This window comes from Cellulosilyticum sp. (assembly GCF_982396655.1).
In genome coordinates this window covers 1-50,581 of record NZ_CEVXFV010000031.1, presented here as the reverse complement: position 1 = coordinate 50,581, position 50,581 = coordinate 1, and the positions used below count along the sequence as shown (strand labels likewise).

Here is a 50,581-nt window from a genome sequence, read left to right as displayed (position 1 = left end):
TTTCAAGTTTTTAGTTGGTTTCTCTATATAGATTTCACATTTATAAATTTTAGTTGTTTTCTCTATAAAAGGTGAAAAAATATAAAATATATTATATAATTAATGAAAATAATGGGAAATAGCATTAAAATATAGTATATTGGAGAGTCACATGAAGATAAGAATAATATTTTGGGAGAGTAGACCACTCACTTTAAATTGTTTAAACATCATACAAGATGTAGGGATAAAACATTATTATGAAAAAGTTGCGGCAGACTTATATGAATATATACCCATCAATAAGTCATCGATTCACTTGTTAGATAAAGAAATAAGCTATAAGTGGGATAAAATCATTTTATGTTTAACAGATGAAATGTGTCCTGAGGAAATCAAATTAATGGAAGATGTTCAAGAAAAATGGCCGGAGCTTTTAAATATTTGTTATATACCTGGGATGAAAGCCGAAGAAATAGTTCATATGTTGCCTCTATTTTTATCTATGCCAAAGAAAACACATCAAAAAGAAGATTTTTATGCCCTACAAGGAAGTACAGTGATTATGGGACATGAGAAAATAGAAGAGGGATTTGGAAAACTCGTACAACGCATTTTTCAAAAATGGCAGTATGTATCTAGCTTGAATTATGTAAAAATAAACTTATATAGTTGGCAAGAAATGGGGCTTGTGGCGTTAAGTGAAATTGAAGACATATTTAGTGACTATATAGGAGAGCGTGCCAGATTAGAAGTTGCATGGTATAAGAGTCAAAAAGAAAATAATGAGATGTATTTTTTAATAGAAGGAAATCAGATGAGCCAATAAGGAGATATCGCGAGGTTATAAATAGTTTCGCGATATCTCCTTATTTTTTATATAGATTGTTAAAAAATAAACTTAAATAACTTAAATAATTATTAAAGTACTTCAATAAATTGTAGGGTACAACTAATTTATGTAAAATAGTAAATGTAAAAACGATGAAAAACACATTTTAATGTGTTAAAAAAATGACAACTAAGGAGCGACAACATGTTTGACATTATTAAAGCAACCTTAACAGATAATGCCCTTTTAGGAGCGATTTTCTCTTCAATGGCAATTATTCTTTTAGGGTTTTATCTTAGAAAAAGAGAAATCTTAAACAGTGCAGCAGCTAAAATGCTTACAAAAGTAGTTTTAACTGTAGCGCTTCCAGCTTTAGCATTTACTTCATTCATGAAAGACTTAAATCAAGAAGAGTTAAAGCAAGGGATGAATATTCTGGTATGGGGATTTGCCCTTTACATTCTTTTAATTCCAATTACTAAAATTATGTTTGCTAAAGTAAAAGGCACAAAACAAGATGTTTACCGTGTTCTTACAATCTTTGGTTCAACAACATTCTTCGGAACACCTATTGTAAAAGCTGTATATGGTACAACAGGTGCAATGTATGCTAATATCTTTAATATTCCATATCGTGTATTTTTATATTCATATGCGTTTATTAAAATGTCTGGCACAAAAATGGATAAAGAAAACTTCAAGAAAAACATGAAAGAAATTTTCTTAAATCCAATTATTATTGCTACATTTGCAGGGCTTTTAATTTGGATTTTCCAAGATAGTTTACCACAAGTAGTAGTAGGCAGTGGAGATGCAGCTAAAAGTGTAGGATTCCTTCGTATTGATGAAACACTTCCATGGCTTTATAAACCGCTTACTTACTTACAAAGTTTAGCATCACCACTTGCATGGCTTTCAATTGGTGCAACACTTGCGGAAGTACCATTTAAAACAGCAGTGGCACAAAAAGATGCTTGGGGCTATAGCCTTGTTAAAGTAATTGCTATCCCAATGATTAACATTGTACTTTTAGTATTACTTACAATGACAAACATTTTACCAGTTGCACATGAAGCAATGGCAACAACAGTTATTATGATGGCAGCACCTACAGCAACAGTAGCAGCAGCTTATGCAATTAGCTTTGACCGTGAAGCATTATTTACATCAAACTGCTCATTACTTTCAACAGTAGTAGCTGTACTTGCAACACCATTCTGGATTGTTGTACTTGAGATTATCAAAAATCTTGGATTATTTATCTAATAGATAACGTGATATTTATCACATAATATACGCCCTAAGGGTGATATCCTCAAGGTAGAAAACAGCGTGATGTTTCTACCTTGAAAAATTTTACACAACAAATAATTGACGACTTAAATATAAACTAGAATAACGAGGGTGGATAAAATGATTAAAATCGTATGTTATGGCGTAAGACCAACAGAAGTACCTTATTTCAATAAAATTAATGAAAAATTTGGCTATGACTTAAAACTTGTAACTTTAGGACTTAACCATGAAAACGTAGAAGAAGCAATTGGGGCAGAAGCCATTATGGTACGTGGTAACTGTAAGGCAGATAAAAGAAATCTTGAGCTTTTAAAAGCAAATGGTTTAGAGTATGTGCTTACAAGAACAGTTGGTTTTGACCATGTTGATTTAGAGACAGCTAAAGAATTAGGCTTAAAAGTAGCTAGAGTACCTGGCTATTCACCAAATGCAATTGGAGAGCTTGCAGTATCACTTGCAATGATGCTTCTTCGTCACACAGCTTATACAGTAAATCGTACAAGCGAAAGAAACTTCATTGTAGATGCGACAATGTTTAGTAAAGAAATCAGAAACTGTACAGTAGGGATTATGGGAACAGGTAAAATTGGTCTTACTACAGCTAAATTATTTAAAGGCCTTGGTGCTAAGGTAATCGGTTATGATATCTTCCAAAGTGATGCAGCTAAAGAAGTAGTTGAATTCAAAAGCTTTGATGAAGTGGTAGCGGAGTCTGATATCATTTCAGTACACATGCCATATATTAAAGGTCAAAACTATCACATTATCAATGATGATTTCATTGCAAAAATGAAACAAGATGCGATTTTAATTAATACAGCACGTGGAGAACTTCAAGATCTTGAAGCCATCATTAGAGGGATTGAGAGTGGTAAATTAGGTGGATTCGGTACAGACGTATTAGAGGGAGAATCAGCAGTATTCTTCAAAGAATTCCCAGGTCAAGCACTTGAAAACCCAGTGTTTGAGAAACTTGTAAACCTATATCCAAAAGTATTAGTGACACCACATATCGGTTCATATACAGATGAAGCATTAACAAATATGATTGAGATTTCATTAGAAAATATGACATCTTATTTAAAAAATGGTACATGTGATAATGCTATCGCATAAATAAAAGTTAGAAAAATAAGCATTATAAGTCGAGAGGGCTTATAATGCTTATTTTTTATATAAATGCTTAAACAATAGGTAAAGGAAGTGGCGTGTATAGAGATGAGAAGAAAACTTAAGTTTCAGACAAAGATTGTAATTGCAGCAATCATGATTACTTTTATCCCCTTATTATTTTCTTATGGTATTTTTATAGAAGACCAGTTAAGCACGATTGATACAAGTATTAGAGAAAGGCTTAGAGAGGCAGCTTTAACCATTAAAGATATGCCAATTGTACAAGAAAAACTTGCTAGTAGAGAAAATGATATGTCATTACAGTATTATACACAAGGGCTTATTCAGAATTTACAAGATGTAGATATTATCGTGCTTGCAGATATGACAGGGGAAAAGTATACACATTTAGACACCCATCAAATCGGCGAAATTTTTGAAGGCAAAGACAAAGAAGAAGTACTTAAATATGGTAGAGGCTATTATTCTTTAAATGAAGGTTCTATGGGAAAAACACTTAGATGGTTTGAACCTATTTTAAAAGATGGGAAACAGGTAGGATTTGTTATGGTAGGGAAATACTATAATGAAATATATTCTATTAATCGTATTACAAAGAGAAGATATGGGATATTATTTATATTAACGATTACATTTAGCTCCATATGTGCAGCTTATTTAGCTTACCGCATAAAAAAAGCTATATTAGACATGGAGCCACATGAAATAGCTAGATTATATCTTCAGAAGGATAGTATTTTAAATGGTGTACAAGAAGGAATCATAGCACTAGATGTAAACAATGAAATAAGAGAAATTAATAAAAATGCGCAGAATTTACTTGAACTTTTTTCATTAGAAGAGATATTAGAAAAGGTGGCGGTAGATATTGAAAGAGGTGTACCTGTCTCTTTTAAGGAATTTATCATCAGGGGAAAAAAGTTATTTATTAATTTACAGCCAGTCAGACAAGGCGAAAATTACTTTGGTACAATCATCACATTAATGGAGGAGCAAGAAATTAATCGTGTTGCTAAAGAGATTACAGGCATTGAAGAAGTCAATAAAAATTTGAGGGCTACTGTTCATGAGTTCAAAAATAATTTACATGTTATTCTAGGATTGTTAAAAATTGAAGAATATGATGAAGCGAAAAACTATATTTTACAGGTACAACATACTAAAAATGAACAGAATATAGAGTTTGCTAGTATTGAAGACCATTATATACGTGCATTATTATTAAGTCGCACAATTATTGCTAAAGAAAGACAGATTGCCTTTAAGCTTACCCCTAATTCCATGCTTGAAAGACAGCATGAAGGGATAGACTCAAATGACCTTATTACGATATTAGGCAATTTACTAGAAAATGCTTTTGAAGCGTGCATTAGTACACAGGTGGATGAGAAAAAAGTGGAAGTAAGTTTAAGTGAAGATGAGGATTATATTGTGATGAAGGTAAAAGATAATGGTGTACCTATTGATACAGACATAAAGTCATATATATATGAACTAGGTATTTCTTCAAAAGGAGAAGGGCGCGGGAATGGGCTTTATCTTGTTCAAAATAGAGTTGATCTTTATGAAGGAAAGATTCAGTTACAGGAGATGGAAGGCGAAAAACAGTTTATAGTGATTTTGCCAAAGTAACAGTACCAAAGTATAGTAATACCAGAGTAGAATAATACCAAAGTATAGTAATACTAAAGTATAGTAATACTAAAGTATAGTAATACTTAAGGAGTAGAAAATGAGTAAAGTATTAATTGTAGAAGATGATCCAATGGTAGCACTTATTAATCGCAAATATTTAGAGCGCATGGGGAATATGACGATTTATGGACCATTGACTTTAGAAGAGGATGTACTTAATGTATTAGAGCGAGAAGAAATAGATCTTATTCTTTTAGATATGTACCTGCCACAGAAAAATGGACTCCAGATTTTACAGAGCATTAGAATGCATCAACATTTTGTGGATGTCATTATGATTACAGCAGCTAATAGTGGTGAAGAAGTAAAAAAAGCGTATGCCTATGGCGTAGTAGATTATTTAATGAAGCCATTTGAATTTGAGAGATTTCAAATAGCAGTAGAGAAGCATTTAAAGCGTAAGTCTTGTCTGTGGTCTAAATCTATTATTCAGCAAGAGGATATTGATGGTGGGGCTAAACATTTGGAGTCCAATATATATTTGCCAAAGGGGCTTAATAAACGAACGTTAGATAAGATTATTGAATGTTTAAGAGAAGACGAGACGAAGATATGGACATTAAGGGAATTAGCTAAAAAGATAGAGATTAGTAATGTAACAATAAAAAAATATATGGACTACTTAGAAGAAATCGAAGTCGTACGTGTAAGTCTTACATGTGGACAAGTAGGAAGACCAGAACACATGTACAAGTTTAATTGAACGAATATTATATAAATATTTAAAACTTGGTAATAAGTTGAAAAATAATATATAATGGTTTACAATAATGAAAATAGATTTATTGGGAGGCATTATATGAGATATGACACACATAAGTACTGGGGATTTTTAGGTTTATTTTCATTAATCGGTTTAAAGGCATTTCCAACTGAGAATTATTGGTGGTGTTTATTTTTCATAAACTACTTATGGTTCACTTTATTTTATGAGAACAGCTGGGTGTATAAAGCATATCAAAGAAAACATGTTTAAAATAGAAAGGTACACTTACTTCGGGTGTACTTTTTTGTTTTATTTGAGAAGTCGTCTTAGTAGGCATTTATAAATGAAGACAGGTAGGATATACTAAAGATGAAAGTTATAGTAAAACAAGGACAACAAGGGATAGGAGAAAAAATGAGTTTACTTAAAAATAGAGAACAGTTAACAGGAGAAGTTATTACGCGTGAACATATATTTTATGAAGCTGAAAGACGTATGTGGAATAGAGCAATCGAAAAATATCCGTTAGCTATTGTTTTTTGTCGTACAGAAGAGGATGTAAGAAATAGCATTCTTTGGGCTAAAGAACAACAAGTCCCAATTAGAATTCGTTCAGGTAGACATCATTATGCAGGCTATTCAACAGGGAATGATGTATTAGTGATAGATGTGAGTTGCATGAATGGGATTGTGGTTGATGAAGTAGCAGGGAGTGTGACTATAGAAGGCGGTGTTAGAAACCGAGAGTTATATGAAGCAGTATGTCAGAAAGGTTACCCATTTCCAGGCGGTGGATGCCCTACTGTAGGTGCAGTAGGTTTTGCACTTGGTGGCGGCTGGGGATATTCAGCGCGTTTCTTAGGTTTAGGGTGTGACGCTATTGAAGAAGTGACATTAATTAACTATGAAGGTAAACGCATTATTGCCAATAAGACGCAAAATGCAGATTTATTTTGGGCACTTAAAGGAAGTGGCGGTGGACAATTTGGCGTGGTAGTAAAAATGCGTTTTAAGTTGCCTGCTAAAACCGAAGAAGCTACATTATTACGTTTAGACTTTAGTCATGTCACAAGAAATATGCAGATTGACTTATGGAAGCTTTGGCAAGAAACAATAAGTAGTGCATGTCCAGAAGTGAATTTCAAAATAAGCTTTTATAACTCCAGGGAAAAAGGAATAGGTGTATTGCTCATAGGAATTTATTATGGCGGCATACAAAAAGCACATGAAATAGTGGCACCATTTATAGCCTTAGGTGAAAAGATAGATGTAACTGTAAGGCCAATGACGGTATTAGAAGTAAACCGCTGGATTCAAGATGCGCACCCAGATTTTGAGCATTATGTATCTTCAGGACGATTTGTAAAGGAAGCTTTTGAGGAAGAAAAGTTGCATACACTTTTAGACCTTATTAATACCCGCCCAGAAGGCAGCTATTATACTGCCGTTTCGGGTTATGGTTTAGGTGGTAATATTAGAAAGCGCAATGCACAAGAAGCTTCTTTTGCTTATGGAGAGAGTGCTTATATTTTAGGATTTCAATCTGTATGGGAGGATAATAAAGAGAGCTATCAAAATCAGCAGTGGTTCAAACCAAAATTTGAGATTATTAAGCAGCTAACAGTAGGTTCATTTGTGAATTTTCCATCTGAACAATTAGATGCATATCGTGAAGCGTATTATGCGTACAATAAAGAAAGATTAATAAAGGTTCGTGAAAAGTACGATCCTTATAATGTATTTAATTTTGAACAAGGTTTATAAATGTTAAGAAAACACCCACTATAAGGTCACATAGACTTTATAGTGGGTGTTTTTTATAGAAGGGATGAATGGGTTATTACTAATATAATGTAAAAATTACAATACTGTGTATAAAAGTAGAAAAATTGACATTTTATAGGATGCATTATAAAATAAAAACGAACAAAATGTTAAGTATATAATAATGAAAGGCATATTATGAAAACAAATATAAAAAGATTTATTAACAAATATAAAAAGATACTAGATGCCATAGGGATTACAGTCATTATTATGATGTACTTTATACTAAAAGTAGCACTTATAAAAGTTAACGGGAGTGGTGAGGCATTTATAAGTATTTTTAATGGGCTTGTTTTAGATAATACATCAGTATGCGGTATACTTACAGAAATGCAGATAATGCTTATCTTATGTTTAACTATTTGGTATGGGACTAAGGGGTATATTATATCATTAATATTGTATGGTATTGCTGTAGGCAGTCAAATATTCCCGTTATTTCTAGGGGGAAAAATCATTTCTGTCATAGGAATGATTATGATGATAGGGGCTAGTATAATGTCCACTGTTATTTATATTTATAGAACATATTTAAATTATCAAAAGACCAAACTTCACGAAGTAGCAACTTATGATGGATTAACTGGTGTTATCAATCGTCAAACTTTTTTAAGCGAACTGAATAAACGTATTGAAAAAGATAAGCAGATTAACCCACCCTTTATAATTGTATTTATAGATATTGATGATTTCAAGAAAGTGAATGATTTAACAGGACATTATCAAGGAGATAGGTTATTACAAGGTATTGCGAAGGCTTGGAAAGATATAATTGTACCAGGAGATTTGCTAGGACGTATAGGCGGCGATGAGTTTGCATTAATTATTCCACGTAGGTTGAGTGATGATGAAATAAAGGCATATATCAAAAAGTTACAGCTTGCTTTAGAAAAGGATATTCAGCTAGAAAATTGTGGGCACAGTGTCACTGCTAGTTTTGGGGTGTCTAAATATCCAAGTGATTCAAAATCTGCCTATCAATTATTAAAATATGCAGATATGGCAATGTATGTAGCTAAGTCAGATGGCAAGAATCGATTGAAGTTCTTCTCAAAAGAGATGTATGAGACTATGACACGTAATGTGCAATTAGAAAATGCTTTGTCACAGGCGATTGCAAATAATGAATTTTATTTGATGTATCAACCACAATATGGCTGTCATAAAAAAAGTTTACGTGGCTTTGAAGTCTTATTACGTTGGCATTCAAAAGAATTAGGAACTGTATCACCTGCAGAGTTTATTTCAATAGCAGAAAAAACAGGGCTTATTGTAAGCATTGGTGAATGGGTGATGGAAACAGCGTGCAGTAGATTTAAAAAACTTATAGAAGCTTATGGGACTCATAAAATCTTATCCATTAATATTTCGGCACTGCAACTGCTAGAACCTAACTTTATAGAAATGGTAAAGCGTATATTAATGAAGACAGGATTTGATCCCCATTATTTGGAGGTTGAAATTACTGAATCTATATTTATTTCATCTAAAGAGTATATTATAAGTGTTTTAAATGAGTTAAAAGAAATGGGAATACATATTGCATTAGATGATTTTGGGACCAATTATGCTTCTCTAAGCTATATACAAATGTTGCCTTTAGATATACTGAAAATCGATAAATCATTTATTGATCATATCATAGATGAAAATAGTAAGACTAATTTAGTGGGGGCTATTATTTCTATTGCACAAGAACTTAATTATAAAGTTGTAGCAGAAGGTATTGAAAAACAAGAGCAAATCCAGTATTTAAGTGAAAAAGGTTGTGATTATGTACAAGGTTATCTTTGGGGCAAACCATTAATGGAAATAGAAGTTGACCAGTTATTAAATACGTTAGTATAAATTTTACATAGACCTAAAATATTTTTAGATAAATAGCTGAAAAGAGAGTGGAGGAGAGAGATGAGAAAAAAGTAAGGGGCCTTTTCTTAGTCGGTTTAATTGCTGTAATTTGTACAGGAACAATATTTGCTGGAGAAAAGGAAAATTCGAAGAACAAGCTTATTGCACAGATTATTAATGTAAAAAAGGGTAAAGGTGAAGTGGAAGAAAAACTACTTCAAACTGTGGTGAATAAGATAGAAGAAGACGAGGAAAACATCGTTTACGAGGAAGCCTTTATTTTAGGGTATCATTATTATATATTAAATGAATTTGAGAAGGCCGAAATCTATTTAGAGCATGCAAGCCTTGCGAAGGATGAGACAGTTAAATTGTATGCGACCATATTTTTAACGCAGATTTGGCTTAAGCAGGGATTAAATGAGGAAGTCATAGCAATTACCCAAAAGACGTTAGATGAAATGAGTCCAGCAACGTATAATAAAGAACATATTGCTATTACAGATTTTATGCAACAAATAATTTACTTAGAAAAAGGCAAGGACACCGTGATTGAAAGTATAGAAAAGGTACTTCAAGAGGAACAAAGACTTAATGTTGAAGTAATGTGTGACCTTAAAAATAAGCAAGCCGTACTTTATTTTTATAAAGGAAATTATGCAAGAGGAATTGAAAGATTTCTAGAAGTTATGGCACATACAGAAACTATGACGAATAAATATTATGGCGCTAAGGCACAGATTGATCTAGGGGTTATTTATGGTGCATTAGGAAATTATGAGGAAGCAGAAGCAAATTTTAAAGAAGCCCTTGAAATAGAGATTACTGACTTAGAAGATATGGCATTTATTAAGACTTATGCATCAATTAACTTATATGAAAACATGTTATATAAAGAAGACTATGAAGGTGTTAAGGCAATTAATGAGACGGTTTTATCTTATGCACAATATTTACCTGAGAATTTATATGAATCGATTGCGATTATGAATGACATATTTTTATGTAACTATTACATTAAAATTGGTGACCTAGAAGAGGCAAAATTACTGCTAAGGGAGATTGAAAGTAATCTTAAAGCACCTGAAGAGTATAGGTATCTTAGTGTACATACGAACTATATACTTTTAAAGGCAGCAAAAGCAAGAGCTGAAGGTGATGTGGCAGTAGCAGCTAATTTATATGGTAGTTTATTACAACAAGAAGATAAGCAGTTTAAGAAATATATTTTGAAAAATTTAAGTGAGCTTTTAAATGAGAATGGTTACTACAAAGAGGCAAATGAATATGAGCAGCAGCTTAGAATGCATTATGAACAAGAAGCTATTGCAGTCAATATGGACTATTCAGATTATGCCTTATATAAGTATGAAAATCAAAAGAAGTTAATGGAAGAAGCTAATCAGAAAATACGTAGGTATGTGTATATAACTATATATGGCATATTGTTATTAGCACTTATAGTTATGGCACTTTTAAAGTATATAAAACTTATACAAATAAATAAGTTAGATGGACTAACTAAAATTTATAATAGAAGATATTTTGAAGAGTATTATAGAAAGTTACAGAGCAGAGAACGCCTTTTTACAATTATGATTTTTGATATTGATTATTTTAAAAAGATTAATGATACATATGGTCACTTAGCTGGCGATGAAGTCATTAAAAAAGTTGTAGAAATTGCAAGAGGGTGTGTAGAAAGCAAGGGAAAGATATTTCGCTATGGCGGCGAAGAATTTGTGATTATGCTAGATGAAGTTTCCAAACAAAAAGCTTTACAGCTGGCAGAGAAGATAAGATGTACAATCGCACAACATGAATGGCAACAAGATATGAAGGTTACGATTAGCATAGGAATTACACAGGCTACTAAAGAAGAAAGAGATGTTTTGAATCAAGCAGATTTAAACTTATATACTGCAAAGGCGCAAGGAAGAAATCAAATTATTTATAAATAAGAAAAGAAAACGCGGCTTCCTTTTTACTATATGAGATTTGAGGAGGGTATGCTAGAATAGGACGTGGAGTGATTTAAAGGAAAATAGAAATGAGGAGGAGGATCAGATGAAGGATTTAACAAAGGGAAGTCCAAGCAAATTAATTATACAGTTTGCAATCCCTATATTAATAGGCAATTTATTTCAACTTTTTTATAGCTTAGTAGATACGCGTATTGTAGGAAGTACACTAGGAGATCAGGCATTAGCAGCAGTTGGGGCAACTAGTACGTTAAACAATTTAATCATAGGCTTTTTAATAGGGATTACTAATGGATTTGCAATTATTGTCGCGCGTAGATTTGGGGCAAAGGCATATGAAAGTATGCGTAAAGCTATAGCAGGAACGTTGAAGCTTGGCATATTCATTGCACTCATTTTAACTATTGTAAGTGTAGGTTTCTTAACACCTATTTTACATTTACTTAATATGCCAGAAGAATTAATGGCTAGTGGCAGTTTGTACATACGTATTATCTTAATGGGAATGATGGCAGCAATGCTTTATAATGTATGCGCTAGTATTTTACGTGCCATGGGTGATACAGTAACACCGCTTATATTTTTAATTATTTCTACTGTGTCCAATGTATTTTTAGACTATATTTTTATTTTGGGACTAAAAATGGGCGTAGAAGGTGCAGCATATGCCACAGTGATTTCACAAATTGGTGCGGCAGTACTTTGTTTTATTTATATGTGGAAGAAATATCCTATACTGCATTTGAAGAAAGAGGACTTTCGTGGTGAGGAGGGCCTTATGCAAGAACTTTTACGTTCAGGGCTTTCTATGGGACTTATGCAATCCTTTGTATCTTTTGGAACCGTGGCACTGCAAAGTGCAATTAATACATTAGGCACAAATACTATTGTCGCTCATGCTGGAGCACGTAAGGTAACAGAAATGTTTATGTTACCATTTAGTGTATTAGGCATGACAATGGCAACATATTGCTCACAAAATCTAGGTGCGGGAAAGATGAAGCGTATTAAGACTGGCTTATGGCAGGCGCTTATTATGGCCTGGATTTGGTGTGGTTTAGTTGTTCTTGCAAGTTATACAATTGCACCAAGCCTAATTAAGGCAATTACAGCAACCAAGGTACAAGAAGTAGTAGAGACGGGAAGTTTATATTTACGTATTGATACACTGTTATACTTTGTTCCAGCAGCTATTTGCATTATTAGAAATGCGCTACAAGGCATTGGGGACCATGTGACACCAATATTCTCAAGTGCGATTGAACTAGTGGGAAAAGTAATTGTGGCAGTGTGGCTTACACCAGTACTTCAGTATATGGGTATTATTTTGGCAGAACCTATTGTATGGGTACTTATGGTTATTCCCCTAGTTATAAAGATATTAACTATACCAGCTTTAAAACAAACTGAGATTATAAATGCTTAAATAGGAATGAAATGTAAAACATTTAATGAATGTATAAATATTCAGTTAAAACTAATATAAATAAAAATATTATATAATTTATTGACAATTTGAGATAAAAATGCTAATATTTATGCAAGTTAAAAAGACGTCTGTTTCAGTGTGAAATGAGACGTCTTTTTTTAAAATAAAAATAGAGTAAAAGGAGCAGAACTATGAAGAAAAAACTAGCCGTATTTAGCGCAGCTGCAATTGCAGTGAGTACGCTTAATATGCCACTTGTTTATGGCAGTAGCATTGATATGAGTTATTGGAAACAAAGACACAGCTATGATGAGATTGTTAAGCTATTTGAAAACTTAAATGAGAAATATCCTGGTTTAAGCGAAAGCTATAGCATTGGTAAGTCATGGGAAAATAGAGATTTGATTTGCCTTGAAATTACAGATGAAAGCATTGAAAATGCAGGTAAAACGGGAATTGGTGTATTTGCCAATATTCATGGGGGAGAAAGGGAATCTACGGAATGTGCTGCTTATACAGCACAGTGGCTTCTTGAAAATTCTGAAACAGAGCAGGTTAAGGAAATACTTGAAAACTATATTATTTATGTAGTGCCAGTAATTAATCCAGATGGTCATGAACAGGCGCAAGAAACAGGTATGCGTCAAGCAACAAGGCAAAACTTACGTCCTACGGACAATAATGGAGATGGGGTACCTTTTAATGACCCTTATGTTGACTTAGATGGAGATGGCTTTATTGCAAATGTTTATGCAGGTAAAGTTAATGATGATAAAGAAGTAGTTAAGATGCAATCATTAGGGAAAGAAAGTAAAGATGCAGATCATAATGGTATTTTAGGAGATGACCCTAAAAATAGTGGTATTGACTTAAATAGAAACTTTGACTTTACATATGGCGAAGCAGGAGATGGCGTACATGATAAATATGAAGGGCCATCAGCAGCATCAGAACCTGAAGTAGTAGCTGTGCAAAAATTCTTAGCAGAAAAACCAATGGCTGCACTTACAACAATGCACACTGGTATTCAATGTGTATTATATCCATGGGGATATAAAGCCGCTACAGCAGAAGAGTTAAATGACACAAAAGAGGGCATTGGCTTTATGGCGCAAACAGCTGAAAAGATGCGTGTAGCATATGAAAAAGCTGCTAAGAGAAATTTCTATGCAATGCAATCTTATGAAGATTATCAAACATATTCAGAACTTATTGATTATGCGTGGGGCAAACATAATATTCATGCTTATACAGTAGAAGTGTATAATGCACATATTTTAGAAAATATTCCTTATGACCCAAATCATGATCCAGCAAATGCGGATATTTGTAGTTGGAATGGTAGTGTACCAGAAGAAAAATGGCAATTCTATACACATGACGAGATAGAAAGTAAATTAGGCTTAGACCCATCAAAATTAGTTGTAACAGACACCGTGACAAAAGAACAAAGAAATTTAGCTGAAGATGAAGGCTTATGGTTCTATACACCAATGGATTCACAGCGCGGCGGTACATGGGCACCAGAAGATCAAGATATGATGGTAGAAGGGGCAAAAGATGCGGTACTTGAAATGATTTATAGTGAAGGAAAACTTGCACAAAAAGAAAGTGCAAATAGCACGGAAGTAGAAGAAGTAGCAGGTACTACGAATATGACACGTGGTGAGTTCGTAAAATTACTTGCAGAGACAATGAAGGTCGACACAGCAACTTATACTCAAAATCAGTTTAAAGATGTAACAGATGCACCATATGTAAACTGGGCAAAAGAAGTAGGCATTACAACAGGTAAGACAAAAGGTGAATTTGTGCCAAAGGCAGTGATTACAGAAGAGGAAAAAGCACTTATGTGTGAGAGAGCAGAAAAGGTAGCAACATCAGAAGATATTAAAGCTGCACTTAAAAACTTAAAATAACATCAGATGGCATTAAGAAAAGAGGCGCCGCGAAGCTAGTTATAGTTTCATGGCGCCTTCTTTTCGTTTATACAGTACCAAACCTGCGCATGAGGTCTTAATTTTTATGCGTAGAGTTTTAGCTTTTAAAAGTAACTTAGATGAATAAAAGAAAAAAAGAAAGAATATGGGTTATATAGAGAATTAAAGAGGAGTGTGTGTAAATGAAAAGACTCATTGGCATAATGCTTATTTGTATAACCTTAATATTTACAAGTTGTTCATCTATAATAGATGACACGTGGCGGGATGGAGATGCTGAGCTAGAAGCGTATGATATAGAGAATCTAAGAGCACATTATACAACAATAAAAGGTAATGGTGAAGATGTGGTAACTATTATGATTTATATGATAGGTTCAGACCTCGAAGCAGATGGCTTAGGATATGCTTCAGCAGATATTGAAGAGATGCTAGAAGCGAATATAGGTGAGAATGTAAATCTTATTTTACAAACAGGAGGGGCAACATCTTGGAAAAATACCAACATTAAGGGGGGGACATGTCAACGTTTTATTATAAAGAATGGTCAGCTAGAGGAAGTCGCGAACTTAGGATGTATTAACATGGTAGACCCTAATAGTGTCACAGACTTTATTAGATGGGGAAGTAAAGTGTATGAAGCTAATCGCTATGAATTGATATTTTGGGATCATGGTGGCGGCACAGCTATGGGGTATGGCTATGATATGTATTATAAAGATGAAATGCTGGAATTACCTGAAATAGGTGAGGCGCTTAAGAAAGGCGGTGTAAAATTTGACTTCATAGGTTTTGATGCGTGTCTTATGGGAACTATTGAAACAGCATATATGCTAGAAAAATATGCAGATTACCTTATTGCATCAGAAGAAACAGAACCAGGGGCAGGTTGGGGATATACAAAGTGGCTAGATGCTATAAGTAGGAATCCTTCTATTGCAACGCTAGAATTAGGACGTATGATTATAGATGATTTTGTAAGTGGATGGGAAAAAATATTTGAAGATTGTACCCTATCTATTATAGAACTTAGAGAAATACCTTATACGTATCAGATGCTTTGCAAATATATGGCAGATTCTACAGTTGTACTAGAAAATTATGGTTTCAAGGAATTATCTGAAGCTAGAGCCACAGCTAAAGCTTTTGGTGAGGGGGGCTATGAACAAATTGATATTATTGATTATGTGAATAAGGCAGAGGTAGAAGGCGGTGACAGGGTAAAGGCGGCAATTAATCGTGCAGTTAAATATACAAAGGATAATACGAATGATGCATATGGGCTTGCTATGTATTATCCTTATGATGCTTTAGAATACTATGAAATGATTAGTAAGGAGATGGCCTCTTTTGATTATGGGGATGAATGTACGACCTTTTTTGATAAGTTTGTAAGTATATTAGCAGATGGGCAAATGAGAAGTACAGGTATTAAATCGAAGAATGAGGCGCTAACAGGCAGACAAGAGGATGAAAACCATATAGATTATACGCAGTTTAGTTGGTATGAACCAGAGGAAGGCGATGCTTATACAGATGTTTATGCGGCGACAGCATATGAGGAGAGAGACATTGTAGATATGGGTGAATATTATATATTGCCAATGTCAGATGAGGATTGGGATCTTATTACTTATATAGAGCAGCAGGTTTTTATAGATGATGGTAGAGGCTATATTGATTTAGGAGCAGATAATGTGTATGCGCTAGATGAAGACAGTAACTTAAAAGTTGACTTTGATTATACGTGGGTTGCAATTGCGGGAGAGATTGTACCTTTTTATGCAGAAAAAGAAGTAGATGACAGTGAAAAAGGTTGGTATACTTATGGTTATGTACCAGCTGTTTTAAATGATGAGAAGGAAATTCAGATTATATTATGTTGGGACGCTATACATCGCGAAGGATATGTAGCGGGTTATAGGGAAACCGAAGGAGAAATGACAACGGCAGCTAAAGGGTTAAAACAATTAGAAAAAGATGATAAAATAGATTTTGTATGTGATTATTATACGTATGAAGGAAAGTATGAAAGTAGTTATTATTTTGGTGAATCTATTATTGTAAGAGATGCCCCGCTTACAGTAAGCTATGAAGAGATAGGGGATGAGATGATAGAATTATGTTTTAGGCTTACGGATATCTATCAAAATAATTTTTGGACAGAGACTGTAAGATATGAAATAGAAAAGTAAAGAGGAGACTAACAAGTGACAATACGGCATTTAAAAATATTTATAGCTGTTGTGGAAATGGGAAAAATGAGATTGGCAGCTGAAAAATTATATATTTCTCAGCCTGCTATTAGTCAAGCAATACAAGAACTTGAAAATTATTATAATGTGAAGTTATTTGAACGATTAGGCCAAAAGCTGTATTTAACTGAAAGTGGCAAAAAGCTTTTAGCTCATGCAAGGCATTTGGTGGATTCTTTTGAGCACTTAGATTTAATGATGAAAAATGAAGGGGCTTGTCCAAAGATAAGAATAGGTGCAAGTGTTTCTGTAGGAACGTATTTATTAAATGATATTCTTGATCAGGTAGAAGAAGCAATACCAGATGCAGAGTTTCAGGTAATAGTACATAACACCTCTAAAATAGAAGAAATGATAAAAAATAGTGAGTTAGACTTAGGAATTGTTGAAGGTGTTGTAAGTAATAATGATTTAGTGATAGAGCCAATAGGTCGTGATGAACTAGTGATTATTGTCGGTAAGCGACATCCGTTATTTAAAGCAGAAAGTATAAGCTTTAAGGAGTTAGGTGAGCAAACTTGGATTGGCAGAGAAGCAGGTAGTAGTAATAGAAATCAATATGAACAGCTTCTGATGAAAGGATATCCAGACCTTGAGCATAAGTGGCGCTGTACCAACACAGAAACGATTAAACAAACTGTGATTAATGGAAGGGGGCTAGCTATTATTTCTAATATGCTGATTCAAAAGGAAATTAAAGAAGGAACGTTACGCATCTTACCTGTGAAAGATGTTAAGGTGGAAAGAGATATTAAGCTGATTTATCATAAAAATAAATTTATTTCATCAGCCCTTGAAGCTGTGGTACAAATTTGTAAAGGCACCTCTCAGAAATAAAATTGAGAGGTGCCTTTTAGCACATTAAAATATCATATATAGAAGTGTCCCAATAATACCGCTTCCGAAAATAACAGCAATAGCATTTACTTTAAATTTCCTAAGTGCTACAAGACCACCTACGAAGAGACCAAGCTCAATCAAACGTAAATCGCTAAAATTAATGTTTGATGAAGAAGCATTGAAGAGGGCAAGACAAAGGATTGAAAGCCCAGCAGAAGCAATAAGTGCGACCACCGCAGGACGTAATGCTGAAAGGACAGTTTGCACACCTGTAAATTTACGATATTTATAGTAGAAGAAAGCTAAGGTGAGACAGATAAAGAAGGATGGGATAATACATCCTAACGTACAAATAATTGCACCAGGAACACCTGCTAGACGTGTCCCTACGAATGTTGCTGAGTTAATAGAAATAGGACCTGGTGTCATTTCTGCGATAGTGATAAGGTCTGTAAATTCTGCCAGTGTCATCAGTTTATGTACATCTACAATCTGAGATTGAATAAGTGGAATGGCAGCATAACCTCCACCTACACTAAAAAGTCCTACTTGAAGAAAGCTTAAAAATAGTTTTAAAATCATGATTTTACATCTCCGTTCTTTCTTATTAATTCAAAGCATAAGTCAAGTATACCTAGTGTTAAACAGACAAGAATAACCGTCATGGCACTGACATTTAAGAAATAAGTAGCCAAAAAGCTAACAATCATGAGCAAGATATAAGCAAAACGTCTTGTTTTACAAACATTTTCAGCAAGCTTTAGGACAACATCAAATATAACAGCAGCAACACCAGCACGCATGACCTGAAGTGCAATAGCTATAATTTTATTTTCTCTAAACTGTGTGTAAAAGAGTGAGATAAGAGAAATAATAATCATAGGAGGTAAGGCAGTTCCTAATATAGCAACTAACGAACCTATAATACCGCACATACGATAACCTAATATAACAGAGGCATTAATAGGAATAGGACCTGGTGAAGATTGTGCAATAGCTGTGATATCTAACATTTCATCTTCATCTAACCAACCAAGTTCTTCCACAAATTTTTTCTTCATTAATGAGACAATTACGAACCCACCACCGAAGGTGAAGGCACTTAAAGTAAAGGTCGCTTTAAAAAGCTCCCAGAGTATAGCAAATTTATTATTTTTATTTTGCATGATTTACTCCTCCAAATTTATATTTATAAGTATATTTTAAAAGACGGGTATAAATAAGTAAAATACATAAAGTTTATCAAACTGATAAGTAAAACTTATGTATATTCTGCCGATTGATGGTAAATGCTAAATCTTAGAAAGCATAATAAATTTATACTTTAGAAAAGGAATAAAATGGTTGGAGGAGCGTTATGATTAAAAAGCTTTTAAGAAGTGCAATGATAGGTATGCTAGTCCTTAGCACGGTGGCTGGCTGTGGAAATACTGCAACAACACCAGAGGGACAAAATAATACGACAAATAGTACACAAACAAATGCAGGTTTTAAAATAGGCATGGTGACAGATTTAGGGAGTATAGATGACAAGTCGTTTAATCAGCTTACATGGGAAGGCATCAAGCAGGCAGATGCAACTTATGGTACAACATCTAAGTACTTAAAACCTGGCAGTGCAGACCAAGTAGATTTACAGAAAGAAGTAACCAACTTATATGATGCAGGATTTCATTTCATTGTTACACCTGGTCATAAGTTTGCAACAACGATTTACACAGTACAGGATTTATACCCAGATGCTAAATTCGTTATATTAGATGCAGTACCTATGAGTAATGATGGCACTCAAAAAGTAGGCGATAATACAGTTGTAGCACTCTTCAAAGAACAGGAAGCAGGATTTTTAGCAGGCGTTGCAGCAGCAGTAGAGATTAAGGAAGGCAATGCTGGTTTTATAGGTGGCATGGAAACAGAAGCTGTACAACGTTTTAACTGGGGATACCAACAAGGTATTAAGTATGCAAATGATAAATATGGTACAAAGATTAATATGGACCCAGTTAACTTCATTTATCAAGGCACCTTTTCAGAGGTTGCAGCAGGTCAGCAAATCAGTGCACAAATGTATGATCGAGGTGTGAATTTTATCTTTAGTGCAGCGGGTGGTGTAGGATCTGGTGTCATTAAAGAAGCCAGAGAACGTGCAGGCCGTGGGGATAAAGTATGGGTCATTGGTGTAGACTCAGACCAATATGATGAAGGAATTTATAGTGACAATCAATCCGTTATTTTAACATCAGCTCTTAAAAATGTAGGAACAGCGACCTTTAATATTATTGGTGAAGAAGTAAATGGCGCTTTCCCAGGCGGACAAACACTTCATTTTGGGGTAGAAAATAATGGTGTAGGTCTCCCAGCCAATAATCCTAATTTAAGTGAAAAGACGATGGCTACAGTTAATGAAGTTTATGGACAGATGCAAAGCGGACAGATTGTAGTAAATGGAAGTGGAGAAGGACTAATTAAGTAACACCTAAAAATAAACGGTAAAAATAAAAAATCAAAAAATCAAAAAGTGGAATAGAAGAGATGGGTGGTATGACACTGAGGCGTCTGGGTGTTGTACCGCCCTTTTTTGGAGTGATATAATAAGATGTTTAAAGTTAGATGAAAGAGGACATATAGATGAAAAAAGGTAAGCAGAAGATAATTGAAGCAGCATTTAATGTGATTTTGCAAAAGGGAATTAAAGATACATCTGTAAGAGATATTGCTAAGGAGGCAGGAATTAGTGTAGGGACCTTTTCTTATCATTATCCCAATAAAGAAGCCTTATTCTTCGATGTGTTTGAGATGATGGTCTCAAGGCAAGATGAAGCTTTAGAAAAAGGATTTGCAAGTAATACATTGGAAGAAAAGAAAGTAGCACTTGTAGAACTTTTTAAAGAAGCTACAACTAATGAGTGTTTTATGAAACTGAATTATTATTTATTAGGTGAGGCATTTGGACAAAATACTTTAATGTTAGAGAAGATGAAGGCAAAGTATGAAGCATGGCGTGTGCAATTTGCCACTTATCTAGAAGAAGAGATTAAGATGCAAAATAAACGATTAAGTGCAAGTTTGTTTTTAGCTATGATTGATGGTGTGATGTTACAGTTACTTTTAGATGAAAAAAGTATTGATATAGAAGAGATGGCAGATTACGTCATTAAGTTATTATATGAATAAGATTGACATAAGAGATAGGGTGTGATAAAGTGAATCTTATCGTACAGATGTACGAAGAATAAAATAAATCTTTGGAGGACAGAAGAATGCAACAAGAGAGTTTATTGCAAGAGGACACAAAGAAGTTGTTCTTTAAATATTTACTGCCATCCATTAGTGCAACTTTAGTAACATCTATTTATGTACTTGCAGATACCATTATGATTGGTCAAGGTATTGGTGCTAGTGGTATTGCAGCACTTAATTATATTTTGCCTATATTTACATTATTTTTTGGTACAGGGTTGTTATTAGGCGTAGGGGGAGCAGTCCTTATGTCTGTATCAAATGGACGAGGCGACAAGAAGATGGCAAATACGTATTTCACAAGTGCTGTCATTTGGGGAGCAATTATAGGAATAATATATATGGTCGTAGGGAGTATTTTTTTAAAACCTATTGGTTATATGTTAGGAAGTGATGCAAGTAATATCGACTTATTTACAAGCTATGGTCGTTATCTTATAGGCTTTGCACCTGTATTTGTATTTTCAAGTTTATTACAAGCATTTGTAAGAAATGATCATGCACCTAAACGTGCCATGATTGCTGTTATTTCTGGTGGTGTGATGAATATTATTTTGGACTATGTGTTCATCTTCATTTTTAAGATGGGGATGGCGGGAGGTGCTATTGCAACTGTAATAGGTTCAGTAACATCTGTCATTATTTTACTCACACATTTTAAATCAAGGCATAATACAATGCGATTTGTAAAAATAGAGCAACCATTTAAAATTCTAATAGGTATTTTACATAGTGGCTTTCCTAGTTTTTTAATAGAAATTGCGAGTGGTATAGTAGTTCTTGTGTTTAATTTACAACTCTTAAAATATGTGGGTGAAACGGGTGTAGTTGTTTATAGTATTATTGCCAATACAGCTATTGTAGCCATGTCTTTATTTAATGGGGTGTCTCAAGGGGCACAGCCTATTATGGCGACTAATTATGGAGCAAAAAAGCCAGAACGTGTTATTGAAGTAAGAAGATTGGGGGCTATAACAGCCTTAGTTATCGGCGTTATCATCTTTATATTAGGATTTTTATTCCCAGAGGTGGCTGTTAAAGCTTTCGTGAAACCAACGCCTGAAATTATACAAATGGCAAGAGGGGCTATTCGCATTTACTTTACAGCATTTATACTAATGAGTTTAAATATAGTATATAGCACATATTTTCAATCTGTTTTAAAAGCCAATTTGTCCATGATTATATGTCTTTTAAGGGGCGTAATAATAAGTCTTATTTTAGTATTTACCTTACCACTATTCATGGGGGTAACAGGCATTTGGCTTGTAATGCCGATTAACGAATTGATTACAGTATTAGTAGCATTGGCATTAGTAAAGTGGAATAAAATATAAAAAAGTATTGATATGAGCCTGAATGAATAAAGAAGCTATAAAACTGATGCAAGGTCAGGTTTTATAGCTTCTTTTGGTATTAGAAATGTTTAGGCACTAGAGTGAGAAATCCATAAAGACACCTAGAGCTGAGATATTATAGTAAAAGTTTCTAAGTGCAGTTTGATTTTTGGATAGCGCTAAGAAGTTTTCATAGCTGAGTTCATTATCATCTAAGATAGATGAATTTGCGAGTGCCTTGTTTTGTTCGGTTACAAGTTGTGATTTAGAAGAATTTGTAGCCATTTTTGTGCTAACTTCAGTACGGCTTACGAGGCTATTTAATGTACGTGTAGCAGTAGTTGAAGATAAAGCTGATTTGAGCTTAGATTCGTTGAGGCTTAAGGTACCATCACTATTTTTAGTAATACCGATAGTCCCTAAGTTGCTACTGCCGGCAGTAGTTACAGCTGAAAGTGATGATTTTAAAATGTTTAAGCGTGTTGTGGAAGAACTTGACTTATCATTTAAAAATTCTGTGGTAGTATTGTAAGCTTCAATATAATCTTTAGCTGCAGCAATAAGATCTGTATCTGTTGCGTTAGTTTTTAATGCATTTTTTAACGTCGTATTAGCCTTTTCTAAATCTGAATAATTACTATCAAATTGAGATAAGAATTTAGTAGCAGATAGTGTGGTATCTTTATCTGCTGAAGTATTAGTATATTTATTAGCAATGGCGTATTTACTAACTGTATTGTAATAATTAGCACCGGTGAAGATACTTGTTAAGGCATTAGAACTATTTGTACGAGATGTACTAGAGAAAAGATTTGTGTTAATCATGCTATTAATATAACGCATAGATTGGTAGTTAGAAATATTCATTGTATCACCTCCTTCAGTATATATATCGTAAAAAAATGGAAAAGATTAAAGGAAAATAAGTGGGATGAATTCCAAGGAATATATTGAATGTTGTTAAATATAATAGTAATGTATAAAGAAACTAACTAGATAATAAGTGCCTATTAGTCTATTTGTGAGGAGATGGTTTTATGAGTAAGAAAAACAATGATTGGATTGTAAAATTTGACTCTATCAAGAAAGAAAGCAAAGAAACTAAAAAACCAGAAAAGAAGGCACAAAAGGAAAAAAATACTATGATTTTTATTAATAGTAAAGTTAAAAATTTAGCATATGAAAAAAATGTAACCCTACATTACAGGGATAGTATATCTGATACATGGAAAGAGAGTGAAGCTAAGTTTGACCATGTAATTAATGAGCAGGAAGAGATTTGGTCTAAGGCAGCAAGCTTTAAAGGAGAATACATTGAGTATGCCATCAAATATGAAGTAGGTGGAAATACATACTGGGATAACAATAATGGTAAAAATTATAAAACCTATAAGGATGGTCGAACAATTTAATATAGAGAAACAAACTAAAAACTTGAAATATACGTGTAGATAAATAAGTTTCTCTCAATGATTTCACATGACTCAAAATGATGAATAACTAAAATTTATAAATATGAAATCTATAGTAGATTGTAAAGGGGTATTTGAAAATACCTCTTTTTTGTTTTATAGCATAATAGTTGTTATTTTTAGAAAATTCATTTATTATAAAGATATATTAAAAATTAGGAGGATTATAATGGAAGAACTTTATCTAAAGAATGTAATTGGTAATGAAAAAATTGCAAGTAAACCAACAGCAGAGATGATAGGCCCGTTATTACATATTCAATTGCCACTTGGTAAGCGGATGACATCTAGTTGGAAACCACCATCAGGTTATATATTAGAAAAAAGTATTATAGAAAATGTCCCTATTGAGCGTATTATACCTGATGGTGGTGGAAATGGTAAAGTTATTTTAATACTCCATGGTGGTGGATATGTTTGGCCTTTAATGGATTCAAGCCGTGAAGCAGCCATTATGTATTCTGAGTTTACAGATGGCAGTGAAGTTATTAATGTAGATTATCGCACAGCACCAACGGATGTCTATCCAGCCGCTTTAGAGGACTGTGTAGTAGCCTATAAATGGATTTTACAACAAGGGTACAAAGGCGAAGACATTTTGCTCATAGGAGAGTCAGCAGGTGGAGGATTGGTATTAGCATTATCACTCTATTTAAAGGAGCATAAGTTGCCACTCCCCAAGGCGGTTGTTGCAATATCGCCATGGGGAGATGTAGATGATAAATCTCCTTCACGTCGAATTAACTTAGATAAAGATTTATTGCTAGGAAGCAAAGGGTGTAGCATTGCAAATCAAGTGCAGAAACATGATTATGCAGGGAATTGGGATTTAAAAACACCTTATTTATCACCTGTTTATGGTGATTATACAGGCTTCCCTGATTTGTTGATTCAGGTAGGTACTTTCGAGGTGCTGTATGATGATAGTGTACGTATTTATGAGAAGGCAAAGGAAGCGGGCGTTAATGTAAAATTATCTAGTTATTATGGCATGTCACATTGTTTCCAAGAACTATTCACAAAACTTCCAGAAGGGCAAATCGCATGGCAAGAGATTAGGACATTTATGCGCCGAAGTTTTGGATTAAGTGAATAATATTAAAAATATTGACATAAATTCAAAGTGCCTATAAAATTAAGAGGCTAGATTATTATACGAGGAGAAGTAAAAACATGAAAAAACAAAAGTTTATTTTAACAGCAGTAGTAGCTTTAGGATTATGTTTTTCAGTAGGTGCAGCAACAGGGGTAAAAATTAGTGCAGAGCTTAAAAATCAGCCGATGCAGGTAAATGGGACAAGTGTTACAAAGGAAGTCATTACTTACAATAACACAACATATGTACCACTTCGTCAAGTTGGTGAGATGTTAGGGGCATCAGTAGGCTATCAAGATGGAATCGTGGTACTAGAAGGTGCACAGGCTGAAAGTAGCTGGGCATTTATGGGGTCAGAAGAAGAACCTTACTATGTTAATACAAAGCTTAATGCGGAGTTATATATTATAGATGACTATGATGATGGGGTGCCACTTGATACATGGTTAGAAACAGTTAAAAGTGATGAAAAAATTGAAGTTAAAAGCAAAAGCATGGAAAAAGCAGGCGATATGGATGTGGCTTACATGAATATAACAATTGATGGCTATAATCAAATTCAAGGTCATATTGTATATGAAGGTATTTGGAGAAGCTATACGATGTATTATGCAGATAATAAAGATGCAGCTAGCTTAAAAAAAGAGTTATTACAAGCAATTGCGGAAGATTTCTAAGAAATTATACATATAATATATTTAAAGGTGTATCACTCAAATTTTGAGCGGATACACCTTTTTTGGTGATTAAAGTATTAAATATTATTTGAAAAACTATTAAAAAGTTTAAAATTTTACTTAAATATAAAAATAACTTGACAAAACTACAAAAAACAATAATAATTTAGTAGTACCGATAAGAACTACTAAGTGGGGTAGACTTAGTATGTTAGTAAAATAGGAAATTAATCAAATGAATATATACAGGAGGCAATCTATATGAGTAATAAAGTAAGAGTAGGAATTGTAGGCTATGGAAATGTAGGTAGAGGCGTAGAAACTGCACTTAGACAAAATCCAGATATGGAACTTGTAGCTGTATTTACAAGACGTGCACCAGAATCAGTAAATATTCAAACACCATCAGCAAAGGTGGTCTCAATGGATGAAATTAAAGCGTATACAGATAAGATTGATGTTGTAATTCTTTGCGGTGGTTCAGCAACTGATTTACCAGTACAAGGACCAGAAATGGCAAAATTATTTAATACAATTGATAGTTTTGATACACATGCAAGAATTCCAGAGTATTATGAAGCTGTCAATGCAGCAGCTAAAGAAGCTGGTAAAACAAGTGTTATTTCAGTAGGTTGGGATCCAGGGTTATTCTCTATGATGCGTATGATGTCAGGTGCATTTTTACCAATGGGTGAAGATTATACATTCTGGGGTAAAGGTGTAAGTCAAGGACATTCAGATGCTATCAGACGTGTAAATGGTGTAAAAAATGGTATCCAATATACTATTCCAGTAGAAGATGCAATTAATAAAGTTAGAGCAGGTGAAAATCCAACACTTTCTACAAGAGAAAAACATACAAGAGAATGTTTCGTTGTGGCAGAAGAAGGAGCAGATAAAGCACAAATTGAAAATGATATCAAAAATATGCCAAACTACTTCTCTGATTACAATACAACAGTTCACTTTATTACAGAAGAAGAACTTAAAGCAAACCACAACAAAATGCCACATGGTGGATTTGTATTTAGAAGTGGTGTAACAGGTGCAAATGAAGAACATAAACAAATTATTGAGTTCTCTCTTAAACTAGATAGCAATCCAGAATTTACAGCACAAGTACTTGTTGCTTATGCGCGTGCAGTTGTAAGAATGAATAGAGAAGGTAGCCTGGGGGCTAAAACAGTATTTGATGTACCACTTGCATACTTATCAGCGAAATCTTCAGCAGAGCTTATTAAAAATTTATTATAAGATAATTTATAAGAAATAATGATATTGGGACTGTTATTGACAATATTGTGTTGTCAATAACAGTCCTTTTAGCGTTATAAAGAATAAAACCCCTTTGTAAAATCCCCAGGAGCATGTATAATTTAATAAGAACATTTATGTTAAGGAGAAGACTATGTATCAAGAAGAACCATATGAATTATTTGAAGGCGATATTAGAAAATTAGATGAACTTATTAGCCAACTAGAACTTTGGAGTGATGAATATACAATCAATCATAAAAAAGAAGAAATTAGACTTCCAGAATATATGGGATTACATGAAAATCTAGAAGAACTTAAGGGAGAGTTACAAGCGTTTATTGATGCAAGAAGAGCTGAAGGTGATGAAAAGATTGAAGCGTATGCTCAAAGCATTGCAGAAAAACTTGAAAAGTATAAGGAAACAGAAGACGTTATTCATGATTGGATAAGAGAAATTAAAAATGTTTATGTGCTTGTTATGAAATCATCTATTCTTGAAAAAAATAGAGATTATATTGAGCAGATTATGACTTCAGCGCAATAAGATAGTCATATAAAAGCAGATTCAAAGCAGATTATAAGTAGGAAAAAATTTACTTATAATCTGCTTTTTTAAAAGTTGTTATTAAAGACTTACTCACGTATAATGAAAATATAGTAGGTTACATAAAAATGTTGAGTTTAGGAGGGCAGTATGGGAATATATGAGGCGATACAGCAAGTTAATCAGCATAATAAGCAACATTTAGCAGTAGCAATGATTAAAGATAACGGTGAAGTTATAAGTTATACTTATGAAAAACTCTTTAGAGCAGCTGAAGATTTTACAAAACAGATGGCTTTACAGGGGATTTTACCTAAGGACCGTATTGTTATAGTGGGAGAGAATTCACCCCAGTGGCAGATGGCTTTTTTAGCAGTAATGCAATTAGGGAGCACAGCTGTACTTGTGGATGCGAGCTTGGCTGAAAGTGAAATTCTAAAATTGATACATCAGTCGGATTGTAGAGGTGTAGTAACATCGACACATTTATTAAAAGAGATGCCACAGTTAAGGACATTAGAGGTACCCGTCTTTGATATGTTAGCGTGCGGTAAGGTTATTAATGCGGCAAATATTAATAGCCCCTTACAGCTTACTGAAGATGGCGATGAAGAAGTAGCAATTATTATTTATTCATCGGGAACAACAAAGTCAGCTTCAGGGATTATGCATACCCATGAGGCAATGATTAGAACGATTGATATGACAGCCAAGGCAAATGGGTTAACAAGTGAGGAGCGTATTCTTTCTATTTTACCAAATAGCCATATTTATGGTGTGGTAACATGCCTATTAGGGTCAATGATGTTAGGCGCAAGCTTATATTATGTAGAATCTATTAATGGTCAGAGTCTAGTAAATGCTTTTAAAATATGTAGGCCAACTGTATTTCCAAGCGTGCCAAAGGTATTTGAGCTCTTTGAAAAGCAGATTATGAAAAAGATACAAGGGGGAAAACTAACTAAAACAGTTTATAATAAGTGTTTTCCACTTTGCTATAAGATGAGGGAGAAAACGGGTATTAATTTAGGCAAAGTAATATTTAAGAGTATTCATAAGGGATTTGGTGGAGAACTTAAGATTATGACGTCAGCAGGTGCCCCTATTGATTCTAAGGCAGCAGCGTTCTATTATGGGACAGGATTTAATTTGCTTATTACATATGGTCTTACTGAAACCAATATTCCTATTATAGGAAACAGAGGAAAAAATATTACAACGAATAGTTGTGGGACACCTTACCCAGATATTGAGATGAATATTATGCATCAAGATGAAAATGGGGAAGGTGAAATTTATATAAAATCCCCATATTTGATGAAGGGATATTTCAAAGATGAAAAAGCAACACAGGAAGCCTTTGAAGAGGGATGGTTTAAAACAGGTGATTTAGGTAAGCTAGATGAAAAGGGAAATCTTTGTATTACTGGACGTAGCAAAGAAAACATCGTTTTAGCTACTGGTAAGAAAGTGACACCAACAGATATTGAGAATAAATATAGTGCTGTACAAGGTATCAAAGAGTTAGTAGCCTGTGGCGTGCCAGTGGAAAACAAGGGCTATGATGAAGTTCATGTATTTGTTGTAAAAGAAGAGACGGCAAAGGAAGAAGAGATTATCAGTTGTATTAAAGAAAGAGGAAGCCAGCTCTCTCTTTATATGAAGGTGGCTAAAGTTCATTTTATCGAAGAAGTACCAAAGACTTCTCTTCAAAAGCCTAAACGCTATCTATTAAAAATGCAGGCATTACAGCAAGCAGAAATAGAAAATAGTGATCTTGTTGAAGCGTCAAAAGAAAAGCTTAAGAATGAAGAGGAAAGCCTTGAGGAAAAGGTGATAAGCAGTATTGTGAGTATAAGTGGGCTTCAAAAAGAGCTGATCACTATGGAATCTAAGATTTTTTCACAGTTAGGTATAGATTCTTTGGCAGCAATTGAGCTTGCGGCGCAATTAGATGAAGCATATAACGTAAAGGTGGAAACTATTTTTGCCCAAGATCCTACTGTAGGGGAAATTGTAACATTTATTAAGAAGCCACAATGTGAAGCTAAAACAATATCACAGATTTGCATTAAGCGTAAGCAGAGTCTGCATTATAATATATTTAAGGCTCATGCACTATTAGCACATTTTTTATATGATATTAAAGTGCATAATACGCATCATATTCCAGAAAATACGGGGTATATTATTTGTGCCAACCATGTGTCCAATTTTGACTTTTTATGGTTAGCTTCTAAATTTAAGAAGAAACAATTTTTGAAACTATCCTGTATGGGAAAAGCAGAGCTTGTTAATGATTCCTTTACAAGTAAGCTACTTACAGATATATGCGGCATTATTCCAGTAGAACGTGGTAGGATGAGCAGTGAAGTTTTAAAATGCTGTAAAAAACAATTAGATGAGAAGTGGGGACTCTTGATTTATCCAGAAGGAACAAGGAGTCATGATGGGAAACTTGGTAAGTTAAAGTTAGGCGCAGCAACGATTGCAACTGCAGCGAAGGTACCCATTATCCCAGCTTACATTAAGGGGGCACATGAGATATTTCCAAGAGGGCAAAAGATGCCGAACCTATTTAACTGGCATAAAATGCGTCGCTATGAAGTAGAAGTTGTGTATGGGGAACCTATTTTACCTCAGAATTATACACCAGAGGAGTTAACAGCATTAGTGGAACAATCACTTATCAAATTAAGTTAGTTAAATTTACCACTTATATAAATACAAGGTCAGACCAACACTAAAACAAGTGAGGTGACCAAAATGAAAGTATGTTTTAAAGGCAATGAAGTAACACTTCAAGGCCATCATGTAGAAGTTGGCGAAAGAGTACCTGATTTTAAGGCTGTCAATAATGCCTTAGAAACAGTAGATTCTAGTTCCTTTAAGGGAAAAAGAGTATTTATAAGCGTCCCTTCTTTAGATACACCTGTTTGTGATGTAGAGGTAAGGCGATTTAATGAAGAAGCCACTAAATATAAAGAGGCGAAGGTATATGTTATTTCAATGGATTTGCCTTTTGCGCAACAAAGATGGTGTGGTAGTAGTGGAGTTCAAAATGTACAGACTTTATCTGATTATAAGGATAGAAATTTTGGACAAAACTTTGGGACTTATATTGAAGAGTTAGGCTTACTAACAAGAGCAGTTTTTGTAGTTGATGAAAAAGATGAAGTAATTTATGTAGAATATTGCCCAGAAGTTTCAGCAGAGCCTGATTATGAGGCAGCTTTAAAGGTATTGTAAGATAAGAGGAATTGTGAGATCGTTTCAGATTTTGCAGTTCCTTCTTGTTTTTATAAAGAAATGCTAGAAATACCTTGTAAAATAATGACAAAGCCATGTAAAATACTAGTGTATTATATAGAGAAACAAACTAAAACCTTGAAATATACATGTAGGTAAAGAGGTTTCTCTCAATGATTTCACATGACTAAAAATCATGAATAACTAAACTTTATAAATGTGAAATCTATATTTAAAAGAAATATAAAAGGAATAGAGGGTTTAAATAGATGGAAAATAAACTTACACACTTTGATCATCAAGGTAATGCAGTTATGGTAGACGTTTCAGAAAAGGGGATTACAACACGTATTGCTACAGCTAAAGGGAAGATTAAGGTGAATGAGGCTGTTTTTGAAGCGGTTGTAAATGGGACAAGTAAAAAAGGTGATGTATTAGGTGTCGCACGTGTAGCTGGCATTATGGCAGCGAAGAAGACTTCAGAGCTTATTCCAATGTGTCATCCATTGTTAATTACTAAATGTAACGTTGAATTTGAATTAGATGCGCCTTCATTAACAATTGAAGCAAGCTGTACGGTGAAGGTAAATGGACAGACTGGTGTAGAGATGGAAGCATTAACAGGTGTTAATGTAACCCTTTTAACAATTTATGATATGTGCAAAGCGATTGATAAAGGTATGGTTATTACGGATGTAAGGCTTATGGAAAAAGAAGGCGGCAAAAGCGGTCATTATATAAGAGAAGAGGTTTAAAAGATGTCCAAGGTTTTTGCTGTAAGTGGGATTAAGAACTCCGGAAAGACAACGTTAGTCAGTAAATTAGTCACTGCGCTAACGGAAAAAGGCTATAAGGTAGGGGTAATTAAGCATGATGGCCATGAGTTTAAAGCTGATCACGAAGGGACTGATAGCTATAAGCATAAGGCAGCAGGTGCCCAAAATGTCATTGTATATTCAAAAACAAAGTTAATGATGATAAAAGATTTACAGCTTCCCAACATCCATGAAATGATTGCGTTACAAGACGAGATGGATATTGTAATTTTAGAAGGTATGAAGTATTCAAGCTTTCCTAAAATAGAGGTTGTACGAAGGGCGATTAGTAATCAAATTGTATGTGACCCAAGTACCTTGCTAGCAATAGCTACTGATGTGCCAATGCAGGTAGGCGATATACCTATTATTCCATTAGATGATTTTGAAAAAATACTTGATGTCGTATTAAATTATATTCATAAATAAAAACACTGTTACATGCTAGAAGTATTCCTAGGCATGTAACAGTGTTTTTATTTTAGGGTTTCTAAGATTTTTACCGCCCATGTAAGGAACTTAAACGAAATGGAAGGTGTAAAATGAAAAATTATATATTAAGCATATAATATTCAATATATGATTTTGATATAATGTACATTTTTCATGAAATTAATAGTGTATATTTTATGAAAAATAAAAATATTAACAAAATATATTGAAAAAATTATGGATATAGTTATATGATAATAAATAACAAGCGCGCATGTTCAAGAATAAGGAGATAAGGGGAAGGGATGAAACTATGTATCATCGTTATAAGAAAAAATGGCTATCATACATTTTAAGCTGCTGTATGATAATTTCTATGTTGTTAGGAAACTTACCAACCTTTGCGGCAACAAACGATACAATTACAGTACATTTTAAGAGCAGTTGGGGTGCTTCGAAGATTTACTATTGGCAAACTAGTCCTGAAATTGGAAACGTTACCTGGCCAGGGGTAGATATGACTGAAGAGGGAGATGACTGGTACACTTATACATTACAGACAAGTAATGCTAACTTGATTTTCAATAATGGTCAAGGCGCTCAAAAAGAAGATTTATCACTTACAGCAGGAGAGTGGTGGTATAAGAATGGAACTTTTACTTCTTTTAATCCTGAAGTTGGCACCGATACCGAAATAACAGTACATTTTAAAACAAGCCAGGGTGAAGCATATGTTTACTATTGGAATACACTTCCAGAGACAAGTAGTATAAGTTGGCCTGGCGTAGCTATGACAAGTGAGGGAAATGACTGGTACACCTATACATTAAATGGCTATGAAACAAACCTTATTTTCAGTAATAAGGGAAGTAATCAAACTGCAGATTTAACGTGTGAGGCAGGAGAATATTGGTTTGCTGATAATACATGGTACACTGAAAATCCAGATGAGCCAGAACCAAGCCCAAGTCCAGAACCAAGTCCAGAGCCAAGCCCAAGTCCAGAACCAAGTCCAGAACCAAGTCCAGAGCCAAGCCCAAGTCCAGAACCAAGCCCTACACCAGAGGATAGCATTACAGTGCATTATTATACGACAGCAGCAGATGCTTATATTTACTATTGGGCAACAGATACTGAGTTAGAAGCTGTAAGCTGGCCAGGTGTGGCAATGAATTTTGAAAAGGAAAACTGGTATCGCTATACTTTAGATGCGACATCTAGTAAATTAATTTTTAGTCAAAAAGGTAGTAATCAAACAGCAGGCTTAAATCGCAGTGCAGGTGAATGGTGGTATAAAAATGGTAAATGGTATGATGAAGAACCAGGAGATATAATTATTCCTGTTCCAGATCAACCTATTTATGTCACACCAGATAAAATTGACAATTATGCAGATGATTTTAGAGAAGAAACGATTTATTTTGTAATGACATCTAGATTTTATGATGGAGATCCAAGTAATAACGTACATTGCTGGGATGATGAGAAAGCTGGCAATCCAGATTCAGATCCAGCATGGCGTGGAGATTTCAAAGGTCTTATTGAAAAATTAGACTATATTAAAGCATTAGGATTCAGTGCAATTTGGATTACACCCGTTGTAGAAAATGCAAGCGGCTATGACTACCATGGTTATCATGCAATTGATCATAGCAAAGTAGATAGCCGATATGAATCAGATGACGTCACATATCAAGATTTAATTGATGCTTGTCATGAAAAAGGATTAAAGATTATTCAAGATGTAGTCTTTAATCATACAGGTAACTTCGGTGAAGCTAACTTATTACCACTTTTTGAAAAACAAGGAGATTTGAGTACTGCAGAGTGTATGGTAAATATATCAGATGGGAAACTTCCAGATGATTATGATGAATTAACACCAGCCGAGCAATATCAGGCACGACTTGCAGCAATGAAAGAAGATACGAGTGATGTGGCACAAATTTATCACCATGAAAAATCATTAGGATGGGAAGAGTATTCTGTGCAAACAGGACAAATTGCAGGGGATTGTGTTGATCTAAATACAGAGAATTTAAATGTAAGTAACTACTTAGTAGATTGTTATTCAAATTATTTAAAGATGGGTGTAGATGCTTTCCGTGTAGATACAGTAAAGCATATTTCTAGATTAACACTTAATAACAACTTTATCCCTCAGCTTTATGCAGCTGCCGAAGAAGCTGGAAATGATGATTTCTTTATGTTTGGTGAAATCGCCTCTAGATATCGTCAAGTTTGGAACAATGGGATTCCTAATGTCTCTACGCCATTCTATACATGGATTGATAATAAGAGTTATCCTTGGAGCACATTAAGTGAACGCATGAATTCTACAGCAGCATTTTGGTCAGATAATATGAGTGTAGATTTACAGCCAACAAGCGATAACTATTTATTATATGGCAATAGCTATCATACACCAGATTGGAGTCAGAGAAGTGGGATGGATGTTATTGACTTCCCAATGCACTGGAATTTCAATAATGCAAGTGATGCTTTCTCAGTAGCCGTAAATAATGATAAATATTACAATGATGCAACATTTAATGTAACGTATGTAGATTCTCATGACTATGCACCAGATGGGGCACCAGAAAATCAACGTTTTGCTGGTTCACAAGATACATGGGCAGAAAACTTAAATCTTATGTTTACATTTAGAGGTATTCCTACTATCTACTATGGTAGTGAAATTGAGTTTATGAAAGGTGCACCTATTGATGTAGGCCCTAATGCACCACTTAGCACCACAGGTCGCGCTTACTTTGGCGATAAAATTGAAGGAACAGTAAATGTTACAGACTTTGGTGAATATACGAATGCAACAGGTACAATGAAAGATACATTGGAATATCCACTTGCACAACATATTAGACGTCTTAATATTATTAGAAGAAATATACCAGCCCTTCAAAAAGGTCAGTATTCAACTGCTGATATTGATGGCAATATGGCATTTAAACGTTGTTATGATGAGAATGGTGTGTATTCATTTGCATTGGTAACGATTACAAATGGTGCAACCTTTAGAAATATTCCAAATGGTACTTATACAGAAGTAATCACAGGAGAAAAAGTAACTGTAAGTAATAATACTCTTGTTGCACCTAGTACTGGAAAAGGTAATATGCGTGTTTATGTATTAAATACAAATAGCAGCAGCATCCAAGGCAAATTAGGTGAAGATGGTACTTATTTAAAATAATAAAGCTCATTAGGGAGCTCTTGTACATATTAGTGTACAAGGGCTCTTTTTAAGGTTTTACTGAGCTAAATAATATAAGCTGACTAAAAAGAGGAAAAAGTGGTGTATAATATATGCATAATTCTAATATTTATTAAGGGATGAGGCAAAGATGAAAAAGCTATTAATTGTAGAGGATAATGAAAAATTAAGAAATGAAATAGCCACTTTTTTTAGAAATAATCAATTTGAAGTGGCGTGTATCGAACGATTTGAAGATGTCAAAATGCAGATTTTAAAAAAGCAAGCTGATTTGATTTTATTAGATATTAATTTACCAGGTGTAGATGGCTTATATTTGTGTCGTGAAATACGAAAGGTAAGTGAAGTCCCAATTATTATTATTACAAGTCGCAATACAGAGATTGATGAACTAAGTAGCATGAATTATGGGGCAGATGACTTTGTAACGAAGCCTTTTAATACACAAATCCTATTAGCACGTATGAATAATATATTTAAAAGGCTAGAGCGAAGTAGTGGCACACGTATCGATGCAGGTCAGTTTATAATTGATGCTTCTAGAAGCAGCTTTATTTATGGTGATGAGGAGATAGAACTGACACGTAATGAGTTTAAGATACTGTATTTATTAGTAGAAAGAAGAGGCAGTATTGTTTCAAGAGATGAGATTATGAATGGTCTATGGGATAGTGAACTTTTTATAGATGATAATTCTCTAACGGTTAATATTAACCGCCTACGCAATAAATTAAAAGAGGCAGGTCTTGAAAATATCATTGAAACAAAAAGAGGACAGGGGTATATCATTAAATGAAATTTTTAGCGTATTTAAAGGATAAAAAAACGTATCTTTTTTGTATGGGGATAGGGCTTTGCATTTTAGAAAGCTATTTATATATTTTTAATGTCAATGTCTTTTTAAAGCTAGTGGCAGCTCTTATAATCTTAGGAAGCACCCTTGTGCCTCTTGGCACAGAGTATTTACAGAAGGTAAGTTTTTACAGGCATTTAGCCATAGGGGTAAGAGATTTAGATAAAAAGTATTTGTTTACAGAAATTATAAATCGCCCTAGTTTTTTAGAGGGGCAGATTTTCTTTGATACGGCAGTAGAAGTTAATCATAATATGTGTGATGAAATTAATATGTATAAACAAAATATCAGACAGTACAAAGAGTATATTGCAATGTGGGTACATGAAGTAAAGACACCTGTAGCAACAGCAAGACTTATTGGTGAGAATAATCCAGGGCAGGTAACCAAAAGTATTGAGGAAGAATTAGAGAAAATTGAGGGTTTTATTGAACAGGTATTATATTATTCCAAGATTGATACGGTAGAGCAAGACTATAAAATTACGGAGTATTTATTAAAAGATATTGTGCATAAGGCAATTATTGAAAATAAGAAAGTATTAATAGGAAATAAGATTAAATTAGATTTACATGATTTAGACTATAAGGTACACACGGATGCCAAATGGATGGGATTTATTTTAAATCAGATTATTACAAACAGTGTCAAGTATGGCAAGGAAGAGGGGGCTACACTAGAGATTTATGCTAAGGAAGGACATGCAAAATTGCAGCTCTTTATAAAAGATAATGGCATAGGGATTAAGCCAGAGGAAATAAAAAAAGTATTTCAAAAGGGGTTTGTAGGAACGAATGGAAGAAGGACGGAAGCATCTACAGGAATGGGACTGTACATTTGTAAGAAGCTGATGGAAAAGATGCATCATGGTTTAAGTATAACGTCAGTTTTAGGTGAAGAGACGACAGTGATTTGTATATTCCCTACAGACTCATACGTTATGAGCAAGTGATAAATCTTACAGATTTGTAAGATAAGCTTAATAAGAAGTCATGGTTGGTAAGGGAAAGTACGTGTATACTCTTAAACATAAATAGAAGAGAAGAGGAGCAATCAAGATGGAAACAGTATTAGAAGTTATTGAAATAGAAAAATACTACGGCAACAAAAATAACCTTACCAAGGCCATTGATCATATATCATTTAACGTAGAGCAGGGAGAATTTATTGGGATAATGGGTGCATCAGGAAGTGGAAAGACAACACTTTTAAATTGTATTTCTACGATTGATAGAGTCACAAGCGGCCAAATAAAAATAGGCGGTATAGATATTACAAGATTAAAGGGGAATAAACTAAATAAGTTTAGAAGAGATGAACTGGGTTTCATTTTTCAAGATTTTAACTTATTAGATACATTGACAGCTTATGAGAATATAGCTTTAGCTTTAACTATTCAAAAAATGCATCATCAGGAGATTGATGTAAAGGTGAAGGAAATAGCTGCAGCCTTAAATATTACTGAAGTTTTGCATAAGTATCCTTATGAAATGTCGGGAGGACAAAAGCAAAGGGTAGCGTGTGCCCGTGCCCTTATTACAAAGCCAAAGATGGTACTCGCAGATGAACCAACAGGCGCGCTAGATTCCAAGTCTTCAAGAATGCTGCTTGAAAGTATGGGAAACTTAAATAAAGCATTAGATACCACTATTTTAATGGTTACGCATGATGCCTTTTCAGCAAGTTATTGTGACCGCATTATAGTAATTAAAGACGGATGCATTTTCAATGAACTTATTAAGGGAAGCGACACACGTAAAGAATTCTTCAATAAGATTATGAGTGTGCTTTCCTTATTAGGGGGTGATGGAGATGTACTTTAAGCTTTCGCTAAATAATATGAAAAAAAGCTTTAAGGACTATGCAATTTACTTTATGACGCTTATTTTTGGGGTTTGTGTATTTTATACCTTTAATTCCATAGAGGCACAAGGTGCTATGCTTAAATTATCTGAGTCTAAGAATACAATGGTACAGAACCTTGTCAATATGATGGGACCTATTTCAGTTTTTGTATCGCTCATTTTAGCATACCTAATTGTCTATGCCAATAACTTCTTAATTCGTCGTCGTAAAAAAGAGTTTGGTTTATATCAAACGTTAGGAATGGGCAAATGGAAGATTGCACAAATTTTATTTTTTGAGACATTGATTGTAGGTGTCTTATCTTTAGGGATAGGTTTAATGATTGGGATTTTTGCTTCACAGGGTGTTTCAGTAATCATTGCCCATATATTTGAGGCGGACTTAAGTCATTATACCTTTGTATTTTCAAAGAATGCATGTTATAAGACAGGGCTTTATTTTACACTGATTTATCTTTTAGCAATGCTATTTAATATAGTTACAGTATCACGTTATAAATTAGTAGACCTTTTGACAGCAGGTAAGAAAAACGAAACATTGAAAGTAAGAAATCCTTATGTCACCATGATTTTATTTATACTTTCGTTAGGACTTATTGGTTATGCTTATTATTTATTGAAGGTAGGCGATGCACTGCTGATGGCTGATGGTTATAGAAGTTTTATAACCATGTTAGTTTGCGGAGCGGTAGGAACTTATCTGTTATTTGCTTCTTTAGCAGGATTCTTGCTACGTGTGGTACAAATGAATAAGAAGCTGTATTTAAAGAATTTAAATATGTTTGTCCTAAGACAGTTTAATAGCCGTATTAATAGTACGACGGTTTCACTCACTATGATTTCATTAATGTTACTTTTAACGATAGGTATTATGTCGGCAGCTTTATCTATGGTAAGTGTATTTAACCGTGATTTGACAAGCAATAATCTAACAGATATTTCATTTGTATATTATGATAAACCACTTATGCCTCAGGATGAAAAGCATAGTATTTTACAGGGCTTAGAGCAAGACGGCTTTCCTTATGAAAAGTATTTTAGCAGTTATATAAATTATGACTTATATAATGTAGAAAAAGATACAACAACACTAACATATTTAATAGGAAAAGAAAACATCAATGAAATAAAGGCACAATATGGAAGTGCTGTGAACTTTGCAGATGATTATTTACCAACCATGTTAGAATCTGAGTATAATCAGTTAATGGCATTGTATGGAAATGAGACGGAGCAAGTAGACCTTCAGCCAAATGAGTATATGGTGGTTGCGAATTTCCCGACTATGGTACAGTATATTGATCAGGCACTTGCTAAGGGCAATACGTTAGATTATAGCAGTGGTGCGTTAGTACCTAAGTATGATAAATGTATTGATATGCCCCTTAGCAATACAAATACAGATTCAGAACTAGGAACAGTGATTATAGATGATAGTGTATTTAATGAAAACTTTAAACAGTATGCTAATTTCTTATGCAGTAATTATCGCATAGAAAATCAGACTACAGAACAGGCAGAAAGTCAGTTTATGTCAGTACTTGATACCTATTATAAAGACCATGAACATACACCTTATGAGTATACTTTTTCAAAATTACAGATGGAAGCTTCTAGTGTAGGTATTACAGCTATTGCAGTATTTGTTGGTTTATATTTAGGCATTATCTTTTCTATTACTTCAGCAGCTATTCTTGCCATAGGTCAGCTTTCACAGGCTTCAGATAATAAAATGCGTTATAGTATACTTCGAAAAATAGGGGTGGATGAAAGAATGATTAATTTATCAGTATTCTTACAGATTGCCATGTACTTCATGTTTCCGTTAGTAGTCGCTATGATTCATAGTGTAGTGGGGTTAAGTGAAGTGAATAAACTTATTACGCTTTTTGGCAACATGAATATTGCGAAGAATATATTCTTTACAGCAATTTTCATTATCCTTATTTACGGAAGTTATTTCTTAGCAACTTATCTAGGAAGTAAGGGGATTATCAAAGAAAAAGATAGAAATCAGGAATAAATAAAAAAACTGCTAATGAAAATTTTGATTAGCAGTTTTTTTTATTAATCGCCCTGTGTTATAAAAATATTAAAAATATATTAAAATTTTCAAAAAATAAATTGAACCTAAAAAGTGAAATGTATATAATGAAATAAGAGGCGTATTACATCAAGAGACATAATGAAAGAAAGTCAGGGGAGTACATAAAACAAATGTTTTTTTAAACATAAGGAGAACGCATATGACTTTTGAAGATTTTTCGATGCTATTTCAGTTTACTGGGGGACTAGGAATGTTCCTCTATGGGATGAAAATGATGGCAAATGGCCTTCAAAAAACTGCCGGGGAAAAGATGAAGCACCTGATGGGGGTGCTTACAAACAATAGGTTTACGGCCATTATGGTAGGGGCACTGATTACTGCTATTATTCAAAGTTCGGGTGCAACTACAGTTATGGTTATTGGCTTTGTAAATGCGAGTATTATGACATTAACCCAAGCCGTCGGTGTTATTATGGGCGCCAATATAGGAACAACTATTACGGCCTGGATTGTATCGGCAGGTCAGTTAGGCGATTTATTTACAGCACTTAAACCTGAATTTTATGCACCACTTATGATTGGATTTGGAGCCTTTTTTGTAATGTTTGCAAAGAAGGAGAGGAAGCAAAACATTGGGGAGATTTTTGTTGCCTTAGGTCTTTTATTTGTAGGACTAAGCTGGATGTCAGGTGCAATAAAGCCTTATACAGATGCACCTATTTTTGCACAAGCCTTTACGCTATTAGGCGGAAATCCTTTATTGGGTATCTTTATAGGGGCACTGATTACAACGATTATGCAGAGTTCCTCAGCTTCTATTGGGGTGCTTCAGACACTTGCAATGAATGGCGTTGTAACGACAAATGCTGCAGTTTATATTTGTTTAGGTTCAAATATTGGTTCATGTTATACTGCTATTTTGTCTAGCATCGGTGCATCTAAAAATGCTAAGCGTGCCGCTGCAATTAACTTATTATTTAACTGCTTTGGCGTATTGATTTTTGGGACGATTGCAGTAATGATGTTTGTCCTAAATAAAAGCTTAGCACATGCCACTATTAATAGCGTACAGATTTCTATTTTCCATACAGCATTTAATCTAATTAATACGGTAATTATGTTTCCATTAGCTAACTTTTTAGTCAAAGTATCGGGGATGATAGTTAAAGATACAGAGCAGACGCAGCAGAATATAGAAGCACGTAATGCCATGGAATGGCACTTAGATGATCGTATTATGAGAACACCTTCATTTGCCATTGAAGCAACAGCAGATGAAGTATTACATATGGGAAGGCTTGTGACGGAAAATGTGAAGCTAGCAGTAGAAACAACTATTTCACATAATGAAGAGGAGATTCAAAAGGTCTTTCAACTAGAACAGACTATTAATAAATATGAAAAACGTTTAACAGAGTATCTTGTAAAAATTAATAATTTAAGTTTAACGGATCATCAGCATAAGGTTGTTAAAAATCTCATGTATACCATTAATGATTTAGAACGTGTAGGAGATCATGCAGAAAATATAGTAGAACTAGCAGAAAGTATGATTCGCGATAATCTTAGTTTTTCAGAAGATGCTGCAAGAGAACTACGAGAAATGAATCAGCATGTTATAGGGGCGTTAGAAGATGCCTTAGAGGCAAGGCGAAGCAGTAACCTAGACTTTGTGGTAGGAACATTTAGCCATGAGGAAAAGGTAGATGATCTAGAAGATAATATTAGGGAACGCTATATTTTAAGGTTATCTCGTAATGAATGTTGCATAGAATGTGGTGTCATCTTTATGGATATTATTAGTAATCTAGAAAGGGTATCTGACCACGCAGTAAATGTAGCAGAATATGTACAGGACGAAAAATAAAAAATTAGGTTACAAAATTTTGATTTTGTAACCTAATTTTTTTGTAAGTTTTCCTAAGGGAGAAAGACTCATAAGCTAAAAAAAAGGACATATAATGTATGGAATAAAACAAAAGTAAGTAAAACATAAGGAGTCTTTTAAATGGAAGAGGAACAAGAAGAAAGCAAACAACCCATGAGCCTTAAGAAGAAAGTCTGGATTATTGTTTTAACTGTACTTGCCACGTTACTGCTTATATACTTATTTCTATCAATTTATTTTATAAGACATTTTTATTGGGGAACAGCCATTGATGACGTACAAGTTGGGGGAAGAAGTGTTACAAAAGTAGAAAAAATATTAGAAAGAGAGAAAGAAGCGTATATTCTGACACTAAAGGAAAGAGACAATGAAAGTGAAGAAATTAAGGGCACAGATATTGGACTGAAGTTAGAAGCAAGAGATCAGATTGAAGAAGTGAAACATAAGCAAAATGGATTTGCTTGGTTATTTCAATTAGGTAGTGATAAAAAATATAGCCTAGAAAAAGCTTATACATATGATGAAGCTAAGCTAAAAACAGTTATGAAGGCATTAAAATGTTTAGACAGTAAGCATAATAAACAGCCAGAGAATGCAAGGGTTATTTATGAAGAAGGTAGTTTTGTCATTAAAGAGGGCGCTTCAGGTAATCTTGTAGATCAAGATAGGCTTTGGCAAAAACTCACAGAAGCTATTGCAAGTGGTAAAAAAGAAATAGACCTAGAAGCAGATAAGTGTTATAAAGGCGCACAATATCAAGCAGATTCAAAAGAGATTGTTGATCTCAAGACATTATTTAATAATTATCTTAAGTCTGAGATTACATATCAAATCGGTAATAATACAGAGAAGCTTACAGCGGAGCAGGTTAAAGAGTGGCTTGTAGTAGATGAAAATATGAAAGGTTCATTAGATAGAAGCCAGGTAGAAGGGTATGTTGAAGCATTAGCTGATAAATATAATACAACAGGTAAAGCAAGGACCTTTAAGACATCATCAGGCAATGAAATACAAATAAGTGGCGGAGATTATGGCTGGGCTATTGATGAAACAAGAGAAACGCATGAACTCGTAAAGGCATTACAAAGCTATACACCTACTACACGTACACCTATTTATAGCCAAGAAGCTAAAACGTATAATTTAGCAGATGATATTGGAAATACTTATGTAGAGATTAATTTAACTTCTCAGTATTTGTGGTTATATCGTGATGGAAAGCACATTACAGAAGGAAGTATTGTATCAGGAACGGCAGATGGTAAACATGCCACACCACCTGGCGTATATAAAATTGATTATATGCAGAAGAACGCTATTTTAAGAGGCCCTGGCTATGCATGTCCAGTAGCTTACTGGATGCCATTTAATGAAGATATAGGCTTACATGATGCCACTTGGCGCGGTAGCTTTGGCGGAAATATTTATCAGTATAATGGTTCACATGGTTGCATCAACTGTCCATATGATTTAGTGCAAACAATCTTTAATAATGTAGAAACCGGTACAGCAGTTGTGTGTTATCAGTAAAAATAAAATGGTACGATTAAGGCATACTTAATCGTACCATTTTATTTTGAGGCTTTTTATTGATATTACTTTTTCTTCCAAAGTTCAGGAATGAGAAGTAATAAAATAGGGTAAATTTCAATACGGCCAATGATCATAAGTAATGAAAATGTAATTTTACTTAAGTCAGAGAAGGTAGAGAAGTTACCAGCGGGACCAACAATATTAATACCTGGTCCGATATTATTAAGTGTTGCTAAAACAGAAGTAAATGTTGTTCCGAAGTCAAAGCCATTAAGGGAAATAATAATTACCCCTACAATATAAACAATAATGTAGATAAAGAAATAGGCTAAAACATTTAAAACTGTTTCACTTTCAACTTTTTTATCATTGATTCTTGTAATATAACAAGCATTAGGATGAAGAATACGCTTAAATGTATATTTAAGTGTTTTAAAGCCGATTAAGAATCTAGAAACTTTAATCCCACCACCTGTAGAACCAGCACATCCCCCCATAACCATGAGTGAAAGTAAAATAATTTTACTAAACATGGACCAAGTGTTGAAATCTGCTGTAGCATAACCAGTTGTAGTCATAACAGATGCCGCTTGGAAGGCTGAGAAGCGGAGTGCTTCACCGAAAGTTGCATAGTAGTTACGCGCTAATAAATCAATGGTTACAAGGAGAATACCACTTCCCATCACTGTTAAGTAAAGTCGCAGCTCTTGATCTTTCCAAAAGCTTTTGAGGTTGCCCTTAAGTACAAAATAATAAAGTGAGAAGTTAATTCCTGATAAAATCATAAAGATTGTAATAATCCAGTCAATGAGGGCGCTATCATAATGCCCAACACTAGCGTTCATATTAGAGAAGCCACCTGTTCCAACAGTACCTAAAGCATGAATAAAAGCATCATACACAGACATACCGGCAAGACAAAGTAGAATCACTTCTAATAAAGTAATACCTAGATAAATACTATAAAGAATCTTTGCAGTCTGTCCAATTTTAGGGACAAGTTTACCAACGATAGGACCTGGGCTTTCCGCTTTTAAAATCTGCATAGAGCCTATCCCTAAAGATGGTAAAATAGCAATGGCAAATACCAAGATTCCCATACCACCTACCCAGTGTGTAAAACTACGCCAGAATAAAATACCACGAGGCAATCCTTCGATTGCAGTTAAGATAGTAGATCCGGTTGTTGTAAAACCAGAGCTTGCCTCGAAGAAACAATCAATATAAGAAGGAATCGCCCCACTAAAATAAAATGGTAAGGCACCAAAGAGGGAAATAAGGAGCCATCCTAAGGCAACAATAGCAAAACCGTCTTTGGCGAAAATTGTCATATTACGTGTTTTAATAAATGTAAGAGGTACGCCTACAAGAAGGAGTAAACCAATGGTGTAAATAAATGATAAGAAGTCACCATCACCATAAAATAAAGCGACGAGGGTTGCAGGCAGCAAGGCAATAGCCTCACATACCAATAGCATTCCCAAACTTCTTAAGACTATTTTTAAGTTCACTTGTGAATCCTCCTGTAGTTGTACTTGCAATATCTTGCAGTTTTGAAATATGTTGTTTGGTGATAATAAGTACGCGGTCATCTTCTAAGATGCAATCATTACCTGTTGGGATGAGTACTTCATTTTTACGTACAATTGTTGTAATGAGTACATCTGGGATGAGATGAAGTTTACTTAAAGGAATACCTAATAAAGAATCTGTAGATGAAGCAATGAATTCAATCATTTCACCTTCAGTACCCATCATGCGATGAAGTGTTTCAATAGCGTGCCCACGTACATATTTTAGAATATGATTTGTCATGATATCTTGAGGGGTAATGACTGTATCAATACCTAACTCAGAAATCAGTGAAGCACAGTGATTTCTGCTAATTTTAGTGATAACACGTTCTACATTATGACGTTTAGCAATGAGCGTAGCAATAATGTTTTCTTCATCACGACCAGTTAAAGAAACAAAGGCATCTGTACTTTCAAAGTGCTCAGATTGTAAAAGTAAACTATCTGTACCATCGCCATGAATAATGAGTGCTTGTGGTAAAGTTTCCGCCAGTGAATGACAGATTTGCTCATCTTTTTCGATGATTGTTACCTTAATGTGCATTTGACCAAGCAATTTGGCAAGATAATAAGCAATTTTTCCACCGCCCACTAAGATTACATGGCGTACCTTAGATGAAGTAGTGTCAAGGTTTTTACAGAAAGAAAGCATGCTGGCAGTCTTACCAACGACATAAATCGCATCATTAACTTCTAGTACATCATCACCATTAGGGATAATTAAATTGCCATTTCTAATAATAGCACCGATTAAAAGTGGTGTATGGAACTTATCAGAAATATGTTTAATAGACATACCCGCAAGCGGCATGTTTTCTTTAACGATAAGTTCAATCATACGTACGCGGCCTTTGGCAAAGTTTTCGATTTTAATTGCACCGCCTGGAAGCGCTGTAAGAATACGTGCAATTTCATCAGCTGCAGCCTCTTCAGGATTAATAACCATATCAAGGCCTAGATCTTCTTTGATTAAAAGTAGTTCTTTAGCATATTTAGGGTCACGGATACGTGCAATTGTACGTGCTGCACCTAGCTTCTTGCCTGTTAAGCAGCATAGCATATTGATTTCATCACGGTCTGTGACAGCGATAAGTAAATCAGCTGTTTTGCAGCCTGCTTCAAGAAGTGTGCTAGTGCTAAAGCCATTTCCTTTAATTGGCATTACATCTAATGCGTTTTCAACTTTTTCAATTGCTTTAGGATTTGGGTCAATAACTGTTACATCATTATGCTCAGATGAAAGATGCATAGCTAGTGTGTAGCCTAATTTTCCCGCACCGACAATAATTACGTTCATAAATAAGTCTCCTAACAATAATCTGTATTCGATTAATCAGTTCTTATTATATAATCTTATGTTGGAAGTAGTAAACATAAAATTAATATATTTAATAATTTTTATAAAGGTAAGGTAAGACAAGCTTAAGGTCATCATCTTTTTCCCCATAAGGTAAAAAGTCCTCATTTAAAGCAATGGATTTTTGAAAATCTACAAGTACATTTTTAAGTAAATCTTCATCCAATATACCGTTTTGTTCAAATGCCTGATTTAAGAAAGTAGCCCAAAAACAAGCACGATTATAATAAAGAAAACCTGTTTCAGGGTGATGAGAAATCCCTTCAGTCAGGTAATGTATACCTGTTTCACAAAAGCCTAAGTCTTTATATACGACGGCTAAGTTTAAGAAAGTATAAGGTGAAGAAGTATCTCGTGTGAGTGCTTTCTTATAATATAGTATGGCATCTTCGAAACGATTTAATCTACCACATATAACGCCCATATTAAAAAGAGCAGTAGCATCATTATAATCTATTTCGTAAGCTTTATGAAATAATTTATAGGCTTCATGATATAAGCCTTGATTTTCATAAATCGAACCTAGATTAGTAAGTCCCCAGAAGTCATCAGGTACTAAATTTAAAAGTTCTTTATAGTAAGTAATAGCTTTTTCTACTTGACCTAATTCATCATAACCGCTAGCTAAAAAGAAGTAGGCACGGTCATAAAAGGGATTTAGTGCAATAGCTTTTTCATAATAAGGAATGGCATCTTCTAGATTACCAGCTTCATCTAAGATACTTGCAATGCCATAATAAGCACGGCATTCTTCAGGGTCAACTTCAAGCAGCTCACGAAAGGTAGCTAAGGCGCCTTCATCATTACCTAAGGCTTCATAAGTAAGGGCTAAATCAAGTAGAAGCTCGCAGCTGTGATCCCCGAGTGTGTAAGCCTTTTGAAAATAATTAAGTGCTTTCAGATATTTTTCATCATCAAAAGCATCTTCTCCTAAACGTTTGTATGACATAAAAAACTCCTATGCTATAAAATTTAATGCAAATTGTTATCTTAAATACAATTATAAAGAGTTAAAGAAAAACTAACTAAGACCTTGAAATATACATCTAGGTAAATAGGTTTCTCTCACTGATTTCACATCACTAAAAATCATGAATAACAAAAATTTATAAATGTGAAATCTATATAGAGAAACCAACTAAAACCTTGAAATAGACATCTAAGTAGATTGATTTCTCTCAATGATTTCACACACTAAAAATCATGAATAACAAAAATTTATAAATGTGAAATCTATAGTGTGATATAAGTGTATTTAGGACATATGTATATAATAAAATATATGAAGGAGTGTCACAATGAAAAAATATAAACAAAAGGTATTTTCATTTTTTTTCCTGTTAGGGATGGTAGTATGTTTAAGTATTCATCCAGTAATTATAAGTGCTGCAACTAATGCTGGATTATTTATTTTAAAAGGTGAAAGTAAGCTATTTATTTCAGATATTTTAATTATAAAAGAAGATACTAAGATTTATTATGAGTATATGGCTGAAGGTGGCAGAGTAGAATGCAAGATTGATGATGTACCGTATGATATTTCATATAGCAATCCAGCTGAATTTAGGATTAAGGTAGAAAATTTTGAGACGACCTATCATACGCTACGATTTGTCTTATATGATAAAAATAATAAATATGTGGGGAAAAAGCAATATTTATTAAAGGTAATACAAAATAAAACACTTCCTCCTAGATCACATAGAAAGACAAAGGATTTTAAGGTAGGACAGAAGCCTGAATATAAAAAGGACTATATACCTATATTAATGTATCATGACATAACGCAACAAGTGACGAATGAAAGTGCACAGGTTTCAGTATCCCAGTTAAGGCGTCAAATAAAAACGTTATTAGAGGCAGGTTACACACCTATTAATTTTGCAGATTATGTGGCATATAAGGAAGGGAGCAAAGGGCTGCCTAAGCGGCCGATAATCATTACCTTTGATGATGGTTATAAAAGCAATTATACCAATGCATATCCAGTTTTAAAAGACCTTAATGTAGAAGCTACTTACTTTGTTACAACCAGTGTTATGGGAAAGCAAACAACGGCCAATGAACATTTTAGCTGGGCAGAAGCAAAAGAAATGGAAAAGAGTGGTCTTATTGATATTCAAAGTCATACGCATACACATCCGAATATGAGCAAACTGAATGAAGAGGAACTAATGATTGAAATTACCAGATCTTTTGAAACAATAGAAAACAATTTAGGTGTTAGAGATGTAAGGGTGATGTGTTATCCAGAATTCAAAAGTTCTAAGCAGTCACGACAGGAGAGCTATGATTTAGGTGTGCAGCTCCAAATAACTGATTTAGCGACTCCCTGGAGACTTTCGAATTATCCGACTCAGTTAAGGCGTATTCATGTACATAACGACTTAGTAGGAGAAGCTTTAGTAAGACAGATAAAGACGCTGACAATGTAGATAAATTAATACTTAAAGATGACAAAAGGAGGTGTACGAGACTGTAAATAGTTTCGTGACACCTCCCTTTGTTTATAGATTTCACATTTATAAAATTAGTGATTTATTCAATATAAGCATCAGCTAAATCAATTTGTGAGTTTGGTAAAAATTTAGAGAATACAAACTTAAGTTGGTTACCCCCTGTAAGATTTAAGTCAATCTTTTCAGGCAGGCTATCACTGGTGACCTCATAAGAAGCTAAGAGATGATCATCAAGGTAAATATCAATGGTGCCATTAGTAGCCTTAAAATCTTCACAGCCTAAAAGACCTATAAGATGATGATAATGCCCATTGAGGTTAAAGGATGCAGATTGGATATTAGAAAATGAATAACCTAAATCATGCGTGATATTTCCCATGGACATTGGCTTATTTGTACGAATATCCGGTGCATATAAATAAGCATGATTTGCATCATAGCCATAATGATAAACTTTGAGCGTGTCACTCATCGCCTCAGCGAGGGAAAGGTTGCCGATGGTGAGTGTCTGGTCTTCAGGGTCCCAACTGACATTTTCGTTAGTAATGACTTCAAGTGCTTCATAAGGGATAAAGAGCATATCATCTTTAACGGCAATATTCTCCTTAATCGTACGCCCATCAGGCAAAATAATCTCAGCAGTATTATATTCTAATTCTACTGTTTTAGTAGGAAAAATATTGGCCCCAATGCACAAAGGAATAGCAATCATGCTAAACAACATCATGCTACACTGTAAAAGTCGTTTGAAATTCTTTTTTAAAAAGCGCATAATATACCTCCCATTTAAATATACAGGTAATTATGTGCAATAATTGGATAATTATACGGGGAAATTGACAAATATTGCTTTTATTTTTTAGTATAGGGGGAAATGAGCTTGGAAAGCTTTAGTCAATCTATTATAATTTGAAGCACATAGAATAAATTGTGGTAAATGCAAGGAGAGACAAATGAAACGCTTTTATGAAAAAACAGAAATAAAAGGCTACAAAGAAATTGTTGATGAGGCAGCTGGACTTGAAGTCATCGGATTTGGCATGATTAACTTACAAAAAGGTGAAGAAGTCACATTAGAATCAGGTGAATATGAATTAGGTCTTGTGATTTTATCAGGAACATGTAATGTAGAAGCTGGTACATTCAAAGCCTTAGAAAAGGGTAAACGAAAAGATGTATTTTCAGGCAAACCAACAACGATTTATATTCCAAGAGACACGACATATACTGTAACAGCAGTAGGTGAAGGCACACTTGAAATCGGTGTTTGCAAAGTAAAAGCTGATAAAAAATATGAACCATTTGTAGTAGAGGCAGAAGATGTAACAACGGAGCATCGTGGCCAACTGAATTGGCAAAGAGATGTAAATGATATTATTACAAGTAACTTTGAAGGTAAAGTTGATAAAATTGTATTAGGAGAAACTTATGGTTGCCCAGGACAATGGTCAAGTTATCCATCTCATAAACATGATACAGATAATATGCCATTTGAAGTGAATATGGAGGAAATTTATCATTTCCGTGTAAACCCAGGACAAGGTTTCGGTATTCAAGTCATGTATAATGATGATTTTACATTAAATGAAAGCTATATGGTAAGAAATGGTGACAGTATTGCGATTAAAGAAGGGTATCACCCAGTAGCAGCAGCACCAGGCTATTCAATTTATTATTTATGGGTAATGGCAGGCAAAAGTGGTAGAAAGCTTACACCAAATGATGATCCAAAGCATGCTTGGGTGAAAGCTGTAGAAAACATGGTGAAATATAATTAGTATAAAAAGGAGGCCTTTGATGCCCAATGTCATTAAGTTAAGACATTAATTAGGTAGCGTCCAAAAAATAATCAAGTACTCGAATAGAGACTTGGTTATTTTTTTATGTAAA

At 34.1% G+C, this 50,581-nt stretch carries 41 protein-coding genes; 34 read left to right on the top strand and 7 right to left on the bottom strand.

The annotated features are described in order from the left end of the window. The first annotated feature begins 151 nt into the window (after positions 1-151). The 13 genes from AC1VAQ_RS13350 to AC1VAQ_RS13290 all read left to right on the top strand — a co-directional run bounded on the left by AC1VAQ_RS13350 (position 152) and on the right by AC1VAQ_RS13290 (position 17,760). Positions 152-808: a hypothetical protein gene (locus AC1VAQ_RS13350; RefSeq protein WP_302595512.1), complete on the top strand. Its 657-nt coding sequence runs from the start codon at positions 152-154 to the stop codon at positions 806-808. A 207-nt stretch (positions 809-1,015) separates the two neighbouring features. Beyond that, positions 1,016-2,077, top strand: coding sequence for an AEC family transporter (locus AC1VAQ_RS13345; RefSeq protein ID WP_302595513.1), 1,062 nt, complete (start codon positions 1,016-1,018; stop codon positions 2,075-2,077). 147 nt (positions 2,078-2,224) lie between these two features. Continuing rightward, positions 2,225-3,223, top strand: coding sequence for a 2-hydroxyacid dehydrogenase (locus AC1VAQ_RS13340; RefSeq protein ID WP_302595514.1), 999 nt, complete (start codon positions 2,225-2,227; stop codon positions 3,221-3,223). Positions 3,224-3,325: 102 nt separating this feature from the next. After that, the gene (locus AC1VAQ_RS13335) at positions 3,326-4,873 is read left to right on the top strand and encodes an ATP-binding protein (RefSeq protein ID WP_302595515.1); all 1,548 of its coding nucleotides are present in this window, start codon (positions 3,326-3,328) and stop codon (positions 4,871-4,873) included. A 100-nt stretch (positions 4,874-4,973) separates the two neighbouring features. Beyond that, the gene (locus AC1VAQ_RS13330; protein WP_302595517.1) at positions 4,974-5,639 is read left to right on the top strand and encodes a response regulator; all 666 of its coding nucleotides are present in this window, start codon (positions 4,974-4,976) and stop codon (positions 5,637-5,639) included. A 96-nt stretch (positions 5,640-5,735) separates the two neighbouring features. Beyond that, complete coding sequence (locus tag AC1VAQ_RS13325) at positions 5,736-5,912, top strand: hypothetical protein (RefSeq protein WP_302595518.1); 177 nt, start codon at positions 5,736-5,738, stop codon at positions 5,910-5,912. 99 nt (positions 5,913-6,011) lie between these two features. After that, complete coding sequence (locus AC1VAQ_RS13320; RefSeq protein ID WP_302595520.1) at positions 6,012-7,406, top strand: FAD-binding protein; 1,395 nt, start codon at positions 6,012-6,014, stop codon at positions 7,404-7,406. Positions 7,407-7,604: 198 nt separating this feature from the next. Continuing rightward, complete coding sequence (locus AC1VAQ_RS13315) at positions 7,605-9,317, top strand: putative bifunctional diguanylate cyclase/phosphodiesterase (protein ID WP_302595522.1); 1,713 nt, start codon at positions 7,605-7,607, stop codon at positions 9,315-9,317. Between the two features lie 47 nt (positions 9,318-9,364). Continuing rightward, positions 9,365-11,278 carry a diguanylate cyclase gene (locus AC1VAQ_RS13310; RefSeq protein ID WP_302595524.1) on the top strand — a complete coding sequence of 638 codons (1,914 nt, stop codon included), beginning with the start codon at positions 9,365-9,367 and terminating at the stop codon, positions 11,276-11,278. A 106-nt stretch (positions 11,279-11,384) separates the two neighbouring features. Beyond that, entirely contained in the window at positions 11,385-12,725 is a 1,341-nt protein-coding gene (locus AC1VAQ_RS13305) for an MATE family efflux transporter (RefSeq protein WP_302595525.1), read from the top strand. 194 nt (positions 12,726-12,919) lie between these two features. Next, the gene (locus AC1VAQ_RS13300; protein WP_302595527.1) at positions 12,920-14,647 is read left to right on the top strand and encodes a M14 family zinc carboxypeptidase; all 1,728 of its coding nucleotides are present in this window, start codon (positions 12,920-12,922) and stop codon (positions 14,645-14,647) included. Positions 14,648-14,850: 203 nt separating this feature from the next. Next, a complete protein-coding gene (locus tag AC1VAQ_RS13295; RefSeq protein ID WP_302595528.1) occupies positions 14,851-16,863 on the top strand; it encodes a clostripain-related cysteine peptidase in 2,013 nt (670 codons plus the stop codon). 15 nt (positions 16,864-16,878) lie between these two features. After that, entirely contained in the window at positions 16,879-17,760 is an 882-nt protein-coding gene (locus AC1VAQ_RS13290; protein ID WP_303243757.1) for a LysR family transcriptional regulator, read from the top strand. Between the two features lie 24 nt (positions 17,761-17,784). Here the strand turns inward: AC1VAQ_RS13290 and AC1VAQ_RS13285 are convergent, their stop codons facing one another. Together AC1VAQ_RS13285 and AC1VAQ_RS13280 are read right to left on the bottom strand one after the other, a co-directional pair. After that, positions 17,785-18,345, bottom strand: coding sequence for a chromate transporter (locus AC1VAQ_RS13285; protein WP_330697477.1), 561 nt, complete (start codon positions 18,343-18,345; stop codon positions 17,785-17,787). Beyond that, positions 18,342-18,929 carry a chromate transporter gene (locus AC1VAQ_RS13280; protein ID WP_302595533.1) on the bottom strand — a complete coding sequence of 196 codons (588 nt, stop codon included), beginning with the start codon at positions 18,927-18,929 and terminating at the stop codon, positions 18,342-18,344. The genes AC1VAQ_RS13285 and AC1VAQ_RS13280 overlap by 4 nt, the downstream gene beginning before the upstream one ends. A 191-nt stretch (positions 18,930-19,120) precedes the next feature. Between AC1VAQ_RS13280 and AC1VAQ_RS13275 the strand changes: the two genes are divergently transcribed. The 3 genes from AC1VAQ_RS13275 (at position 19,121) to AC1VAQ_RS13265 (ending at position 22,340) form a co-directional block, all read left to right on the top strand. Then, complete coding sequence (locus tag AC1VAQ_RS13275; protein ID WP_302595535.1) at positions 19,121-20,236, top strand: BMP family lipoprotein; 1,116 nt, start codon at positions 19,121-19,123, stop codon at positions 20,234-20,236. A 155-nt stretch (positions 20,237-20,391) separates the two neighbouring features. Then, the gene (locus AC1VAQ_RS13270) at positions 20,392-20,937 is read left to right on the top strand and encodes a TetR/AcrR family transcriptional regulator (RefSeq protein WP_302595538.1); all 546 of its coding nucleotides are present in this window, start codon (positions 20,392-20,394) and stop codon (positions 20,935-20,937) included. Positions 20,938-21,023: 86 nt separating this feature from the next. Then, positions 21,024-22,340: an MATE family efflux transporter gene (locus AC1VAQ_RS13265; RefSeq protein WP_302595540.1), complete on the top strand. Its 1,317-nt coding sequence runs from the start codon at positions 21,024-21,026 to the stop codon at positions 22,338-22,340. A gap of 96 nt (positions 22,341-22,436) precedes the next feature. On the opposite strand, the gene AC1VAQ_RS13260 is transcribed toward AC1VAQ_RS13265, so the two are convergent. After that, on the bottom strand, positions 22,437-23,207 hold the full coding sequence (locus AC1VAQ_RS13260) for a hypothetical protein (protein ID WP_302595543.1): 771 nt from the start codon (positions 23,205-23,207) through the stop codon (positions 22,437-22,439). A 170-nt stretch (positions 23,208-23,377) separates the two neighbouring features. Between AC1VAQ_RS13260 and AC1VAQ_RS13255 the strand changes: the two genes are divergently transcribed. From AC1VAQ_RS13255 to AC1VAQ_RS13180, 16 genes are all read left to right on the top strand, one after another. Next, the gene (locus AC1VAQ_RS13255) at positions 23,378-23,752 is read left to right on the top strand and encodes a hypothetical protein (RefSeq protein WP_302595546.1); all 375 of its coding nucleotides are present in this window, start codon (positions 23,378-23,380) and stop codon (positions 23,750-23,752) included. A gap of 229 nt (positions 23,753-23,981) precedes the next feature. Then, positions 23,982-24,908, top strand: coding sequence for an alpha/beta hydrolase (locus tag AC1VAQ_RS13250; protein WP_302595548.1), 927 nt, complete (start codon positions 23,982-23,984; stop codon positions 24,906-24,908). Between the two features lie 77 nt (positions 24,909-24,985). Then, positions 24,986-25,585, top strand: coding sequence for a stalk domain-containing protein (locus AC1VAQ_RS13245; RefSeq protein WP_302595550.1), 600 nt, complete (start codon positions 24,986-24,988; stop codon positions 25,583-25,585). Positions 25,586-25,846: 261 nt separating this feature from the next. Further along, a complete protein-coding gene (locus tag AC1VAQ_RS13240) occupies positions 25,847-26,839 on the top strand; it encodes a diaminopimelate dehydrogenase (RefSeq protein WP_302595552.1) in 993 nt (330 codons plus the stop codon). Positions 26,840-26,993: 154 nt separating this feature from the next. Beyond that, entirely contained in the window at positions 26,994-27,386 is a 393-nt protein-coding gene (locus AC1VAQ_RS13235; RefSeq protein ID WP_302595554.1) for a hypothetical protein, read from the top strand. A gap of 150 nt (positions 27,387-27,536) precedes the next feature. Then, a complete protein-coding gene (locus AC1VAQ_RS13230; RefSeq protein WP_302595557.1) occupies positions 27,537-30,089 on the top strand; it encodes an AMP-binding protein in 2,553 nt (850 codons plus the stop codon). Between the two features lie 63 nt (positions 30,090-30,152). Then, positions 30,153-30,635 carry a thiol peroxidase gene (tpx, locus tag AC1VAQ_RS13225; RefSeq protein WP_302595558.1) on the top strand — a complete coding sequence of 161 codons (483 nt, stop codon included), beginning with the start codon at positions 30,153-30,155 and terminating at the stop codon, positions 30,633-30,635. A 269-nt stretch (positions 30,636-30,904) separates the two neighbouring features. Continuing rightward, positions 30,905-31,390: a cyclic pyranopterin monophosphate synthase MoaC gene (gene moaC / locus AC1VAQ_RS13220; RefSeq protein WP_302595560.1), complete on the top strand. Its 486-nt coding sequence runs from the start codon at positions 30,905-30,907 to the stop codon at positions 31,388-31,390. A 3-nt stretch (positions 31,391-31,393) separates the two neighbouring features. Beyond that, positions 31,394-31,879, top strand: coding sequence for a molybdopterin-guanine dinucleotide biosynthesis protein B (mobB, locus tag AC1VAQ_RS13215; protein WP_302595562.1), 486 nt, complete (start codon positions 31,394-31,396; stop codon positions 31,877-31,879). Positions 31,880-32,156: 277 nt separating this feature from the next. Next, complete coding sequence (locus tag AC1VAQ_RS13210; protein WP_479904026.1) at positions 32,157-35,093, top strand: starch-binding protein; 2,937 nt, start codon at positions 32,157-32,159, stop codon at positions 35,091-35,093. A 151-nt stretch (positions 35,094-35,244) separates the two neighbouring features. Further along, positions 35,245-35,910, top strand: coding sequence for a response regulator transcription factor (locus tag AC1VAQ_RS13205; RefSeq protein WP_302595565.1), 666 nt, complete (start codon positions 35,245-35,247; stop codon positions 35,908-35,910). Next, positions 35,907-36,920 (top strand): sensor histidine kinase, encoded by a 1,014-nt coding sequence (locus AC1VAQ_RS13200; protein WP_302595568.1) that lies wholly within the window; start codon positions 35,907-35,909, stop codon positions 36,918-36,920. The genes AC1VAQ_RS13205 and AC1VAQ_RS13200 overlap by 4 nt, the downstream gene beginning before the upstream one ends. 106 nt (positions 36,921-37,026) lie before the next feature. Beyond that, on the top strand, positions 37,027-37,791 hold the full coding sequence (locus AC1VAQ_RS13195; RefSeq protein WP_302595571.1) for an ABC transporter ATP-binding protein: 765 nt from the start codon (positions 37,027-37,029) through the stop codon (positions 37,789-37,791). Positions 37,792-37,807: 16 nt separating this feature from the next. Continuing rightward, positions 37,808-39,856 carry an FtsX-like permease family protein gene (locus AC1VAQ_RS13190; RefSeq protein ID WP_479904025.1) on the top strand — a complete coding sequence of 683 codons (2,049 nt, stop codon included), beginning with the start codon at positions 37,808-37,810 and terminating at the stop codon, positions 39,854-39,856. Between the two features lie 223 nt (positions 39,857-40,079). Beyond that, complete coding sequence (locus AC1VAQ_RS13185) at positions 40,080-41,747, top strand: Na/Pi cotransporter family protein (protein WP_302595576.1); 1,668 nt, start codon at positions 40,080-40,082, stop codon at positions 41,745-41,747. A gap of 141 nt (positions 41,748-41,888) precedes the next feature. Next, a complete protein-coding gene (locus AC1VAQ_RS13180; RefSeq protein ID WP_479904024.1) occupies positions 41,889-43,298 on the top strand; it encodes a L,D-transpeptidase family protein in 1,410 nt (469 codons plus the stop codon). A 65-nt stretch (positions 43,299-43,363) separates the two neighbouring features. Here the strand turns inward: AC1VAQ_RS13180 and AC1VAQ_RS13175 are convergent, their stop codons facing one another. The 3 genes from AC1VAQ_RS13175 to AC1VAQ_RS13165 form a co-directional block, all read right to left on the bottom strand. Then, positions 43,364-44,812, bottom strand: a complete 1,449-nt coding sequence (locus tag AC1VAQ_RS13175) for a TrkH family potassium uptake protein (RefSeq protein WP_479904023.1) — start codon at positions 44,810-44,812, stop codon at positions 43,364-43,366. Next, a complete protein-coding gene (trkA, locus tag AC1VAQ_RS13170) occupies positions 44,763-46,172 on the bottom strand; it encodes a Trk system potassium transporter TrkA (RefSeq protein ID WP_302595580.1) in 1,410 nt (469 codons plus the stop codon). Before trkA ends, AC1VAQ_RS13175 begins: the two co-directional genes overlap by 50 nt. 91 nt (positions 46,173-46,263) lie before the next feature. Next, positions 46,264-47,181, bottom strand: a complete 918-nt coding sequence (locus AC1VAQ_RS13165; RefSeq protein WP_479904022.1) for a tetratricopeptide repeat protein — start codon at positions 47,179-47,181, stop codon at positions 46,264-46,266. A 349-nt stretch (positions 47,182-47,530) separates the two neighbouring features. Between AC1VAQ_RS13165 and AC1VAQ_RS13160 the strand changes: the two genes are divergently transcribed. Next, a complete protein-coding gene (locus AC1VAQ_RS13160; protein ID WP_302595583.1) occupies positions 47,531-48,667 on the top strand; it encodes a polysaccharide deacetylase family protein in 1,137 nt (378 codons plus the stop codon). 103 nt (positions 48,668-48,770) lie between these two features. On the opposite strand, the gene AC1VAQ_RS13155 is transcribed toward AC1VAQ_RS13160, so the two are convergent. Next, a complete protein-coding gene (locus AC1VAQ_RS13155) occupies positions 48,771-49,463 on the bottom strand; it encodes an NPCBM/NEW2 domain-containing protein (RefSeq protein WP_302595584.1) in 693 nt (230 codons plus the stop codon). Between the two features lie 181 nt (positions 49,464-49,644). Here AC1VAQ_RS13155 and iolB point away from each other — a divergent pair, with 181 nt between their 5' ends. Further along, the gene (gene iolB, locus AC1VAQ_RS13150; protein ID WP_302595585.1) at positions 49,645-50,469 is read left to right on the top strand and encodes a 5-deoxy-glucuronate isomerase; all 825 of its coding nucleotides are present in this window, start codon (positions 49,645-49,647) and stop codon (positions 50,467-50,469) included. The last annotated feature ends 112 nt before the right edge of the window (positions 50,470-50,581 follow it).

Coding starts and splice junctions, on each gene's coding strand:
- AC1VAQ_RS13350 (WP_302595512.1), top strand. CDS start 152: ATGAAGATAAGAATAATATTTTGGGAGAGTAGACCACTCACTTTAAAT.
- AC1VAQ_RS13345 (WP_302595513.1), top strand. CDS start 1,016: ATGTTTGACATTATTAAAGCAACCTTAACAGATAATGCCCTTTTAGGA.
- AC1VAQ_RS13340 (WP_302595514.1), top strand. CDS start 2,225: ATGATTAAAATCGTATGTTATGGCGTAAGACCAACAGAAGTACCTTAT.
- AC1VAQ_RS13335 (WP_302595515.1), top strand. CDS start 3,326: ATGAGAAGAAAACTTAAGTTTCAGACAAAGATTGTAATTGCAGCAATC.
- AC1VAQ_RS13330 (WP_302595517.1), top strand. CDS start 4,974: ATGAGTAAAGTATTAATTGTAGAAGATGATCCAATGGTAGCACTTATT.
- AC1VAQ_RS13325 (WP_302595518.1), top strand. CDS start 5,736: ATGAGATATGACACACATAAGTACTGGGGATTTTTAGGTTTATTTTCA.
- AC1VAQ_RS13320 (WP_302595520.1), top strand. CDS start 6,012: ATGAAAGTTATAGTAAAACAAGGACAACAAGGGATAGGAGAAAAAATG.
- AC1VAQ_RS13315 (WP_302595522.1), top strand. CDS start 7,605: ATGAAAACAAATATAAAAAGATTTATTAACAAATATAAAAAGATACTA.
- AC1VAQ_RS13305 (WP_302595525.1), top strand. CDS start 11,385: ATGAAGGATTTAACAAAGGGAAGTCCAAGCAAATTAATTATACAGTTT.
- AC1VAQ_RS13300 (WP_302595527.1), top strand. CDS start 12,920: ATGAAGAAAAAACTAGCCGTATTTAGCGCAGCTGCAATTGCAGTGAGT.
- AC1VAQ_RS13295 (WP_302595528.1), top strand. CDS start 14,851: ATGAAAAGACTCATTGGCATAATGCTTATTTGTATAACCTTAATATTT.
- AC1VAQ_RS13285 (WP_330697477.1), bottom strand. CDS start 18,345: ATGATTTTAAAACTATTTTTAAGCTTTCTTCAAGTAGGACTTTTTAGT.
- AC1VAQ_RS13280 (WP_302595533.1), bottom strand. CDS start 18,929: ATGCAAAATAAAAATAATAAATTTGCTATACTCTGGGAGCTTTTTAAA.
- AC1VAQ_RS13275 (WP_302595535.1), top strand. CDS start 19,121: ATGATTAAAAAGCTTTTAAGAAGTGCAATGATAGGTATGCTAGTCCTT.
- AC1VAQ_RS13270 (WP_302595538.1), top strand. CDS start 20,392: ATGAAAAAAGGTAAGCAGAAGATAATTGAAGCAGCATTTAATGTGATT.
- AC1VAQ_RS13265 (WP_302595540.1), top strand. CDS start 21,024: ATGCAACAAGAGAGTTTATTGCAAGAGGACACAAAGAAGTTGTTCTTT.
- AC1VAQ_RS13260 (WP_302595543.1), bottom strand. CDS start 23,207: ATGAATATTTCTAACTACCAATCTATGCGTTATATTAATAGCATGATT.
- AC1VAQ_RS13255 (WP_302595546.1), top strand. CDS start 23,378: ATGAGTAAGAAAAACAATGATTGGATTGTAAAATTTGACTCTATCAAG.
- AC1VAQ_RS13250 (WP_302595548.1), top strand. CDS start 23,982: ATGGAAGAACTTTATCTAAAGAATGTAATTGGTAATGAAAAAATTGCA.
- AC1VAQ_RS13245 (WP_302595550.1), top strand. CDS start 24,986: ATGAAAAAACAAAAGTTTATTTTAACAGCAGTAGTAGCTTTAGGATTA.
- AC1VAQ_RS13240 (WP_302595552.1), top strand. CDS start 25,847: ATGAGTAATAAAGTAAGAGTAGGAATTGTAGGCTATGGAAATGTAGGT.
- AC1VAQ_RS13235 (WP_302595554.1), top strand. CDS start 26,994: ATGTATCAAGAAGAACCATATGAATTATTTGAAGGCGATATTAGAAAA.
- AC1VAQ_RS13230 (WP_302595557.1), top strand. CDS start 27,537: ATGGGAATATATGAGGCGATACAGCAAGTTAATCAGCATAATAAGCAA.
- tpx (WP_302595558.1), top strand. CDS start 30,153: ATGAAAGTATGTTTTAAAGGCAATGAAGTAACACTTCAAGGCCATCAT.
- moaC (WP_302595560.1), top strand. CDS start 30,905: ATGGAAAATAAACTTACACACTTTGATCATCAAGGTAATGCAGTTATG.
- mobB (WP_302595562.1), top strand. CDS start 31,394: ATGTCCAAGGTTTTTGCTGTAAGTGGGATTAAGAACTCCGGAAAGACA.
- AC1VAQ_RS13210 (WP_479904026.1), top strand. CDS start 32,157: ATGTTCAAGAATAAGGAGATAAGGGGAAGGGATGAAACTATGTATCAT.
- AC1VAQ_RS13205 (WP_302595565.1), top strand. CDS start 35,245: ATGAAAAAGCTATTAATTGTAGAGGATAATGAAAAATTAAGAAATGAA.
- AC1VAQ_RS13200 (WP_302595568.1), top strand. CDS start 35,907: ATGAAATTTTTAGCGTATTTAAAGGATAAAAAAACGTATCTTTTTTGT.
- AC1VAQ_RS13195 (WP_302595571.1), top strand. CDS start 37,027: ATGGAAACAGTATTAGAAGTTATTGAAATAGAAAAATACTACGGCAAC.
- AC1VAQ_RS13190 (WP_479904025.1), top strand. CDS start 37,808: ATGAAAAAAAGCTTTAAGGACTATGCAATTTACTTTATGACGCTTATT.
- AC1VAQ_RS13185 (WP_302595576.1), top strand. CDS start 40,080: ATGACTTTTGAAGATTTTTCGATGCTATTTCAGTTTACTGGGGGACTA.
- AC1VAQ_RS13180 (WP_479904024.1), top strand. CDS start 41,889: ATGGAAGAGGAACAAGAAGAAAGCAAACAACCCATGAGCCTTAAGAAG.
- trkA (WP_302595580.1), bottom strand. CDS start 46,172: ATGAACGTAATTATTGTCGGTGCGGGAAAATTAGGCTACACACTAGCT.
- AC1VAQ_RS13165 (WP_479904022.1), bottom strand. CDS start 47,181: ATGTCATACAAACGTTTAGGAGAAGATGCTTTTGATGATGAAAAATAT.
- AC1VAQ_RS13160 (WP_302595583.1), top strand. CDS start 47,531: ATGAAAAAATATAAACAAAAGGTATTTTCATTTTTTTTCCTGTTAGGG.
- AC1VAQ_RS13155 (WP_302595584.1), bottom strand. CDS start 49,463: ATGCGCTTTTTAAAAAAGAATTTCAAACGACTTTTACAGTGTAGCATG.
- iolB (WP_302595585.1), top strand. CDS start 49,645: ATGAAACGCTTTTATGAAAAAACAGAAATAAAAGGCTACAAAGAAATT.